The 47,620-nt window shown below is 72.4% G+C and carries 43 protein-coding genes and 1 pseudogene; 29 read left to right on the top strand and 15 right to left on the bottom strand.

The features are described 5' to 3' along the window. Window positions 1-206: 206 nt before the first annotated feature. Window positions 207-416, top strand: a complete 210-nt coding sequence (locus ABZ923_RS26775; protein WP_361476241.1) for a hypothetical protein — start codon at window positions 207-209, stop codon at window positions 414-416. 40 nt (window positions 417-456) lie between these two features. Here ABZ923_RS26775 and ABZ923_RS26770 read toward each other — a convergent pair whose 3' ends face one another. After that, complete coding sequence (locus ABZ923_RS26770; protein WP_361476239.1) at window positions 457-1,689, bottom strand: aminotransferase class I/II-fold pyridoxal phosphate-dependent enzyme; 1,233 nt, start codon at window positions 1,687-1,689, stop codon at window positions 457-459. 183 nt (window positions 1,690-1,872) lie between these two features. On the opposite strand from ABZ923_RS26770, the gene ABZ923_RS26765 reads away from it, so the two are divergent. From ABZ923_RS26765 to ABZ923_RS26720, 10 genes are all read left to right on the top strand, one after another. Beyond that, on the top strand, window positions 1,873-2,883 hold the full coding sequence (locus ABZ923_RS26765; protein WP_361476237.1) for a DUF2520 domain-containing protein: 1,011 nt from the start codon (window positions 1,873-1,875) through the stop codon (window positions 2,881-2,883). Beyond that, window positions 2,880-3,872 (top strand): pantoate--beta-alanine ligase, encoded by a 993-nt coding sequence (gene panC / locus ABZ923_RS26760; RefSeq protein WP_361476235.1) that lies wholly within the window; start codon window positions 2,880-2,882, stop codon window positions 3,870-3,872. The genes ABZ923_RS26765 and panC overlap by 4 nt, the downstream gene beginning before the upstream one ends. Next, window positions 3,869-5,566, top strand: a complete 1,698-nt coding sequence (locus tag ABZ923_RS26755; RefSeq protein ID WP_361476233.1) for an L-aspartate oxidase — start codon at window positions 3,869-3,871, stop codon at window positions 5,564-5,566. The genes panC and ABZ923_RS26755 overlap by 4 nt, the downstream gene beginning before the upstream one ends. Before the next feature lie 25 nt (window positions 5,567-5,591). Then, complete coding sequence (gene nadC / locus ABZ923_RS26750; protein WP_361476231.1) at window positions 5,592-6,569, top strand: carboxylating nicotinate-nucleotide diphosphorylase; 978 nt, start codon at window positions 5,592-5,594, stop codon at window positions 6,567-6,569. A gap of 5 nt (window positions 6,570-6,574) precedes the next feature. Next, window positions 6,575-7,372 (top strand): type III pantothenate kinase, encoded by a 798-nt coding sequence (locus tag ABZ923_RS26745; protein WP_361476229.1) that lies wholly within the window; start codon window positions 6,575-6,577, stop codon window positions 7,370-7,372. Window positions 7,373-7,531: 159 nt separating this feature from the next. Beyond that, window positions 7,532-8,188, top strand: a complete 657-nt coding sequence (locus ABZ923_RS26740; RefSeq protein WP_361476245.1) for a hypothetical protein — start codon at window positions 7,532-7,534, stop codon at window positions 8,186-8,188. 535 nt (window positions 8,189-8,723) lie between these two features. After that, the gene (locus ABZ923_RS26735; protein ID WP_361476227.1) at window positions 8,724-8,903 is read left to right on the top strand and encodes a hypothetical protein; all 180 of its coding nucleotides are present in this window, start codon (window positions 8,724-8,726) and stop codon (window positions 8,901-8,903) included. Between the two features lie 167 nt (window positions 8,904-9,070). Further along, on the top strand, window positions 9,071-9,529 hold the full coding sequence (locus tag ABZ923_RS26730) for a BlaI/MecI/CopY family transcriptional regulator (RefSeq protein ID WP_361476225.1): 459 nt from the start codon (window positions 9,071-9,073) through the stop codon (window positions 9,527-9,529). Window positions 9,530-9,538: 9 nt separating this feature from the next. Continuing rightward, the gene (locus tag ABZ923_RS26725) at window positions 9,539-10,072 is read left to right on the top strand and encodes an amino-acid N-acetyltransferase (RefSeq protein ID WP_030651520.1); all 534 of its coding nucleotides are present in this window, start codon (window positions 9,539-9,541) and stop codon (window positions 10,070-10,072) included. 203 nt (window positions 10,073-10,275) lie between these two features. Beyond that, window positions 10,276-10,614 carry an Lsr2 family protein gene (locus tag ABZ923_RS26720; protein ID WP_361476223.1) on the top strand — a complete coding sequence of 113 codons (339 nt, stop codon included), beginning with the start codon at window positions 10,276-10,278 and terminating at the stop codon, window positions 10,612-10,614. Here the strand turns inward: ABZ923_RS26720 and ABZ923_RS26715 are convergent. Further along, the gene (locus tag ABZ923_RS26715; protein ID WP_361476221.1) at window positions 10,593-11,282 is read right to left on the bottom strand and encodes an SCO3374 family protein; all 690 of its coding nucleotides are present in this window, start codon (window positions 11,280-11,282) and stop codon (window positions 10,593-10,595) included. The two genes, ABZ923_RS26720 and ABZ923_RS26715, sit on opposite strands and share 22 nt — an antisense overlap. Before the next feature lie 465 nt (window positions 11,283-11,747). Between ABZ923_RS26715 and ABZ923_RS26710 the strand changes: the two genes are divergently transcribed. Beyond that, on the top strand, window positions 11,748-14,273 hold the full coding sequence (locus ABZ923_RS26710; RefSeq protein WP_361476219.1) for an ATP-dependent Clp protease ATP-binding subunit: 2,526 nt from the start codon (window positions 11,748-11,750) through the stop codon (window positions 14,271-14,273). A gap of 73 nt (window positions 14,274-14,346) precedes the next feature. On the opposite strand, the gene ABZ923_RS26705 is transcribed toward ABZ923_RS26710, so the two are convergent. Beyond that, window positions 14,347-17,388: an NACHT domain-containing protein gene (locus ABZ923_RS26705; protein ID WP_361476217.1), complete on the bottom strand. Its 3,042-nt coding sequence runs from the start codon at window positions 17,386-17,388 to the stop codon at window positions 14,347-14,349. Window positions 17,389-17,448: 60 nt separating this feature from the next. Then, window positions 17,449-18,054: an HAD family acid phosphatase gene (locus ABZ923_RS26700; protein WP_361476215.1), complete on the bottom strand. Its 606-nt coding sequence runs from the start codon at window positions 18,052-18,054 to the stop codon at window positions 17,449-17,451. Window positions 18,055-18,510: 456 nt separating this feature from the next. Here ABZ923_RS26700 and ABZ923_RS26695 point away from each other — a divergent pair, with 456 nt between their 5' ends. Further along, on the top strand, window positions 18,511-19,062 hold the full coding sequence (locus ABZ923_RS26695; RefSeq protein WP_361476213.1) for a M23 family metallopeptidase: 552 nt from the start codon (window positions 18,511-18,513) through the stop codon (window positions 19,060-19,062). Between the two features lie 48 nt (window positions 19,063-19,110). On the opposite strand, the gene ABZ923_RS26690 is transcribed toward ABZ923_RS26695, so the two are convergent. After that, complete coding sequence (locus ABZ923_RS26690; protein WP_361476211.1) at window positions 19,111-19,707, bottom strand: TetR/AcrR family transcriptional regulator; 597 nt, start codon at window positions 19,705-19,707, stop codon at window positions 19,111-19,113. A 126-nt stretch (window positions 19,708-19,833) separates the two neighbouring features. Here ABZ923_RS26690 and ABZ923_RS26685 point away from each other — a divergent pair, with 126 nt between their 5' ends. From ABZ923_RS26685 to ABZ923_RS26670, 4 genes and pseudogenes are all read left to right on the top strand, one after another. Continuing rightward, on the top strand, window positions 19,834-21,405 hold the full coding sequence (locus tag ABZ923_RS26685) for an MDR family MFS transporter (RefSeq protein ID WP_361476209.1): 1,572 nt from the start codon (window positions 19,834-19,836) through the stop codon (window positions 21,403-21,405). A gap of 139 nt (window positions 21,406-21,544) precedes the next feature. After that, window positions 21,545-22,021: a helix-turn-helix transcriptional regulator gene (locus ABZ923_RS26680; RefSeq protein ID WP_361476207.1), complete on the top strand. Its 477-nt coding sequence runs from the start codon at window positions 21,545-21,547 to the stop codon at window positions 22,019-22,021. Then, window positions 22,018-22,452 (top strand): VOC family protein, encoded by a 435-nt coding sequence (locus tag ABZ923_RS26675; protein ID WP_361476205.1) that lies wholly within the window; start codon window positions 22,018-22,020, stop codon window positions 22,450-22,452. Before ABZ923_RS26680 ends, ABZ923_RS26675 begins: the two co-directional genes overlap by 4 nt. Then, window positions 22,449-23,298 (top strand): annotated as a pseudogene (locus ABZ923_RS26670) (class I SAM-dependent methyltransferase). The gene ABZ923_RS26675 and the pseudogene ABZ923_RS26670 overlap by 4 nt, the downstream one beginning before the upstream one ends. 54 nt (window positions 23,299-23,352) lie before the next feature. Here the strand turns inward: ABZ923_RS26670 and cseC are convergent. The 5 genes from cseC to ABZ923_RS26645 all read right to left on the bottom strand — a co-directional run bounded on the left by cseC (window position 23,353) and on the right by ABZ923_RS26645 (window position 27,806). Beyond that, window positions 23,353-24,705 carry a two-component system sensor histidine kinase CseC gene (gene cseC, locus ABZ923_RS26665; RefSeq protein WP_361476203.1) on the bottom strand — a complete coding sequence of 451 codons (1,353 nt, stop codon included), beginning with the start codon at window positions 24,703-24,705 and terminating at the stop codon, window positions 23,353-23,355. A 13-nt stretch (window positions 24,706-24,718) separates the two neighbouring features. After that, window positions 24,719-25,420, bottom strand: a complete 702-nt coding sequence (cseB, locus tag ABZ923_RS26660) for a two-component system response regulator CseB (RefSeq protein WP_361476201.1) — start codon at window positions 25,418-25,420, stop codon at window positions 24,719-24,721. A gap of 56 nt (window positions 25,421-25,476) precedes the next feature. After that, complete coding sequence (locus ABZ923_RS26655) at window positions 25,477-26,076, bottom strand: hypothetical protein (RefSeq protein WP_361476243.1); 600 nt, start codon at window positions 26,074-26,076, stop codon at window positions 25,477-25,479. Window positions 26,077-26,117: 41 nt separating this feature from the next. After that, window positions 26,118-26,657 carry a SigE family RNA polymerase sigma factor gene (locus tag ABZ923_RS26650; protein ID WP_361476199.1) on the bottom strand — a complete coding sequence of 180 codons (540 nt, stop codon included), beginning with the start codon at window positions 26,655-26,657 and terminating at the stop codon, window positions 26,118-26,120. A 273-nt stretch (window positions 26,658-26,930) separates the two neighbouring features. Then, window positions 26,931-27,806, bottom strand: coding sequence for an A/G-specific adenine glycosylase (locus tag ABZ923_RS26645; protein WP_361476197.1), 876 nt, complete (start codon window positions 27,804-27,806; stop codon window positions 26,931-26,933). Between the two features lie 181 nt (window positions 27,807-27,987). Between ABZ923_RS26645 and ABZ923_RS26640 the strand changes: the two genes are divergently transcribed. Further along, the gene (locus ABZ923_RS26640; RefSeq protein WP_361476195.1) at window positions 27,988-28,800 is read left to right on the top strand and encodes a hypothetical protein; all 813 of its coding nucleotides are present in this window, start codon (window positions 27,988-27,990) and stop codon (window positions 28,798-28,800) included. A 94-nt stretch (window positions 28,801-28,894) separates the two neighbouring features. On the opposite strand, the gene disA is transcribed toward ABZ923_RS26640, so the two are convergent. Together disA and radA are read right to left on the bottom strand one after the other, a co-directional pair. Continuing rightward, on the bottom strand, window positions 28,895-30,019 hold the full coding sequence (gene disA / locus ABZ923_RS26635) for a DNA integrity scanning diadenylate cyclase DisA (protein WP_059251644.1): 1,125 nt from the start codon (window positions 30,017-30,019) through the stop codon (window positions 28,895-28,897). Window positions 30,020-30,099: 80 nt separating this feature from the next. Further along, complete coding sequence (gene radA / locus ABZ923_RS26630; RefSeq protein ID WP_361476193.1) at window positions 30,100-31,509, bottom strand: DNA repair protein RadA; 1,410 nt, start codon at window positions 31,507-31,509, stop codon at window positions 30,100-30,102. Window positions 31,510-31,730: 221 nt separating this feature from the next. Between radA and ABZ923_RS26625 the strand changes: the two genes are divergently transcribed. Next, window positions 31,731-33,449: a hypothetical protein gene (locus ABZ923_RS26625; protein WP_361476191.1), complete on the top strand. Its 1,719-nt coding sequence runs from the start codon at window positions 31,731-31,733 to the stop codon at window positions 33,447-33,449. Window positions 33,450-33,488: 39 nt separating this feature from the next. Here the strand turns inward: ABZ923_RS26625 and ABZ923_RS26620 are convergent, their stop codons facing one another. Then, window positions 33,489-34,328: a hypothetical protein gene (locus ABZ923_RS26620; protein ID WP_361476189.1), complete on the bottom strand. Its 840-nt coding sequence runs from the start codon at window positions 34,326-34,328 to the stop codon at window positions 33,489-33,491. Between the two features lie 71 nt (window positions 34,329-34,399). Here ABZ923_RS26620 and ABZ923_RS26615 point away from each other — a divergent pair, with 71 nt between their 5' ends. The 4 genes from ABZ923_RS26615 to ilvD all read left to right on the top strand — a co-directional run bounded on the left by ABZ923_RS26615 (window position 34,400) and on the right by ilvD (window position 38,857). Next, window positions 34,400-35,332 (top strand): Ppx/GppA phosphatase family protein, encoded by a 933-nt coding sequence (locus ABZ923_RS26615; RefSeq protein ID WP_361476187.1) that lies wholly within the window; start codon window positions 34,400-34,402, stop codon window positions 35,330-35,332. A 116-nt stretch (window positions 35,333-35,448) separates the two neighbouring features. Beyond that, complete coding sequence (locus ABZ923_RS26610) at window positions 35,449-36,276, top strand: sugar phosphate isomerase/epimerase (RefSeq protein WP_361476185.1); 828 nt, start codon at window positions 35,449-35,451, stop codon at window positions 36,274-36,276. Then, entirely contained in the window at window positions 36,273-36,908 is a 636-nt protein-coding gene (locus ABZ923_RS26605) for a TetR family transcriptional regulator (protein WP_361476183.1), read from the top strand. Before ABZ923_RS26610 ends, ABZ923_RS26605 begins: the two co-directional genes overlap by 4 nt. A gap of 95 nt (window positions 36,909-37,003) precedes the next feature. Further along, complete coding sequence (gene ilvD / locus ABZ923_RS26600) at window positions 37,004-38,857, top strand: dihydroxy-acid dehydratase (RefSeq protein WP_361476181.1); 1,854 nt, start codon at window positions 37,004-37,006, stop codon at window positions 38,855-38,857. Window positions 38,858-38,906: 49 nt separating this feature from the next. On the opposite strand, the gene ABZ923_RS26595 is transcribed toward ilvD, so the two are convergent. After that, a complete protein-coding gene (locus ABZ923_RS26595) occupies window positions 38,907-41,063 on the bottom strand; it encodes a serine/threonine-protein kinase (protein ID WP_361476179.1) in 2,157 nt (718 codons plus the stop codon). A 151-nt stretch (window positions 41,064-41,214) separates the two neighbouring features. Between ABZ923_RS26595 and ABZ923_RS26590 the strand changes: the two genes are divergently transcribed. The 6 genes from ABZ923_RS26590 to proC all read left to right on the top strand — a co-directional run bounded on the left by ABZ923_RS26590 (window position 41,215) and on the right by proC (window position 45,903). Next, window positions 41,215-41,532, top strand: coding sequence for an SH3 domain-containing protein (locus ABZ923_RS26590; RefSeq protein ID WP_361476177.1), 318 nt, complete (start codon window positions 41,215-41,217; stop codon window positions 41,530-41,532). 437 nt (window positions 41,533-41,969) lie between these two features. Continuing rightward, the gene (locus tag ABZ923_RS26585) at window positions 41,970-42,512 is read left to right on the top strand and encodes an EamA/RhaT family transporter (protein WP_361476175.1); all 543 of its coding nucleotides are present in this window, start codon (window positions 41,970-41,972) and stop codon (window positions 42,510-42,512) included. A 52-nt stretch (window positions 42,513-42,564) separates the two neighbouring features. Then, complete coding sequence (locus tag ABZ923_RS26580) at window positions 42,565-43,362, top strand: class I SAM-dependent methyltransferase (RefSeq protein ID WP_361476173.1); 798 nt, start codon at window positions 42,565-42,567, stop codon at window positions 43,360-43,362. 62 nt (window positions 43,363-43,424) lie between these two features. After that, window positions 43,425-44,222 carry an ABC transporter ATP-binding protein gene (locus ABZ923_RS26575; RefSeq protein ID WP_361476171.1) on the top strand — a complete coding sequence of 266 codons (798 nt, stop codon included), beginning with the start codon at window positions 43,425-43,427 and terminating at the stop codon, window positions 44,220-44,222. Then, window positions 44,219-45,001, top strand: a complete 783-nt coding sequence (locus ABZ923_RS26570; RefSeq protein WP_361476169.1) for an ABC transporter permease — start codon at window positions 44,219-44,221, stop codon at window positions 44,999-45,001. Before ABZ923_RS26575 ends, ABZ923_RS26570 begins: the two co-directional genes overlap by 4 nt. Window positions 45,002-45,090: 89 nt before the next feature. Next, the gene (gene proC / locus ABZ923_RS26565) at window positions 45,091-45,903 is read left to right on the top strand and encodes a pyrroline-5-carboxylate reductase (RefSeq protein WP_361476167.1); all 813 of its coding nucleotides are present in this window, start codon (window positions 45,091-45,093) and stop codon (window positions 45,901-45,903) included. Between the two features lie 30 nt (window positions 45,904-45,933). On the opposite strand, the gene trpS is transcribed toward proC, so the two are convergent. Continuing rightward, window positions 45,934-46,959 (bottom strand): tryptophan--tRNA ligase, encoded by a 1,026-nt coding sequence (gene trpS, locus ABZ923_RS26560; RefSeq protein WP_361476165.1) that lies wholly within the window; start codon window positions 46,957-46,959, stop codon window positions 45,934-45,936. Between the last annotated feature and the right edge of the window lie 661 nt (window positions 46,960-47,620).

Raw genomic sequence — 47,620 nt, 5'->3', positions numbered from 1 at the left:
TTTTGTGGTGGGCCCGTCTCTTCCCCCCCTGCGTCCCCCACCCCCCCACTGCGCCCGCGTCGTTTGCGGCCCGCCGTCAATCGACGGGACATCGGCGCGGGCCGGCGGGCAGGCTGAAGGCACCGGGGCAGCCGCGGAGCCCGATCGGTCACCGAGCGGTCGGTGACACCAACTGATCAGTCAGCGTCCCGAGAAGGCGATCCGCCATGAGCATCACCCAGCAGTACCTCCTCGACAGCTACCGGGCCCGTCTGCACGACGAGCCCGAACCGCCCGCGCCGGGCCGCCACGACCTCGGCCTCGCCCGCGAACTGCGCGACTACCGGCGCTTCCGCGCGGTCGTCGCCGGGCGCCCGGCGCGCGGGCGGCTCCGGCGCGCGCTGGCCCGCCGGCTGCGCCCCCACGCACTCAGTTAGCCCCGGGGCCGCGCGCGGTCAGCAGCGGGCCCTCGCGCGGTCACGCCGGGCCCGGCAGGCGGTCCACGAAGTCCCGTACGGCCGCGCGGACGTCGTCGGCCGTCCACTCCAGGCCGGTGGAACGCACGACGACCTCCGTGAACGCGAGGCCGGGACCGCCCTCGTCCCAGGCGTTCGCGAAGAGCAGCACCGACGTCTCCTCGGCCTGCCGCACGGCCGCCTCGGCCGCCACCCCGGGCCCGTACGGCAGCCAGACCTGGAACTCGTGGGTGTGCGGCACCTCCGGGTGGACGCGGGCCCAGGGCACCCCGGCCGCCGCGAACCCCTCGCGCAGCGCGGCGGCCACCACGCGCGCGTGCCGGACGTACTCCGGCAGCCGGGGCAGCTCGCGCTCCAGGCCGATCAGCGCGGACAGGGCGGTCGGGAACTGCTGGAAGACCATGCCGCCGTACCGGTGCCGCCAGGTCTTCGCCTCCTCCACCAGCGTCCTGGGGCCGGCGAGCGCGGCGCCGCCGAAACCGCCGACGGACTTGTAGAGCGACACGTAGACGCTGTCGGCGAGGCCCGCGATGTCCTGGAGGGAGCGCCCGAAGTGCTCGGTGCACTCCCACAGGCGCGCGCCGTCGAAGTGCACCACCGCGTCGCGTTCCCGGGCCGCCTCGACGACCTCGGTCAGCTCCTCCCACGTGGGGAGCACGAAACCGGCGTCCCTGAGCGGCAGTTCCAGCATGAGCGCCCCGAAGGGCTCCTCGACGTCGCGTATCTCGGCCGCCGTGGGCAGCCGGTGCCCGTCGCCGACCCTGATCGGGCGCAGGCCGCTGACCTGGCTGAAGGCGTGCCGCTCGTGCACCTCGGGGTGGGAGATGGGGTGCAGGGCCACCGCGGTGTCGCCGGTGCGGGCCGCCCAGCAGCGCAGGGCCACCTGCTGGGCCATCGTGCCCGTCGGGAAGAACGCGGCGGCCTCCGTGCCGAGCAGCGCGGCGATCCGCTCCTCCAGGGCCGCCACGATCCGGTTGCCGTAGACGTCGGCCGGCTCGTCCAGGTCGTAGACCTCCTCCGCCGCGTCCATCAGGTGCGTGAGCCGGTCGCGGATCGAGCCTCCCCAGTCCGCGCGGGACAGCACGCGCCGTGCCTGGCGCTGGGCCGCCGAGCGCCGCTCCCGCAGCCGTTCCCGCGTCCGCTGTTCCGTGTCCTGCCCGGCGTCCTGCCCCGCGCCCTCCCCGGTGTCCCGCCCCGCGCCCTGTCCCGTGCCCTGCTCAGCCGTGTCGGTCATGCCGTGGATCATGTCGCGCCGCGGCCGGGAGGACACCGGAATTTCCCCGCGCGCGGGCGCCGTCGGGTGCGTGGCGAAACCCACAGCCTGTGGACAGCCGGCCGCCGCCGCACCCGATAGCGTTAACATGACGAGAAATCGTCCGGTACCCAGAGCGGACTGGAACGGGAAGGCCTCCGTCGCGTGAGTACAGTCCACCAGCCAGACCTCAAGGACCGCCCCGCGCGGCTCACCGTCGGCGTCGTCGGCGCCGGCCGCGTGGGCCCCGCACTGGCCGCGTCCCTCCAGCTCGCCGGGCACCGCCCGGTGGCCGTCTCCGGAGTCTCCGACGCCTCCCGCAGGCGCGCCGAGACGATGCTCCCGGACGTCCCGCTGGTGCCGCCCGCCGAGGTCCTCCAGCGCGCCGACCTGGTGCTGCTCACGGTTCCCGACGACGCCCTGCCCGGCCTGGTCGCCGGACTCGCCGAGACCGGCGCGGTACGGCCCGGACAGCTGCTGGTGCACACCTCCGGCCGGTACGGCACCAAGGTCCTCGACCCCGCCCTGCGCGCGGGCGCGCTGCCGCTGGCGCTGCACCCGGCGATGACCTTCACCGGCACGCCGGTGGACGTCCAGCGCCTCGCGGGCTGCTCCTTCGGCGTCACCGCGCCCGAGGAGCTGCGGCTGGCCGCCGAGGCCCTGGTCATCGAGATGGGCGGCGAGCCGGAGTGGATCAGCGAGCAGAACCGCCCGCTCTACCACGCGGCCCTCGCGCTCGGCGCCAACCACCTGGTCACCCTGGTCGCCCAGTCCATGGAGCTGCTGCGCACGGCCGGCGTGACGGCCCCCGACCGGATGCTCGGCCCGCTGCTCGGCGCCGCCCTCGACAACGCCCTGCGCTCCGGTGACGCCGCCCTGACGGGGCCGGTCGCGCGCGGGGACGCCGGTACGGTCGCCGCGCACGTCACCGAGCTGCGCAGGCACGCCCCGCAGACCGTGGCCGGCTACCTGGCGATGGCCCGCGCGACCGCGGACCGCGCGCTCGCGCACGGCCTGCTGAAGCCGGAGCTGGCCGAGGACCTTCTCGGGGTACTCGCCGACGCGGGCCACGCGGGCCCCGGCAGCCGGGGAGGCGACGGCACCGGCGGCCCGCACGGCACCGACGGGACGAACGGCACCGACGGGACGACCGGCACCGAGGGGAACGACCGATGACCACCGCCCTGCTGAGCACCGCCGGAGAGCTGCACGCGCGCGTGCGGCACGGCCGCCGCGCCGTCGTGATGACCATGGGCGCCCTGCACGAGGGCCACGCGACCCTGATCCGCACCGCGCGGGAGATCGCCGGCCCGGACGGCGAGGTCGTCGTCACCGTCTTCGTGAACCCGCTGCAGTTCGGCGCGGGGGAGGACCTCGACCGCTACCCGCGCACCCTGGACGCCGACCTGAAGCTGGCCGAGCAGTCCGGCGCCGACGCCGTGTTCGCGCCCTCCGCGGACGAGGTCTACCCGGGCGGCGAACCCCAGGTGCGCATCACCGCGGGCCCCATGGGCGAGCGCCTGGAGGGTGCCTCGCGGCCCGGGCACTTCGACGGCATGCTCACCGTCGTCGCCAAGCTGCTGCACCTCACCCGCCCCGACGTCGCTCTGTTCGGGCAGAAGGACGCCCAGCAGCTGGCCCTGATCCGGCGCATGGTGCGGGACCTGAACTTCGGCGTCGAGATCGTCGCCGTACCGACCGTGCGCGAGGAGGACGGGCTCGCCCTGTCCAGCCGCAACCGCTACCTCGCGCCGGACGAGCGGCGTACCGCGCTCGCGCTGTCCCGCGCGCTGTTCGCCGGCCGGGACCGGCACGCGGCGCAGGAGGCGCTGCGCGCGCGGGCCCGGGAAGTGCCCTCCACGCACGCGCGTGCCGAGGCGCTGAGCGCCATAGGCGAGTCCCGCGCGGCGGCCGACGCGCACGCGGTGGCCACCGCCGCGCCCGGTGGTCCGGCGGCCGTCCGCGCCGCCGCCCGCCAGGTGCTGGACGAGGCCGCCCGCCTCGACCCGCCGCTGAAGCTGGACTACCTCGCGCTGGTCGACCCCGCCGACTTCACCGAGATCGGCGACGACTTCACCGGCGAGGCCGTCCTCGCCGTCGCCGCCCGGGTCGGTTCGACCCGGCTGATCGACAACCTCCCCCTCACCTTCGGAGCCGCCTCGTGACCAGCACAGGCATACGACTGCACGCGCCCGCACCCGGCTGGGCCATCTCCGCGGACGTGGTCGTCGTCGGCTCCGGGGTGGCGGGTCTGACCGCGGCCCTGCGCTGCGAGGCCGCCGGGCTGACCACGGTCGTCGTCACCAAGGCCCGCCTGGACGACGGCTCGACGCGCTGGGCGCAGGGCGGTATCGCCGCCGCCCTCGGCGAGGGCGACACCCCCGAGCAGCACCTGGCCGACACCCTGGTCGCGGGCGCGGGCCTGTGCGACGAGGAGGCCGTACGGATCCTCGTCACCGAGGGACCCGACGCGGTGCGGCGGCTCATCGACACCGGTGCGCACTTCGACGAGTCCTCCGAGGGAGAACTGGAACTCACCCGCGAGGGCGGCCACCACCGCCGCCGGATCGCGCACGCCGGCGGCGACGCCACCGGCGCGGAGATCTCCCGGGCCCTCGTCGAGGCCGTCCGCGCGCGCGGGCTGCGCACCATCGAGAACGCGCTGGTGCTGGACCTGCTGACGGACGCCGAGGGCCGTACGGCCGGCGTCACCCTGCACGTGATGGGCGAGGGCCAGCACGACGGCGTGGGCGCCGTGCACGCGCCCGCCGTGGTCCTCGCGACCGGCGGCATGGGCCAGGTGTTCTCCGCGACCACCAACCCCTCCGTGTCGACCGGCGACGGCGTGGCGCTGGCGCTGCGCGCGGGCGCGGAGATCAGCGACCTGGAGTTCGTGCAGTTCCACCCGACCGTGCTGTTCCTCGGCGCGGACGCGGAGGGGCAGCAGCCGCTGGTCTCGGAGGCGGTCCGCGGCGAGGGCGCCCACCTGGTCGACGCGGACGGCGTGCGCTTCATGGTGGGGCAGCACGAGCTGGCCGAGCTGGCGCCGCGGGACATCGTCGCCAAGGGCATCACGCGGCGGATGCAGGAGCAGGACGCCGAGCACATGTTCCTGGATGCCCGGCACTTCGGCGCCGCCATGTGGGAGCACCGTTTCCCGACCATCCTGGCCGCCTGCCGGGCCAACGGCATCGACCCGGTCACCGAGCCCGTCCCGATCGCCCCGGCCGCCCACTACGCCTCCGGAGGCGTCCGCACCGACGCCCGCGGCCGGACCACCGTGCCCGGCCTGTACGCGTGCGGCGAGGTCGCGTGCACCGGTGTGCACGGCGCCAACCGGCTCGCCTCGAACTCCCTCCTGGAGGGGCTCGTCTACGCCGAGCGGATCGCCGCCGACATCGCCGCGGCCCACGCCGACAGCGGCCTCCACGCGCGCGTGCCCGCACCGGTTCCGGACCCCGGCGAGCCGGCGCACCCGCTGCTCGCCCCCGAGGCCCGGTTCGCCATCCAGCGGATCATGACCGAGGGCGCCGGCGTGCTGCGCTCCGAACAGTCCCTCGCCAAGGCCGCGGACCAGCTGCAGAAGCTGCACGCCGAGGCCCGGGACGCGCTCCAGGAGAACGGCAAGACCGCCGAGCCCGGCGTGGACACCTGGGAGGCGACGAACCTCCTGTGCGTGGCCCGGGTCCTGGTCACCGCCGCCCGGCTGCGCGAGGAGACCCGCGGCTGCCACTGGCGCGAGGACCGTGCCGAGCGCGACGACACCGACTGGCGGCGCCACATCGTCGTACGGCTCAATCCCGACCGGTCGCTGGCCGTACGCACCACCGACACCGCAGACTTCCCCCCTATCCGGTAACAGCGCCCCAGGAGCAGTGACAGACGTGAGCACCGACGACCTTCCCCTCGCCTCGACCGGCGGCTGCGGCGACGGCTGCGCCTGCGGCGCCGAGGGTGACGAGGAGTACCTGGAGTGCGGGCTCGACCCCGCGCTCGCCGAGCTGCTGGCCGCTGCCGGACTCGACCCGGTCGAGGTCGAGGACGTCGCCAACGTCGCCATCCAGGAGGACCTGGACGGCGGTGTCGACGTGACGACCGTGTCGACCATCCCCGAGGACGCGGTGGCCACCGCCGACTTCACCGCGCGCGAGGCGGGCGTCGTGGCCGGCCTCCGGGTCGCCGAGGCCGTGCTCTCCGTGGTCTGCACGGACGAGTTCGAGGTCGAGCGGCACGTGGAGGACGGCGACCGGATCGAGGCCGGGCAGAAGCTGCTGTCGGTCACCACGCGCACACGTGACCTGCTCACCGCCGAGCGCAGCGCCCTGAACATCCTGTGCCGGCTGTCCGGCATCGCGACCGCCACGCGCGCGTGGGCGGACGCCCTGGAGGGCACCAAGGCGCGCGTGCGAGACACCCGCAAGACCACGCCGGGCCTGCGGTCGCTGGAGAAGTTCGCCGTCCGCTGCGGCGGGGGCGTCAACCACCGCATGTCGCTCTCGGACGCGGCCCTGGTGAAGGACAACCACGTGGTCGCCGCCGGCGGCGTCGCGCAGGCCTTCAAGGCCGTGCGGGAGGCCTTCCCCGACGTGCCGATCGAGGTCGAGGTCGACACCCTGCACCAGCTGCGCGAGGTCGTGGACGCGGGCGCCGACCTGATCCTGCTGGACAACTTCACGCCCGGCGAGTGCGAGGAGGCCGTCGGCATCGTCGGCGGCCGGGCGCTGCTGGAGGCCTCAGGGCGGCTGACGCTCGCCAACGCGCGCGCGTACGCCGAGACCGGCGTGGACTTCCTGGCCGTGGGCGCGCTCACGCACTCCTCGCCGATCCTGGACATCGGCCTGGACCTGCGCGAGGCGGAGTAACGGCCATGCTGCTCACGATCGACGTCGGCAACACGCACACCGTCCTCGGCCTGTTCGACGGCGAGGACATCGTCGAGCACTGGCGCATCTCCACGGACGCGCGCCGCACGGCGGACGAGCTGGCGGTGCTGCTCCAGGGCCTGATGGGCATGCACCCGCTGCTCGGCGAGGAACTGGGCGACGGCATCGACGGCATCGCGATCTGCGCGACCGTGCCGTCGGTGCTGCACGAGCTGCGCGAGGTCACCCGGCGGTACTACGGCGACGTGCCCTCGGTGCTGGTCGAGCCGGGGGTGAAGACCGGCGTGCCGATCCAGTTCGACAACCCCAAGGAGGTCGGCGCCGACCGCATCATCAACGCGGTCGCGGCGAACGAGCTGTACGGCGGCCCGGCGATCGTCGTCGACTTCGGTACGGCGACCACGTTCGACGCGGTCTCCGCGCGCGGGGAGTACGTCGGCGGGGTCATCGCCCCCGGCATCGAGATCTCGGTGGAGGCGCTGGGGGTCAAGGCCGCCCAGCTGCGGAAGATCGAGGTGGCCAGACCCAGGAACGTGATCGGCAAGAACACCGTCGAGGCCATGCAGTCGGGCATCGTGTACGGCTTCGCCGGACAGGTCGACGGCGTGGTCGGCCGGATGGCCCGGGAGCTGGCCGACGACCCGGACGACGTCACGGTGATCGCCACGGGCGGGCTCGCGCCGATGGTGCTGGGGGAGTCCTCGGTGATCGACGAGCACCAGCCCTGGCTCACGCTGATCGGACTGCGCCTGGTGTACGAGCGGAACGTCTCGCGGCTGTGAGGGGCGGCCGGCGCCCCGCGCGCGTGCCGGCCCCGCCCGTGACACCGGACGAGGGAAACCGGGAACGACACGCAGCGAATCGACATCCGGATTCCTCACTTTTGTCCGATTAGTCGGTAGCGTCGCCGCATGCCCACGCCATACGGATCCCGCGGCGGCATGGCGTTCGGCGTGGAGGAGCTGCGAGTGCTCCGCCGCGCCCTCGCCCTCGCCCTCCACCCCGGCCACGCCTCCGCCGAGGACGTGCAGGACTGCTTCCGGCTCGCCGAGTCGCTCGACGAGGCGATGTGCGAGGGGGCCAGGCTGCGCGCCTTCCTGGTGGCCGACCTGGACCGCTACCGGGCCGCCCTGCCGGGCACCGTCTCCGGTTATCTGAGCCTCCTGGAGGAGGCGCTCGGGGCCGGGCACCGGCCGACGCCGGACGACCTCGCCGCGCTCCGGGCGCTGCGGGGGAACGCCGGGGCGGCGGCGCTGCTGGACCGCTGCCAGGGGCTGGCCGAGCAGGACGTACGGGCGCGGTTCGCGCAGGGCGCGAGGAAGGTGCCGGCGCCCGCCGTGCCGCTTGCGCGGACGCGCCTGACGGCCCTTGCGGGCGGCGCGGGAGAGGCCGGGGTGCGCCAGGGCGACGGGGAGGCCGAGGAGCCGTCGGAGACCCCGCAGGAGCCCGCGGAGCCCGGACCGAAGCCGGCGCCCCGCCCCGCGGAGCGGCCCGCGTCGGAGCCGGGGGCGCCGAAGCGGCCCATTCCGACGCCGGGCGAGGTCTTCCCCCGCCGCAAGCCGACCCCTCCGGAGTCCCGCCAACTGGCCGCGGGCTAGCCCTCCACCACCGCCGGGGGCCTCCGGCCCGCGGGCAATTGGTTTCCCACCCGCACCGCCCGTGCGGTTTTCGTGGTCGGGTGCGGGTGGCCCTCGTGGGGCGGCTTCGCCGTCGGCGGCCTCGGGGCCGGGGGGCATTGGTTTCCCACCCGTACCGCCCGTGCGGCTTTCGTGGTCGGGTGCGGGTGGCCCTCGTGGGGCGGCTTCGCCGTCGGCGGCCTCGGGTCCGGGGAGCGTGTGTTTCCCGCCGGTACCGACCGTGCGGCTTCGTGGTCGGGTGCGGGCGGGCCTTGTGGGGCGGCTTCGCCGTCGGCGGCCTCGGGTCCGTGGGGCGATGGGTTTCCCACCGCACCGCCCGTGCGGTGACCCCTGCGGCGCGGATCCGCCGCCGACGGCATCCGGTCCGTGGGATCGTCTGCCCCGGCCCGAACCGCCCGCGCGGCGTCCCGGTAAAGCGGGCTCTCGGTGGTGGGCTTCGCGGCGGTTCGTGTGCCCCCGGGCCGTTCGCCCGGGTCCCCGTGGCTACTCTGGGGGCATGGACTACGTCTCCGCGCTCGTGCCTCCGGTCGTCATGGCCGTGTTCTTCATCGGTGTGGTCAGGGTGATCGTGAAGACCCAGGGCGGGGCCGCCAAGGCCAAGGAGGACGCCGCCGTCGACGCCGCGCTCGCGCGCGTGGAGGGTGCGCGCAAGGCCTCCGCCGGCAGCGACGCCTGAGCGGCCCGCAGGCCTTCGGTGCGCCCGGCCGACCCCCGGGCCGCCCCCCGCGTACGACTCCGCGCGCCCGCGTGCTTTGCGCGTCGTACGCCCTTTTTGTTCGCGTTTGTAGCCCTAGCGCACGTCCGGCACGCCATTGCCGGGATCTCCCACTATTGTTCTGAGGTGTGCCTCGCCCATTGGGAGAACTCGAAGACGCGGTCATGACGCGGGTGTGGAAGTGGAACCGCCCGGTGACCGTTCGGGAAGTCCTGGAAGACCTGCAGCAGGAACGCTCCATCGCGTACACCACCGTGATGACGGTTTTGGACAATCTCCATCAGAAGGGCTGGGTCCGTCGTGAGGCGGAAGGCCGGGCCTATCGATATGAGGCCGTGTCGACACGCGCCGCGTACGCCGCCGCCCTGATGAACGACGCCTGGTCGCAGAGCGACAACCCCGCCGCCGCTCTCGTCGCCTTCTTCGGCATGATGAGCGAGGAACAGCGCCAGGCCCTCAGGGACGCCGTGCGCATCGTCCAGGGCCCGGAAGAAACCCGGGAAGCCCCCGAAGCCCGCCGACGGGAAGCGCCCGAAGCCCGCCAAGAGGAGAACCCCGGCTCGGCGGAGGACACGGCCGGGCGATAGCGTCCGCTCATGTCAGCAGAGCGTCCCGAAGTCTCCGCAAAAGCCATCACCGTCCGGCGGGCCCGGACCAGCGATGTCCCGGCCGTGCGCCGCCTCCTCGACGCCTACGTCCGCGACCGCATCCTGCTCGACAAAGCCACGGTCACCCTTTACGAGGACATCCAGGAGTTCTGGGTCGCGGAACGCGACGACAACGCCGAGGTGGTCGGCTGCGGTGCGCTGCACGTCATGTGGGAGGACCTCGCGGAAGTCCGCACTCTGGCGGTGAAGCCCGGCCTCAAGGGCGCCGGCGTCGGCCACCAGTTGCTGGAGAAGTTGCTCCAGACCGCGCGCTGGCTCGGCGTTCGCCGGGTTTTCTGCCTGACCTTCGAAGTGGACTTCTTCGGGAAGCACGGCTTCGTGGAGATCGGCGAGACACCGGTCGACACCGATGTGTACGCGGAGCTCTTGCGTTCCTATGACGAGGGCGTCGCGGAGTTCCTGGGTCTCGAACGAGTGAAGCCGAACACCTTGGGCAACAGTCGGATGCTTCTGCATCTGTGATCGTCATTGCCCCGGTGCCCTATGTCCGAAACGCGTATGTTTCCGGGCGCGGGCGGTCCGCTCGGTCACTCCCGAGGGTTTGTGTTTTTCCGGCAAAAGCGGTTTGCTTTCCGACGTACTGCAGTACTGCATATAACAGGGGCGGCGAAACGGCGGACGCCGCACACCCCCGACCCTCAACGTTATCGATGAAAGGAAATGCGGTGGCACAGAAGGTTCAGGTCCTTCTTGTCGACGACCTCGACGGCGGCGAGGCGGACGAGACCGTGACGTTCGCACTGGACGGCAAGACGTACGAGATCGATCTCACGACTGCCAATGCGGACAAGCTGCGCAGCCTTCTTGATCCCTATGTGAAGGGTGGGCGCCGTACCGGTGGCCGCTCCTCCGGTGGGCGTGGAAAGGCGCGTGCCGCTTCCGGCGGCGGCAACCAGGACACCGCGGCGATCCGCGCGTGGGCCAAGGAGAACGGTTACGAGGTCAACGACCGCGGCCGGGTTCCCGCGTCCATCCGTGAGGCCTACGAGAAGGCCAACGGCTGATCCCGCCGGTCGGCGAGGTGTCCGGCGCACGCGCGCCGCAGCCGGACCCGGTGACAGTGCGCTGCCACCGTGTCCACCAGTCGTACGAGATCGGGGGCGCTCCCCTCGCGCTCCACGGGGGATACGGCCGGCACGGCCGGCATGGCCGGCAGCGAGGCCTCGACCTCGCGTCCGGGCTCAGGGGGCCGCAGCCACACGGCGGCCCCCTGCACGGAGTCACGCGGTACGGAGCCGGACCGTACGGATGCCGGCCCGCCAGGGCGTGAAGCAGCGGACCCGATGGGCGGACGCGGTGCTTCCAGGGTGTCGCCCGCCCCGCGGACCCGCAGGTCCAGACGTACGGCGCCCCACTCCAGCCAGTCCAGCAGCCCGGGCAGCTCCTCCGCGCCGCCCGCGGCCACCAGCAGTTCCATCCGCTCGCCCCGCAGGGCCACCGGGGAACCCGGCGCGAGATGCCGGAGCGCCTGCGCGCCCGCCTCGGCCGGCACGTCCAGCACGTCGAACCGCACCCCCGTGAGCAGCCGCAACGGCCGTCCGGGCACGGTCGGCCACCCCAGAACGTTCTCGTACCAGTGCCGGGCCCGGGCGTCCGGACCGGCGCAGCGACCACCGGCGAGGGGTGCGTTCGAGTCGAAGGGCCGGCGAGGAAGGGGGACCGTGGAAGTCATGGGGACCGTGGAGGTCGTGGAGACCGAGCCAACCATGCCAAGTGAAACGCCGAACCCCCCTTCGGGTTACGCTGGGTGCCCTGTCGGCTGCGCAGAGTGCGGGAAAACGAGGCGCGTGGGGGCCCGGGGAGGCGCAAGGTTGTTCGCCCATAGCGGAGGGAACCGGGGCGCGCCGCATGGAGTGTCAGTCCCTGCGGGTAAGACATGCCTAGTGGGAGGGGGCGACACGCAGGACAGGCCGTCTCACGTTCGCCATCGGCGTACTGGCGACTGGGGTAACTGCCTGGCCTGCGGGAACATCGTCTCGCACCATCGGGTTGGGACAGATGTCGGCGCACACGGTCAGGAGGCCATCGACGGTGTCGGCAGTTGGAATGAGCGGTCCCCGCTTGCGGGACTAAGCTGCGGAAGGACAGGGAGGGGAAGTTCCCCCCACTGCCTGACCGCTCTGAGGAGCGATTAACGATGTTCGAGAGGTTCACCGACCGCGCGCGGCGGGTTGTCGTCCTGGCTCAGGAAGAAGCCCGGATGCTCAACCACAACTACATCGGCACCGAGCACATCCTCCTGGGTCTCATCCACGAGGGCGAAGGTGTCGCCGCTAAGGCCCTGGAGAGCCTCGGCATTTCGCTTGAGGCGGTCCGTCAGCAGGTGGAGGAGATCATCGGTCAGGGCCAGCAGGCCCCGTCCGGGCACATCCCCTTCACCCCCCGTGCCAAGAAGGTCCTGGAGCTGTCGCTCCGCGAGGCCCTTCAGCTGGGCCACAACTACATCGGCACGGAGCACATCCTGCTCGGCCTGATCCGTGAGGGCGAGGGCGTCGCCGCCCAGGTCCTGGTCAAGCTGGGTGCAGACCTCAACCGGGTGCGGCAGCAGGTCATCCAGCTGCTCTCCGGTTACCAGGGCAAGGAGACCGCCACCGCGGGCGGCCCGGCCGAGGGCACGCCTTCGACCTCCCTCGTCCTGGACCAGTTCGGCCGGAACCTCACCCAGGCCGCTCGTGAGTCCAAGCTCGACCCGGTGATCGGGCGCGAGAAGGAGATCGAGCGGGTCATGCAGGTGCTGTCCCGCCGTACGAAGAACAACCCGGTCCTGATCGGTGAGCCCGGCGTCGGCAAGACCGCCGTCGTCGAGGGCCTGGCCCAGGCCATCGTCAAGGGCGAGGTGCCCGAGACCCTCAAGGACAAGCACCTCTACACGCTGGACCTCGGCGCCCTGGTCGCCGGCTCCCGCTACCGCGGTGACTTCGAGGAGCGCCTGAAGAAGGTCCTCAAGGAGATCCGCACCCGCGGCGACATCATCCTGTTCATCGACGAGCTGCACACGCTGGTCGGTGCGGGTGCCGCCGAGGGCGCCATCGACGCGGCCTCCATCCTGAAGCCGATGCTGGCCCGCGGTGAGCTCCAGACCATCGGTGCGACCACGCTGGACGAGTACCGCAAGCACCTGGAGAAGGACGCGGCCCTGGAGCGCCGCTTCCAGCCCATCCAGGTCGCCGAGCCGTCCCTGCCGCACACGATCGAGATCCTCAAGGGTCTGCGTGACCGGTACGAGGCCCACCACCGCGTCTCCATCACGGACGAGGCCCTGGTCCAGGCGGCCACCCTGGCCGACCGCTACATCTCGGACCGTTTCCTGCCGGACAAGGCGATCGACCTGATCGACGAGGCCGGTTCCCGGATGCGCATCCGCCGGATGACCGCTCCGCCGGACCTGCGCGAGTTCGACGAGAAGATCGCCGCCGTCCGCCGGGACAAGGAGTCCGCGATCGACTCGCAGGACTTCGAGAAGGCCGCCTCCCTCCGCGACAAGGAGAAGCAGCTCCTGGCCGCCAAGGCCAAGCGGGAGAAGGAGTGGAAGGCCGGCGACATGGACGTCGTCGCCGAGGTCGACGGCGAGCTGATCGCCGAGGTCCTCGCCACGGCGACGGGTATCCCGGTCTTCAAGCTGACCGAGGAGGAGTCCAGCCGCCTGCTCCGCATGGAGGACGAGCTCCACAAGCGGGTCATCGGCCAGAACGACGCCGTCAAGGCGCTGTCGAAGGCGATCCGCCGCACGCGCGCCGGTCTGAAGGACCCCAAGCGTCCGGGTGGTTCGTTCATCTTCGCCGGCCCGTCCGGTGTCGGTAAGACCGAGCTGTCCAAGGCGCTCGCCGAGTTCCTCTTCGGTGACGAGGACGCGCTGATCTCCCTCGACATGTCGGAGTTCAGCGAGAAGCACACGGTGTCGCGTCTCTTCGGTTCGCCCCCCGGATACGTGGGCTACGAGGAGGGCGGCCAGCTGACCGAGAAGGTGCGCCGCAAGCCGTTCTCCGTCGTCCTCTTCGACGAGGTCGAGAAGGCCCACCCGGACATCTTCAACTCGCTGCTGCAGATCCTGGAGGACGGTCGCCTGACCGACTCCCAGGGCCGGGTCGTGGACTTCAAGAACACGGTCATCATCATGACGACCAACCTCGGCACCCGGGACATCTCCAAGGGCTTCAACCTGGGCTTCGCGGCCTCGGGTGACACGAAGACCAACTACGAGCGCATGAAGAACAAGGTGTCGGACGAGCTCAAGCAGCACTTCCGTCCCGAGTTCCTGAACCGCGTCGACGACGTGGTCGTCTTCCCGCAGCTGACACAGGCGGACATCCTGCGGATCGTCGACCTGATGATCGGCAAGGTGGACGAGCGCCTGAAGGACCGGGACATGGGCATCGAGCTCTCCCAGTCCGCCAAGGAGCTGCTGTCCAAGAAGGGTTACGACCCGGTGCTGGGCGCGCGTCCGCTGCGTCGCACGATCCAGCGCGAGATCGAGGACTCGCTGTCGGAGAAGATCCTCTTCGGCGAGCTGCGCCCCGGTCACATCGTGGTCGTGGACACCGAGGGCGAGGGCGACGCCCAGACCTTCACCTTCCGGGGCGAGGAGAAGTCGGCCCTCCCGGACGTCCCGCCGATCGAGCAGGCGGCCGGCGGTGCCGGACCGAACCTGAGCAAGGACGCGTAAGCGTCCTGCCGAACGGCCGAGCATGAGGGGCCGGTGCCTTCGGGCACCGGCCCCTTTCGGCGTTCGCGGGGGGCTACAGCAGGGCGACCTCCGCCTGGGGGAAGAAATGGGCATAGCGCGAGACGGGGAACTGCCGCCCGGACAGGGCGTGCAGGAAAACCCGCTCCAGACCCGGCAGCCGGGCCGCCAGGGCGGAGAGGTACTCGTCACCGTGCATGCCGGTGACCCGCAGCACCTTGACACCGGGCATCTCCCGCATGCGCTCGAAACAGCGGGGGAACGCGCGGGCGATGTGCGCGTTCACGTTCAGCTCGGTCAGCCGGGGCAGTTCGGCGAGCGCCGCCCAGCTGCCGGCTGTCACCTCACTGGTCAGGTGCCCGAGGGTCAGGCTGCGCAGGCCGGTCCAGTGCTGGAGCCCGCGCAGCCCCGTGGTGTTCGTACTGCCCTGTCCGAGGCTCAGTCCTTCGAGGGGGGCGCCGACCGGCAGGGCGTGCCTGAGGTCGGTGTTCGGCAGTTCCTGTCCCACCGAGAGGTGCTTCAGCGACTCCAGGGACCGCAGCCCCGCCAGGGACCCGACACGGCTGAGCTGGAGATCGTCGAGCGGGAGCGCGGACAGGCCGTCGAGGCTCTGCACCGCCGGGCAGTCCACCAGGGTCAGCGCACGCAGGGAGCGGAAGGGCGCCAGCGAGCCGAGGTCGGCCAGCTGGGGGTTGTCCCGCAGGTCCAGCCACCGCACCGTCTCGGGGTCGGGTATGGCGGCGAGGATGTCCTCGATCCGCTGGGGGCCGTGGAAGGACAGGTGGCTCCAGGGGCGCATCCCGGCCACGGACGCGCGGTGCTCGACCGACTCGCAGGTCAGGACGAGGTCCGTGCGGTCCAGGTGGTCCAGGACCTCGGCCGCGTAGACATCGGCGTCGAACCGCGACCAGGTCCCCACCAGCTGCCGCCGTACATCCAGGTCCGGATGCTCCCGGAACCGTCGCAGGACCGCCAGCGCGCCCTCCGGGGCCTCCTCGCCGAGCAGTGACGCGGCGACCGTCACACCCCGCGCCTCCTCGTCCGTCAGCCCTTCCGGCCCCGGCAGCAGCTCCAGTACCAGTGGGCCCGCCTCCGCCAGGGCCCTGGCGTCCTCCGCGGTACGCGGCGGGATCAGGGATGCGGCCCGTGCTTCCACCTCGGCCCGTACACCCGGTTCCACCGCCGTCGCGTGCTCCAGGCAGGCCAGTGCCAGCAGGGTCAGGCGGGGCGACTGCCCGGCCAGCAACCGCCGTAGGACAGAAGCCCGCTCCCGGGGCCGGGCGTGCGCCACCGCCATGCGGATGACGTCCTCCCACTGGGTGTCGTCGGCGTGGCTGACCAGGACATCCAGGTGGCCCTCCGCCACCGCGTACCGCGCGCCCAGGTAGTCCTGGAAGGTGCGGTGCACGAAGTCCACCGCGCCCTCGGCCGGCTGCCGCAGCAAACCGCTCCGCAGCAGCAGTGTCCGCAGCACGGTCGCCGCGTCCCCCTGCGCCGAGGCGACCGTCGGCAGACACCGCTCCACGATGCCCTCGGCCGTGTCGGCGTCCATCTCCGTACGACCACTCAGCACCAGCGCGTACGCCAACCGTTGGAGCAGCTCCAGCTGCGCCTCCTCGCCCAGCTCGGCGCCCATGCCCCGCTCCCGGTCCCGGCGGGCGAGGAGCATCGTGAGGGCGGCGTCGTACAGCTCCTTGCGGCCGGTGGGGAGATAGCCCCGGCGTTCCCGGTGCAGGGCGCAGATCAGGCCGCACATCAGGGGGTTGGTGGCCAGCCGGGCCAGGTCGCGCTTGGTATGCAGGGAGTCCAGGAGCGGCTGCTCGTACTCCGGTGCCCGTGCCGCCTCGTGCCAGCGGTGGACGAACGTCGCCACCTCGGTGCGGCGCATCGGGGCCAGGGTCAGTTCCCGGAAGCCCTCCTCGGCCAGCCAGTCGGGGCGTACGGCGGTCGGTCGGGAGGTCAGGAGGACGTCGTTGCCGGGGTAGGCCGCGAGGAGCGAGCGCAGCCAGTCGCGCGTGCGGTGGCGCTCAGCGGCCGGGATCTCGTCCAGGCCGTCGACCAGGACCAGGCCCCGGCCCGCGGCCAGCACGCGCTCGGCCCAGCCCTCCGGCGGGGTCAGCGGGCAGCTCACCGCCGTCAGGAAGGCGGCCGGCGCGGGCAGTGGGCTGGTGCGGATCAGGGTGCGCAGCGGGAGGACGTACGGGATCCGGTCGGCGGTGCGGGCCGCGGTGACCGCGAGCCACTGCACCAGCGTCGTCTTGCCGGAGCCGGCGTCCCCGCGCAGCAGCACCCGGGAGCCGCCGGCCAGGGCCTCCTCGGCGGGCAGCCGGCCGGCCGTGGCGGGCGGGCGCTCATGGGGATCGAGGCCGGACGGCCGCTCGTCCTCGGCGGTCGCCTCCAGGCTCAGGTAGGCGACTTCCAGCGGCCACCGGTCGGGGGAGTCGCGCAGGTCGATGCCGTAGATGGTGATGTGGTTGTGGCGGTCGGCGATGTACGGGAGGTAGCGGCGTTCGAAGGCCGTGTCGCGAGCGTCGGGGCGTGGTGTGCGGGCGATCAGCTCGTCCACCTTCGCGATGAGTTCCGCCTGGGCACGGCTCTGCTCGACCAGGGTGCGGGCTACGAAGGACGACCGCCTGGTGAAGAACTCCAGGATCTGCAGGCAGGCCCACTCGGTCGCGGAGTCGAGGAAGTGGCGGGCGTCCGCCGAGAGGGGCTGCGGGTTCAGGAAACCGGACCGGTGGCGGAGCTGCCTGGCGAGTTCGGCTGCGCCCAGCCGCACGGCCTGCACGTCGTCCATGTCCAGGTCGCCGAGGGCGAGCAGGCGGCGAGCGAGCGCGTCGGCAACGGCTGCCTGTTCGTCGGCGGGGAACGGGGGCTCGCCCGGCGACTCCACCGCCTGAGCCACGATCCGTTCGGCCAGCCGCTGCACCTCCCGCTCGCCCAGGGTGCGCTTCTCGCCCCGGAACGACACCAGCGCCGACAGCCGGACCGGCCGGTCCACCAGGCCCGCGCCCGGGCCGTCCTGCACGAACAGCTTCCTCACCAGCGGGCCGAGCAGGCCGGAGGCCAGCTTGCTCCCCAGTACGGCCGGCTCCATCCGCCACCCCCGTGTGCGTACGACGTACGGATGGAGCCTAGCCAGCGTGTGCTCCGCGCGTTACGACAACTGTCCGTCGTAGTCGGGCAGTTTGAAGGTCTTCTCGGCGTGCCCGCCGGACAGGTCGGTGGCGCTGTTGCCGATGTTGGCGATGATCGTGTAGCCGTCGTTCTCGATGCCGACGCGCTGGGCGGTCTTGTAGGCGGCGACGTCCTTGAAGAGGTCGAACAGGCCGCGGACGTGGAGGCCGGAGACGTCGTAGCCGTCGTGTTCGAGGTTGTACTCGGTGGGCCAGTACAGGACGCCGGGCCGGGCGGTGACGAAGAAGAGGGAGACGCCGTGCTCCTGGGCGTACCGGGCGACGTCCAGGACCGGCTTGTTGGCCGGCTGGGGGTAGCTGAAGCCGAAGTCGGTCTCCAGCGTGGTGTTGTCGATGTCGAGGACGATCGCCTGCTTCTCGCCGGGCCGGGCGGCGGCGATGCGGTCCTTCAGGTACGGCAGGGCCTGGTCCATGACGGTCCGGCAGTCCTGCTGCCAGGTCGCGTAGTCGACCTTCGCGGAGGAGGTGCTCGTGGTCGCCGCCTCGGCCGGGGCGGCCGTCGCGGCCAGGGCGGCCACGGAGACGGCGGTCACGGAAATGCGGCGCGCCCAGGGGCGTCTGGTCATCGGTGGGGGTCCTCTCGCGTCTCTGAATGTCAGGGGCATGATCTGAGGCGAGGGTGGCGCGAGGGGAACCGTAGGGTTACCGGGGGGTAGGCGCCTAGAGGCCTGCGTCACATTTCCGCGGTCGCCGGTTTGCGTCCCCGGTGATAAGGCGCACAGGCGAAATGTCCGGTACTAGCCGGGATAGTGGGATGTGCCGGGTGGGCAAAACGGGACAAAAAGAGAACTTTGCCTTGCAATGCCGCACGTAAGAACCCCGTCGTCAGGGGCCGGTTGGCCGGAGGGCGGGGCTGTCAAGAAAGCGGTTCGTTTCGCGGGCATCTACGACCCACTGCCGTAGATGGGCCGTTTTGGGATGACTGGGCTGCTCGGTTACCAAGGTATGGCCGCTCGGCCGGATGTCTCCCCGGACGTCCGTGCGCCGGGTGGCCGACCTGCTCCCGAATCCACGAGGTCCAGATGATCAAGCGCTTCACGTCCCGCTCCGCCCGCTCGTCCTCGCTCCGCGCCCGTGTGACCGTCCTGGCTGCCGGAATCGGCGCCACGGCCGTGCTGGGTGGCGGGGTCGCGAGCGCCGCCACCGCGTCCGCCGGCTCCTGGGTCGACCCGGTGAAGAGCTACACGCTCTCCGCGAGCTTCGCGCAGGCCGGCGGCCACTGGGTCGCCAAGCACAGCGGCCAGGACTTCGCCGTGCCGACCGGCACCGACGTCGTCGCCGCGCACGGCGGCACCGTCGTCAAGGCCGGCCCCAACGGCGCCGGTGACGGCCCGGCGTACGGCAACGCCGTCGTCATCCAGCACGGCAACGGCACCTACTCGCAGTACGCGCACCTGTCCCGGGTCGACGTCCAGCCCGGCCAGATCGTGAAGACCGGCCAGCACATCGCCCTGTCCGGCTCCACCGGCAACTCCACCGGCCCGCACCTGCACTTCGAGATCCGTACGACCCCGAACTACGGCTCCGCCGTCGACCCGGTCGCCTTCCTGCGCGCCCACGGCGTGAAGGTCTGACCCAGGTCTGTCGTTTGGATCAGCCCGGCGTGATCCGAACGACAGACCCTAGTTCCCGCGGGCGTGCTCGTGCGCCTGTGCGATCAGGTCCAGGGCGACCTCGAGAACGGCTTCGCGCTTCTTCTCGGGGTCGCCTTCGATGTCCTGCATCACGAACATCCCGGCGTGCAGCGTGAACATCGCGCTGACCGAGCGGACCTGGTCGACCAGCTGGGCCTCGGGGTTGATGAGGATGTCCCGCAGGTCGCGCATCCGGTCCCTGAAGGTGTCGCCGATGCGCAGTTCCCGTACCGTCGCCTGGTTCTCCTGCATGAAGCGGAACAGCGGCTCCGCGCCCTGGAGCGCCTCGCTGTAGCGGCGGATGATCTCCTGCTTGGTCTCCAGCGTGTGCGGCTGCCCCCGGCCCCACTCGATCAGTTCGAGGATCGGCTTCGTCAGGTCCTCGAAGAGGCTGACGATGATCTCTTCCTTCGTCTTGAAGTGGTAGTACAGGGCCGCCTTCGTGACGTCGAGACGCTCGGCGATCTCGCGCAGGGAGGTCTTCTCGTAGCCCTGCTCCGCGAAGAGTGCGAGCGCCACGTCCTGGATGCGCTGGCGGGTGTTGCCGCGGCGCTGCTGTTTGGTGCCGTCCATGGTGAGGCCCATCCTCGTACTCCTCGCGCCCCGGCGGAAACTTACTTGACGCCCGGCTAGTAGCGCGTCTACCTTCCCAGTGTAGTGATAACTAGCCGGGCGGCAAGTAAGTACGCCGCAGGGGGAAACGGGAAGACGATGGCGGACGCAGTCGAAACCACCGCAGAGGGCAAACAGCCCAGGAGTGTGCGAGTAGTGCTGCTCGCACTCATGATCGCGATGATGCTCGCGATGCTCGACAACATGATCGTGGGTACGGCGATGCCCACGATCGTGGGCGAACTGGGCGGCCTGGAGCACCTCTCCTGGGTTGTCACCGGTTACACCCTGGCCACCGCGGCCTCCACCCCGATCTGGGGCAAGCTCGGTGACATGTACGGCCGCAAGGGCGCCTTCCTCAGCTCGATCGTGATCTTCCTCATCGGCTCGGCGCTGAGCGGCATGGCCCAGGACATGGGTCAGCTGATCGGGTTCCGGGCCGTGCAGGGCCTGGGCGCCGGCGGTCTGATGGTCGGCGTCATGGCGATCATCGGCGACCTCATCCCCCCGCGGGAGCGCGGCAAGTACCAGGGCATGATGGCCGGCGTCATGGCGCTGGCGATGATCGGCGGCCCGCTGGTCGGCGGCACCATCACCGACAACTGGGGCTGGCGCTGGGCCTTCTACATCAACCTGCCGCTGGGCGCGGTCGCCCTCGCCCTGGTCACCGCCGTGCTGCACCTGCCGAGGAAGCGCTCCAAGGCCGGCATCGACTACCTGGGCGTCGTCCTGCTGACCGTCGGCATCACCTCCATTGTGCTGGTCACCACCTGGGGCGGCACCGAGTACGCCTGGACCTCCGCGCGGATCATGGAGCTGATCGGCATCGGCGTGGCCGCGCTGGTCGGGTTCGTGTTCTGGCAGACCCGGGCCGCCGAGCCCGTCCTGCCGCTGCACATCTTCAGGAGCCGCAACTTCACCCTGATGTCGGTCATCGGCTTCATCACCGGCTTCGTGATGTTCGGCGCCACCCTGTTCCTGCCGCTGTACCAGCAGGCTGTGCAGGGCGCCTCCGCGACCAACTCCGGTCTGCTGCTCCTGCCGATGCTCGGCGCGATGCTCGTGACCTCGATGGTCGCCGGACGGGTCACCACCAACAGCGGCCGATACAAGATCTTCCCGATCGCCGGCGGTGTCCTGATGATCGTCGGCATGTACCTGCTGTCCCTGATGGACACCGGTACGACCCGGCTGACCTCCGGCATCTACATGGCCGTCGTCGGCGCGGGCATGGGCTGCCTGATGCAGATCACCATGCTGGTCGCGCAGAACAGCGTGGAGATGAAGGACATGGGCGTGGCGTCCTCCTCGACCACCCTGTTCCGTACCCTCGGCTCCTCCTTCGGCGTGGCCATCATGGGTGCCCTGTTCAACCACCGGGTGCAGGACGTCATGGCCGAGCGGGCCGGCGCGCTGGGCAAGAACATCACCGAGAAGTCGGCGCAGCTGGACGCCAAGAGCCTGCAGAAGCTGCCTGCCGTGGCACGTGAGGCCTACCAGCACGCGGTGTCCTCGGGCACCCACTCGGCGTTCCTGCTCGGTGCCGGGATCGCGCTGGTGGTGCTGATCGCGGCGCTGTTCGTCAAGGAGGTGCCGCTCAAGGGCAGCGGCCCGAAGGCTCCCGCGGAGGGCGCCGACCCGGCGCCGCAGGCCGTGATCGAGGCCGTCTGAGCAACCCGAGTCCGAAGGCCCCGGCGCGTGTCCGCCGCCGGGGCCTTCGGCCGTTCCCGCCCGCTCCCGAGACCGCGGTGTTCGCGCTGGTCGACGCGGGTGCACAGGCGATGTCAGACCCCCGTGTCACCATCGGCGCATGGACAGGATCCGCCGCCTGCGTCTGGCCAAGGACGCCATGGACCGGGACTGGGCCGACCCGGACCTGGACCTGGACGCGGTGGCGGCCCACGCCGGGTACTCGCGGTACCACTTCCTGCGCGCCTTCAAGGAGGCGTACGGCGAGACGCCCGGCCAGTACCTGACCCACCGGCGGATCGAGCGCGCCGAGGAGCTGCTGCGCAGCGCCGACCTCACGGTGACCGAGATCTGCACCCTGGTCGGCTTCAGCAGCCTCGGCACGTTCTCCGCCCGCTTCAAGGCCCGTACCGGCCTCACCCCCAGTGAGTACCGGACCGAGCACGTCGGCCGCGGCGCCGCCCTCATACCCGGCTGCTACGCCATGCTCTGGGCCGGCGGTTTCAACACCGCAACATCGAAGAAGCGTGCCGCGCCCGGCGCTGCCTACGGTGACGAGCAGGAACAGCAGCCCCGCGACAGGAGAGCGCAGCCATGATCAAAGGCCTGGCCATCAGCACCGTGTGGACCACCGACCAGCAGCGGACGAAGGCCTTCTTCACCGAGAAGCTGGGCTTCGAGGTGCGCACCGACCTCGCCCTGGGCGACATGCGCTGGATCACCGTCGGCGCCGTGGACCAGCCCAGTCTGGAGCTGGCCCTGATGAGCCTGGACGGCCCGGGTCTGGACCCCGAGTCCGCCGAGGCGCTGAAGAAGCTGGTCGCCAAGGGGGTGCTGGGTGCCGGGGCGTTCCACACGGACGACTGCCGGGGGGACTACGAGACCTTCAGGGCCCGCGGGGTGGAGTTCGTGCAGGAGCCGAAGGAGCGGCCGTACGGCATCGAGGCGATCTTCCGCGACGACAGCGGCAACTGGTACTCGCTGACCCAGCGCAGCAAGGAGCTGGACTTCTCCAAGGACTTCGGGTGACCGCGCGGCCGGCCGTGCTGCCGGACCACACGGCGGTGAGGACCGCGCTGTGGCGGGCGCTGCACCTGCGGGCCGATCCGCCGCCGCACGTCATCGCGGACGAGATCGGGCTGCGGCTGGCGGATCCCGGCGACGACTGGCGCTCCCGGCCGGACATGGACGAGCGGGAGACCCGGCCGGTGCGGGCGTCCATCGCGGCCCGGGCCCGGTTCGTCGAGGACCTCGTGGTGGAGCAGGCCGCGCGGGGTGTGGACCAGTACGTCCTGCTCGGCGCCGGCCTGGACATCTTCGCCCAGCGCCGGCCGGAGATCGCCGAGGGCCTGCGGGTGTTCGAGGCGGACCGGCCCGGGCCGCAGGAGTGGAAGCGAAGGCGGCTCGCCGACCTCGGGTACGGCGTACCCGACTGGCTGCGGCTGGTCCCGGTCGACTTCGAGGGCGACTGGTGGGGGCGGCTGCTCGCGGCCGGTCTCGACCCGGGCCGCCCGGCGGTCGTGGCCTGCACCGGCGTCACCATGTACCTCACCCGGGAGGCCGTCGAGGCGAGCTTCCGGCAGGTGGCGACGCTCGCTCCGGGCTCGGTGCTCGCCACGACGTTCCTGCGGCCGGCCGAGGACGTCGAGCCCGGGCTGCGGCCCTTCCACCAGGCGGCGGAGCGGGGCGCGCGCCGCCGACACACCGTTCCTCAGCTACTTCACGCCCCCGCAGATACTGGCCCTGGTCCGCGGCGCCGGCTTCCGCGACGCCCGCCACGTACCGGCCGAGGAACTCACCCGCCGCTACTTCACCGCCCGCCCGGACGGCCTGCGCCCCTCCAGAGCGGAGGAACTGGTGCTGGCCGTCACATGAGCCGCCGGGGCGGTGTGCGGGCCGGTTGCCGCAGCACCCTCGGCCGGACACGGCCTAGCTCCCGCCCGACGTCGGCAGCATCGGGTAGCTGCCCGTGTTGGTCGGGGCGTGTTCCGGTAGCCACAGGACGGCCACCGCGCCCTCCGCGGTGACGCCGGGGGGCGCGCCCGCGGGGCGTATGTTGCGGAACGTCAGGCGGGCGCCCAGCACCCGGGCCTGGCCGGCCGCGATGGTCAGCCCGAGCCCGTGGCCCTGCCCGGCGCGGTCCTTGCTGCCGGTGCGGAACCGGCTCGGCCCCTCGGCGAGCAGTTCCTCCGGGAAGCCGGGGCCGTGGTCGCGGACCCGGATGACCCGGCCCTCCACGGTCACCTCCACGGGCGGCCGGCCGTGCCGGGCGGCGTTGGCGAGCAGGTTGAACAGCACCCGCTCCAGCCGCCGCGGGTCGGTGGTGACCTCCGATTCGTGCACCACCCGTACGGCGACGTCCGGGTCCTTGGCCGCGACCCGGCGCGCCACGAACTCGCCGAGCATGATGTCCTGCAGCTCGGCCCGCTCCGAGGCGCCGTCCAGGCGGGCCACCTCCAGGACGTCCTCGACCAGGGTGCGCATGGCCTTGGCCCGGTCCAGGACCAGTTCCGTGGGCCGGCCCGGCGGCAGCAGTTCGGCGGCCGTCAGCAGGCCCGTCACCGGGGTGCGCAGCTCGTGCGCGATGTCCGCGGTGACCCGCCGCTCCGCCTCCAGGCGCTGGCGCAGCGCGTCCGCCATGGCGTCCACCGCGCGCGCGAGTTCGTCGGTCTCGTCCCGTACGACCCCGCCGATGGCCTCCTGCACCCGGATGTCGGTCTCGCCGTTGGCGGCCTGGGTCGCCGCGTCCGCCGCCTTGCGCAGCCGGCGGGACAGCTGCCCGCCGATCAGCACGCCCAGCGCGCTGCCGCCGAGCACCACCGCGACCGAGCCGATGACCAGGGCCTGGTCCAGGTCCTGGAGCATGCCGGAGCTGCGGTCCGGCAGATGGCTGTGCAGGGACAGCACATGGCCGTCCTTCACCGGGACGGCCGCCCAGATGTCCGCCGCCCCGCCGTGCTCGGAGACATCGCTGGCCCGGCGGCCCCGCTCGACCTTCTCGCGCAGCGCGGCCGGCAGCTCCGGGTCGTCGACCTTGATGTAGGGGAAGACCCGCCCCCGGTTCAGCTCGTAGTTGCGCTGGGCCATCAGGACCCGGTCGTTGGCCAGCTCGCGCGCGTTGTCCAGCATCGAGACGCGGGCCGCGTTGTGCACGACCAGGCTCAGCACGATCGCCACCAGACCGGCCACCAGCGCGATCGCCGCGCTGACCTTCCATCTCAGTCCGGTGCGCAGGCCGACGCGCTCCATGCGCCGGACCGGGTGCCGCAGAATCCCCCGCATGCCGCCGCTCCGCTCAGGCCTTCAGCTTGTAGCCGAAGCCGCGGACCGTCTCGATCCGGTCCTGCCCGATCTTCTGCCGCAGCCGCTGCACATGCACGTCGACGACCCGGGTGTCCCCGCCCCAGCCGTAGTCCCAGACACGTTCCAGCAGCTTGTCGCGGGAGAGCACGGTCCCCGGCGCGGAGGAGAACTCCAGCAGCAGCCGCATCTCGGTCGGCGTCAGCGCCACCGGCCGCCCGGCCCGGCGCACCTCCATGCCGTCGGTGTCGATCTCCAGGTCGCCGAAGGACAGCGTGCCGCCGCCGACCTCGGCGGCGGACCCGTCCTGCGCGGACCCGCCGGCGTGCCCGAAGCGGCGCAGCACCGCGCGGATCCGGGCGACGAGCACGGCGCCGTCGAAGGGCTTGGTCACATAGTCGTCGGCGCCCGCCTCCAGGCCCAGCACGACGTCGATGGAGTCGGCGCGCGCCGACAGCATGATCACCGGCACGGTCGACTCGTCCCGGATCCGGCGGCACAGGCTGACGCCGTCCAGGCCCGGCACCATGACGTCCAGCAGCGCGATGTCGGGGCGGTTCGCCCGGAACGCCTCCAGGCCCGACAGGCCGTCGGGCATGGCGGTGACCGCGAAGCCGTCCCGCTCCAGTGCGAGCTGGGTGGCCTCGCGGATGACGTCGTCGTCCTCGACGAACAGGACGTGGGTCTGGTCTGCCATCCCGGTGCTCTCAGTCCTCGTGGTCTCGTGGGGTCGGAATGTGTCCTACGGCGGTGTCAGCTGTCGGGCGCGGGCGTCGGGCCCCCGCCGGCCGACTTGCTGTACTCGTTGCGGGTGGACTTCCCCGGGGCGAACCGCCCCTCCGTCCACCTGTAGGGGGTCACGATCTCACCCGACGGGCTGGAGATCGGGTCGCCCCTCTCGTAGTACTGCCGGGTCACCGACAGGACACCCTGGTCGATCTCGGCGTAGACCGGGGACTCCTCGCTCTTGAAGACGTTCCGGAACGAGCCGTCGTCGTCGCGGTACACGTACGAGCCGATGCCGACCGCGTCGGCGCAGGTCAGCACGTTGACGACGACGTCGTCCACCGGTCCGTCGGTCAGATTGCCGTAGGAGACGTCGACCGGGTACTCGTCGCCGTTGCACGGCTTCAGCTCCCGTTTGACCGCGCCCGACACCTCCGGGTCGCCCTTGACCAGCGCCACGGGGTCCACCCGCCGGTAGGTCTCCGCCGGACTGGGGGAGGGGGAGGCGGCGGCGCCGGCCACCGCCGAGGCGTGTGCCGGGCCCTCGTCCCGGGCTCCTGTGCCCCCGCTGCCGCACGCGGCGACGAAAAGGGCGAGGGCGGCGAGCGCGGCCCCCACCGCGATCACCGCCTGTGTACTGCCTAGGGCCCGGTCGGGCCCGGCCCCGGTCAGGCCGCGCAACGCTCCCGCTCCTCACGCTCCAGCGCGCGTGCGTCCAGATCGCGGGCCTCCAGCTCCTCACGGAGCCGGGCGAGCGCCCGGTGCAGCGTGCTCTTGACCGTACCGGCCGACATGCCGAGGGCAGCGGCCGTCTCCTCTGTGGACATCTGCTCCCAGTGTCGCAGCACCACGACACTGCGCTGCTTCGGTGCGAGCACCTTCATGACATCCATCAGCAGGGCCCGGTCGGCGTGCTGCTCGGTCGAGTCCTCCACACAGGCGTCCGGCAGCTGCTCGGTGGGCACTTCCTCCAGCTTGCGCGCCCGCCACCACTCGGTCCGGGTGTTGATCATGACCCGGCGCAGATAGGCGTCGGCGAGCCGCTTGTCGGCGATGCCCTCCCAGCGGCCGTACGTCCGTACCAGCGCGGTCTGCAGCAGGTCCTGGGCGTCGACCGGGTCCGGGACAAGCCGGCGTGCGCTGCGCAGCAGCGCGTCCTGCCGGGTGCGGACGTACTCCTCGAATTCGAGCACCTCGCCCTGGGCCATGTTCAACCGCCTCCGTTCCCCGTTGTCTTCCGGCTCGCGCCTGAAGTCCTGCTGTTCCCGCGCCCGGTGGTCCGCCGGGCACGGAGAAGAAGCTACGGAGTGGTTGTCACGGGGCTGTGCGGACCAGCCTGCGGCTGGCAATCGGCTATCCGTCGGTTGTGTAACGGAAGTACGAACGGGGTAAAGCGAGCAGCCTGGATGTCCCTTTATGGGGAGCTTTGTCGGCCTGAAGGTTCGGTAACGGAGGTCCCTGCGCTGTGACCTGTCTGTGCGTCAGCCCAGCGGCAGCCGGTACAGACCGCCCGGCAGCGGCTCCACCAGACCGTCCGAGACCAGCCCGTCGAGCGCCCGGGCCCGCTGCACCGGCTCGTGCCACACCCGGTCCAGCACCGCCTGCGGCACCGGCGCGTGCGCCTCCCGCAGCACGGCCAGCAGCTTGCCGCGCACCTGCCGGTCCGTACCGGCGTACGTCTGCCCGCGGCGCGGCGGACCGGTGTGCTCCGGCTTGCCCGCGAGCCGCCAGGCGCACTGCGCGGCGATCGGGCACCGACCGCACCCCTCGTTCTTCGCCGTGCACACCAGCGCGCCCAGCTCCATGGAGGCGGCGGCCCACCGCGCGGCGGTCCGCTCGTCCTCGGGCAGCAGCTCCCGCGCCAGGCGCCGCTCGGCCGCCGTGGTCGCGTTCGGCGGGTACTGCACCCCCGTCACCGCCCGCGCCAGGACCCGGCGGACGTTGGTGTCCAGCACCGCGTGCCGCTGCCCGTACGCGAACGAGGCCACCGCGGCGGCCGTGTACTCACCGATGCCGGGCAGTGCCAGCAGCTGCGCGTGATCCGTCGGCACGTCCCCGCCGTGCCGCTCCGCTATGGCGACCGCGGCACCGTGCAGGCGCAGTGCGCGGCGCGGATAGCCGAGCCGGCCCCAGGCGCGCACCGCCTCGCCCGGCGCCTCCTTCGCGAGGTCGGCGGGGCGCGGCCAGCGGGCCAGCCACTCCTCGTAGACGGGCAGCACCCGGTTCACCGGGGTCTGCTGGAGCATGAACTCGCTGACCATCACGCCCCAGGGGCCCGCCTCCGGGCGGCGCCAGGGGAGGTCGCGGGCGTGGGCGTCGAACCAGGCGATCACAGGGGCGTGCAGCTTCTCAGTCATGGCCTTTCCGATCCTGCCACGGGTTGGCGGGCGGAATGGGTGACCGTACGGTCACCGAGCGTGGCGGAATGTGAAGAACCGTGTCACCTGCGGCAGTTACCGGGATGATGATCCGGAAAAGTTGGTGCCGGCGCGGCGGGTGACGCAAGCCAGCGCGACGATCTCTCGTACAGTTTGCGCCGTGGGATCTCTGCGCAATCCGGTCGGGCCGCTTCCCTCCTCCATCTACTGGCGTCGGAGGGTCGTACTGCTGTCCGTGGTCGCCCTGTTGGCGCTGGTGGTCACGTGGATCCTCCTCGCCGGCGGCGGGGGCGGCAAGAAGAGCTCCGACGGGGCCGACGGCAAGAATCCCACCCACACCATCACGCCCGGTCCGACCCCGTCCGGTTCCGCGATCAGCCAACACCCCGGCGGCCGCGAGGAGTCGAGCGGCGGCGACTCCAGCGGCGGCGGCTCCGGTTCCGCCTCCGGCGGCGCGGACGGCTCGGACGGCTCGACCGACGGGTCCTCCGGTTCCGGCGGCGGCTCGGGTACGGCTGCCGTGGGCGGCGACGTCAGTGCGGGCGACGCGCTCCCGGCGTCCTCCTCGCTGCCCGACTGCACCTCCGGCGCGGTCGCGTTGGACCTGCGCAGCGTGCACAACTCCTACTCGCCGGACCAGACGCCGACCTTCGAACTCACCGCGAAGAACGCCTCGTCGGCCGACTGCAAGGTCGATCTCGGCCCGAAGAACGCGGTGTTGACCATCACGCCGGCGGACGGCGACGACACGTTCTGGTCCTCGGCCGACTGCCCCCGGGGTGCGGGGAGCCTGGTGTTCCGGGTCCCGGCCGGCCAGAGCATCGCGTACACCGTGAAGTGGGACCGCAAGCCGAGCGCGGCCCACTGCGCGACGCCCTCCGGGGGTTCGGCGAAGCCGGGCACGTACCTGCTGGAGGCCAAGACCCCGGGATTCAGCAAGGCGCAGGCCTCGTTCGTGCTGTCGGCCGACTGAGGCCGGGGCGGCGCGGGGAACTGCGCGAGAAACCACGACGCACCCGCGGCCGCCCTACCGCATCGGGACCGAGCGCCAAGGCGCCCGGCGAACCTCAGACGTAGCGCTCGAGGATCGAGGACTCGGCCAGCCGGGACAGTCCCTCCCGCACGCTCCGCGCCCGGGCCTCGCCGACCCCGTCCACGGTCTGCAGGTCGTCGACGCTCGCGGCGAGCAGCTTCTGCAGGCCCCCGAAGTGCTCCACCAGCCGGTCGATGATGGCACCCGGCAGGCGCGGCACCTTGGCCAGCAGCCGGAAGCCCCGCGGGGACACGGCCGAGTCGAGGGTCTCGGGGGACCCGGTGTAGCCCAGCGCCCGCGCCACCGTGCCGAGTTCGAGGAGCTCCGCGTGGGTCAGCGCGTCCAGCTCGGCCAGCGCCTCGTCGACCGTGCGGGACCGCTTGGCCGTCGGCTCCGGAACGTAGTCCCGGACGACCAGCTCGCGGTCGGGCTCGACGCCGGCGATCAACTCCTCCAGCTGGAGGGCGAGAAGCCGGCCGTCCGTGCCCAGTTCGACCACGTACTCGGCGATTTCGGTGGCGATGCGGCGGACCATCTCCAGCCGCTGGGCGACCGCCGACACGTCCCGGACCGTCACCAGGTCCTCGATCTCCAGTGCCGACAGCGTGCCCGCGACCTCGTCCAGCCGGAGCTTGTACCGCTCCAGGGTGGCCAGCGCCTGGTTCGCGCGGGAGAGGATCGCCGCCGAGTCCTCCAGGACGCGGCGCTGACCGTCGACGTACAGGGCGATCAGCCGCATCGACTGGGAGACCGAGACGACCGGGAAGCCGACCTGCTTCGAGACCCGGTCCGCCGTGCGGTGCCGCGTGCCCGTCTCCTCCGTGGGGATCGTCGGGTCCGGCACCAGCTGCACACCCGCGCGCAGGATCTTCGACAGGTCCGACGACAGCACGATGCCGCCGTCCAGCTTGCACAGCTCCCGCAGCCGGGTGGCGGTGAACTCCACGTCCAGCACGAAACCGCCCGTGCACATCGCCTCGACCGTCTTGTCGGAGCCGAGCACGATGAGCCCGCCGGTGTTGCCGCGCAGGACCCGCTCCAGGCCGTCGCGCAGGGCCGTACCAGGTGCCACGGCGCTCAGCGAGGCGCGCATCAGGCCATCGGAACCGGCACTCCCTCCGGACTTTCCGGGAGCTGCTGCCCGGTCGTTGGCTGCCACTGCACTCCTCCGGTCGCAGGTTCTGACGCGCCCCCGTCCCCGCACTCGGTTCGTACGGACGGGCGAGACCAGGGCAAAGTCTACCGGCGCTCCTCCGCCTCCCGTGGGGCCTCTCGGCGACGGGCGCGCGGCAGGACCCGGAGCGCGTCCCCCATGTCGGCGACTTCCAGGACCTTCATGCCGGCCGGCACCTTCCCCGGATCGGTCGGCACGAGCGCGTGTGTGAAGCCCAGCCGGTGCGCCTCGGCCAGCCTGCGCTGCACGCCCGTGACCCGTCTGACCTCGCCCGCGAGCCCCACCTCGCCGATCGCCACCAGGTTCTTCGGCAGCGGGGTGTCGCTGGCGGCGGAGGCGAGCGCGAGCGCGATGGCGAGGTCGGCGGCCGGCTCCGACAGCTTCACGCCGCCGACCGTCGCCGAGTAGATGTCCCGTTTGCCGAGCGCGCTGATCCTGCCGCGCTGCTCCAGGACGGCCAGCATCATCGAGACGCGGGAGGTCTCCAGACCGGACGTGGTCCGGCGCGGGGAGGGGATCTGGGAGTCGACGGTCAGCGCCTGCACCTCGGCCACCAGCGGACGGCGGCCCTCCAGGGTGACGGTCAGGCACGTGCCCGGGACCGGCTCGGCGCGCCGGGTCAGGAACAGGCCGCTGGGGTCGGCGAGGCCCGTGATGCCCTCGTCGTGCAGCTCGAAGCAGCCGACCTCGTCCGTCGCCCCGTAGCGGTTCTTCACGCCGCGCACCAGGCGCAGGCGCGCGTGCCGGTCGCCCTCGAAGTGCAGGACGACGTCGACCAGGTGCTCCAGGAGGCGGGGACCGGCGATCGCGCCGTCCTTGGTGACGTGGCCCACCAGGAGGGTGGACATGCCGCGCTCCTTCGAGGCCCGGATCAAAGCGCCCGCCACCTCCCGCACCTGGGCCATGCCGCCGGGCGCGCCCTCGATCTCCGGGGAGGCGACCGTCTGCACCGAGTCCAGGATCAGCAGGGACGGCTTCACCTCGTCCAGGTGGCCCAGGACCGCGGACAGGTCGGTCTCGGCGGCCAGGTACAGGTGGTCGTCGAGGGCGCCGATGCGGTCGGCGCGCAGCCGCACCTGGCTCGCCGACTCCTCACCGGTCACATAGAGGGTGCGGTGTTCGGCACTGGCCGACTTGGCCGCCACGTCCAGCAGCAGGGTGGACTTGCCGACGCCCGGCTCGCCCGCGAGCAGGACGACCGCGCCCGGTACGAGGCCGCCGCCGAGCACCCGGTCCAGCTCGGGCACGCCGGTCGTGCGGGCGGTGGCCTGCCGGCCGTCGACCTGCCCGATGGGCAGCGCGGAGGCGGAGACGCGGCCCGGAGCCGTCGTACGGACCGCGGGCGCGCCGTACTCCTCGATCGTGCCCCAGGCCTGGCACTCCGGGCAGCGGCCGAGCCACTTGGCCGTCTGCCAGCCGCACTCGGTGCAGCGGTAGGACGGGCGGTCCTTGGTGGTCTTCGTACGGGCAGCCATGCGGAAACCGTAGCCCGCGGCACCGACAACGCGGCCGGGAGCCGGGTGCGCGGGGCCGGGGAGCACGGACGAGTGATCCGTAATCGGCCGGCGCGCACCGGCATCCAGCCGCGGAATAAAGGGTTCCTGTCCCCTTATGAGGGATCGTTTCACCCGTATGGATTAAAAGTGCTCAAGGTTCCAGAACGGGCACTCCGCAGCCGCCTACGGTCGCACGGGTGATGAGCAGCAGTCCGGAGACCACGACCCGCACGGCCGGCGCGCACCGGGCGCACCGCGAGGCCCGTGAGACACGTGAAGCGCGGGAAGCGCGGCGCGCGGAGCGGGAGGCACGCGACCGTGCCGCCGCGCGCACCGTCGCCCAGCGCACGCCGGCGCGCTACGAGGCGTACCTGGACGGCCTGTTCACCTACTGCCTGTCGGTCCTGTGCGACCACGACACGGCCACCGCCGCGCTCGGTGACGTCCTCGCCCTGGCCGAGCGGCGTGCCCACCGGGTCCCGGTGGCCGCCGCGGACCGCAGGGCCTGGCTGTACGCGCTGGCCCGCTGGGCCTGTCTGCGGAAACTGGCCGAGGCCAAGCAGAAACGTCAGGCCACGCACGCGGCGGGCCGCGGCGCGGCCGGGAAGGCGGTCCCGGACCCGCCCGTCGCGCCGGACGTCCAGGAGGAGCGGCGCCGCGAACTCGCCCTGCTGGCCTGGCCGGAGGCCGCCGGTACGACGCCCGAGCAGCGCGAGGCGCTGGAGCTCGCCGTACGGCACCACCTCGCCGCCCACGAGGTCGCCGCCGTCCTCGGTATGGAACCCGCCGCCGCGCGCGAGCTGCTCGCCTCCGCCGCCTGCGAGGTGGAACGCACCCGCGCGGCCCTCGCCGTGGTCCACACCGGCGGCTGTCCGAGCGTGGCCCACCTCACCGGCGACAGCCGGCTGGTCCTCAGCACGGCCCTGCGCCGCGAGCTGGTCCGGCACGTCGACGACTGCCCGCGCTGCCGGCGCACCGCCGAGCGCGCCGTCTCCGGGCACTGGCCCGGCGCCACGGTCACCCCCGCCGAGCTGCCCGTCCTGGAGGCCCCGCGCGCGGAGCTGCACATGGCCCTGGCCCACCACCCGCGCGCGCGGGGCGTGGCCGTGCCCCGCTTCGACCGGCGCGGCTTCCCGATGGACCCTAAGGACCGCGCGGCCCGCCGCGACCGGATCCGCGCGCGGGCCGTCACGACCACGGTGGTCGCCACGGTGGTCGCCGCGCCGGTGCTCGCGCTGTGGGCCGCCTACCGGGGCGGGCCGGCCGGGGACGACGGCCACGCCGCGACCGCGCGCGAGGCGCAGGGACCCGACGCGCTGGGCGGCGATACGGCCGGGGGCTACGAGAACGCGGGGAACGCCAGCGTGAAGCCGGGCGCCCGGATCGGCAAGGACGGCAAGGCGGACGTCTCGGTGGAGGTCGTCAGCGTCGGCGGGAGGGGCGGGCAGGGGGCCGGGCAGCTGGCCGTCGGCGCCGGCAGCGACGGCGACACCACGCTGATCACCCTCACGGCGTCCGGGGCGGCCGAGGTCCGCTGGTCGGCGTCCACACCGGCCGCCTGGCTGTACTTCAGCCAGTCCTCGGGAACCCTCCAGCCCGGGCAGACGTTGACGGTCAAGGTGTACGTCGACCATCTGCGCGAGCCGTCCGGCCACTGGCACGCACGGGTGGCGGTGGCCCCGGCGGGCGCGGTGGTCAGCATCGACGGCTACGGCACGGCCCCCGCCCGCCCCACCTCCCGACCGACCTCCCCACCCCCGTCGGCCCCGCCGAGCACACCCCCCACGGACCCCCCGACGACCCAGTCCCCGCCGCCCACGGAGCCCACTGCGCTCCCGAGCACCCCGTCCCCCACGGACTCCGAGTCCCCCACCCCGACCCCGACCGCCACCGACACCCCGAGCCCGTCGGACACGTAGGCCCTGCTCACCAGGGAGCGCGGGGCGGCCGGGGGCTGGTCAGGGTGCGGGGTCGGCCGGGTGCGGGGCGACGAGGGGGAGCTGGGACGCCAGGCGCTGTTCGCAGAGCTCGACCAGGCGGTCGTAGCCGGCCTTGCCCATCAGTTCCGTCAGCTCGGCCCGGTAGGAGACGTACACCGGCTCACCCGCGCCGTGTGCCGACGTCGCCGACGTGCACCACCAGTGCAGGTCGTGGCCGCCCGGTCCCCAGCCCCGGCGGTCGTACTCCCCGATGGACACCTGCAGTACGCGGGTGTCGTCGGGCCGGTCGATCCAGTCGTACGTCCGCCGGATCGGCAGTTGCCAGCACACGTCCGGCTTGGTCTCCAGCGGCTCCCGCCCCTCCTTCAGCGCCAGGATGTGCAGCGAGCAGCCCGCCCCGCCGGCGAACCCCGGCCGGTTCTGGAAGATGCAGGACCCCTGGAAGGGCCGCGTCTGCCGGGAGCCGTCCCCGTCCTCGGAGACCCACCCGTTGCGCGTGCCCTCGCCGTGGTGCTGCCAGATCTCCGGCGTGAGCCGGGCCACGTGCTCGGCGACCCGCTTCTCGTCGTCCTCGTCGGAGAAGTGCGCCCCCAGCGTGCAGCACCCGTCGTCCGCGCGCCCCGCCTGAATGCCCTGGCAGCCACTGCCGAAGATGCAGTTCCAGCGAGAGGTCAGCCATGTCAGATCGCAGCGGAACACCTGCTCGTCGTCCGCCGGATCGGGAAACTCCACCCAGGCGCGGGCGAAGTCGAGCCCCTTCTCGTCGCTCATCTTCGCCTCCTTGGGGGCTTTGGCGGCCTTATGAGCTTTGCCCGCCTTGTCGGACTTGCCGTCCTTCGCCTTTTTCGTCTTTGGCACCTGTCCAGGGTAAGTGGCCCGGCGCCGCTCCGGGGACCGAGCACGGACGTTCTGGCAGTAGCGTTCCGTACATGAGACTCGGTGTCCTGGACGTGGGTTCGAACACGGTGCATCTGCTGGTGGTGGACGCCCACCCCGGCGCGCGCCCGCTGCCCGCGCATTCGCACAAGGTCGAACTTCGGCTCGCCCAGCTGCTCGACGACAGCGGTGCCATCGGCGACGAAGGCATCGACAAGCTGATCGCCGTCGTACAGGACGCCCTCCAGGCCGCCGAGGACAAGGGCGTCGAGGACCTGCTGCCGTTCGCGACCTCCGCCGTCCGCGAGGCCACCAACGCCGACGACGTCCTCGCGCGCGTGGCCGAGGAGACCGGCGTACGGCTCCAGGTGCTCGCCGGCGAGGAGGAGGCCCGGCTCACCTTCCTCGCCGTCCGCCGCTGGTTCGGCTGGTCCGCCGGAAAGCTGCTGGTCCTGGACATCGGCGGCGGCTCCCTGGAGATCGCCTACGGCATGGACGAGGAACCGGACGCGGCGGTCTCCCTGCCGCTCGGCGCCGGCCGCCTCACCGCCGGCTGGCTGCCCGGCGACCCGCCTGCCCCGGAGGACGTCCGCGCCCTGCGCCGGCACGTCCGCACGGAGATCGCCCGCACGGTCGGCGAGTTCAGCCGCATCGGCGCCCCCGACCACGTGGTCGCCACCTCCAAGACCTTCAAGCAGCTCGCCCGCATCGCCGGCGCCGCCCGCAGCGCCGAGGGCCTCTACGTCCAGCGCGAACTCAAGCGCGAGTCCCTGGAGGCCTGGGTCCCGCGCCTGGCCGGCATGACGACCGACCAGCGTGCCGAACTCCCCGGCGTCTCGGACGGCAGGGCCGCCCAGCTCCTCGCCGGCGCCCTGGTGGCCGAGGGCGCGATGGACCTGTTCGGTGTGGAAAGCCTGGAGATATGCCCCTGGGCCCTGAGGGAGGGCGTGATCCTGCGGCGGCTGGATCACATGGGAAGCGATTAGCGCCCCGAAAGGGGCGCGGGGAACGGCGCGATCGACCACCACGCACCCGCGCCCGCCCGCATGGCAAACCTCACAACGGCGAATAGGCACCCAACACCCTCACCGCTCAACGCCGTATGGTGACGGACGTGGCTGAACCAACGGACGTGCGTATCGCGCTGTCGACCGCCTCCGTCTACCCGGAGTCGACGGCGACGGCCTTCGAGATCGCCGCGCGCCTCGGTTACGACGGCGTCGAGGTCATGGTCTGGACCGACCCGGTCAGCCAGGACATCGAGGCGCTGCGCCGCCTGTCGGACTACCACGGCGTCCCGATCCTGGCCGTCCACGCCCCCTGCCTGCTGATCACCCAGCGCGTCTGGTCCACCGACCCCTGGGTGAAGCTCCAGCGCGCCCGGGCGGCGGCCGAGAAGCTGGGCGCCTCCACCGTCGTCGTCCACCCGCCGTTCCGCTGGCAGCGGCAGTACGCCCGGGACTTCGTCGACGGGATCTGGCGGATGGCGAACGAGACGGACGTCCGGTTCGCCGTCGAGAACATGTACCCCTGGCGCTACCGCGACCGCGAGATGCTCGCCTACGCCCCCGACTGGGACGTCACCCGCGACGACTACCGGCACTTCACGATCGACCTCAGCCACACGGCGACGGCCCGCAGCGACGCCCTGGACATGGTCGACCGCATGGGGGACCGGCTCGGGCACGTCCACCTCGCCGACGGCCGGGGCTCGGCCAAGGACGAGCACCTGGTCCCCGGCCGCGGCACCCAGCCCTGCGCCGAGCTGCTGGAGCGCCTGGTGCACACCGGCTTCGACGGCCATGTCGTGATCGAGGTCAACACCCGGCGGGCGATGTCCGGCGCCGAGCGCGAGGCCGACCTCGCCGAGGCCCTGGAGTTCACGCGCAAGCACCTGACCGCGGCGGCCGTGCGGGTGTCCCGCCGGTGACCGGCACCCCGCCGGCGAACGACCCCTCGCCCGAGCCCCCCGCCCGCCGCCGCGGCCGCCCCCCGCGCACCGAGTCCGCCGGCACCCGGGACCGCATCCTCACCGCCGCCCGCGAGGAGTTCTCCGCACGCGGGTACGAGAAGACGTCCGTACGCGGCATCGCCAAGGCGGCCGGTGTGGACTCCGCGCTCGTCCACCACTACTTCGGCACCAAGGAACAGGTCTTCGAGGCGGCCATCGAGGTCGCCTTCGCGCCCGCGCTGAACGCGCCGGACGCGGCCGCCGAGGGCCCCCTGGACGGCGTCGGCGAGCGGCTGACCCGGTTCATCTTCGGCATCTGGGAGAACCCCACGACCCGTACCCCGCTGCTGGCGATCGTGCGCTCGGCCGTCAACAACGACACGGCCGCCGCCGTCTTCCGCCGCCTGGTCGCCGCCCAGCTGCTGCGCCGCATCGCCGCCCAGCTGGACCTGCCGGACGCCGAGCTGCGGGCCGAGCTGGCGGCCGCCCAGCTCGTGGGGTGCGCCATGCTGCGGTACGTGATCAAGGTGGAGCCGCTGGCGTCGGCGGACCTGGAGCAGATCATCGCCCGGGTGGCCCCCGTCGTACAGGGGCACCTGACGGCTCCGTGAAACGGGCGTCCCGCAATTCGGACACCTTGTCCCGCCCACTGGATGACCGGCGTACGCTCGATAGCAGCCACATCCGTCTGAAGGAGCGAGCGACGATGCCCGAGCTGAGGTCCCGCACAGTCACCCACGGCCGCAACATGGCGGGCGCCCGCGCCCTTATGCGCGCCTCCGGTGTACCCGGTGCGGACATCGGCCGGAAGCCGATCATCGCGGTCGCGAACTCCTTCACCGAGTTCGTGCCGGGCCACACCCACCTCCAGCCGGTCGGCCGGATCGTCAGCGAGGCGATCAGGGAGGCGGGCGGCATCCCGCGCGAGTTCAACACGATCGCCGTCGACGACGGCATCGCCATGGGACACGGCGGCATGCTGTACTCCCTGCCCTCCCGCGACCTGATCGCGGACTCGGTCGAGTACATGGTCGAGGCGCACTGCGCCGACGCCCTGGTCTGCATCTCCAACTGCGACAAGATCACCCCGGGCATGCTCATGGCGGCCCTGCGCCTGAACATCCCGACGGTGTTCGTCTCCGGCGGCCCCATGGAGTCCGGCCGCGCCACCCTCGTGGACGGCACGGTCCGCACCCTCGACCTGGTCGACGCGATCTCCGACGCCGTCAACGACAAGATCTCCGACGAGGACATCCTCCGGATCGAGGAGAACGCCTGCCCGACCTGCGGCAGCTGTTCCGGCATGTTCACCGCCAACTCGATGAACTGCCTGACCGAGGCCATCGGCCTGTCCCTGCCCGGCAACGGCTCGGTCCTCGCCACCCACACCGCCCGCCGCGCCCTGTACGAGAACGCGGCGCGCACGGTCATGGACCTCACCCGCCGCTACTACGAGCAGGACGACGACACCGTCCTGCCCCGCAACATCGCCACCTTCCAGGCCTTCGAGAACGCCATGGCCCTGGACATCGCGATGGGCGGCTCCACCAACACGATCCTGCACCTGCTGGCCGCCGCCCAGGAGGCCGGCGTCCCGTTCGGCCTGGACGAGATCGACGCCGTCTCCCGCCGCGTGCCCTGCCTGGCGAAGGTGGCGCCCAACGTCGCCAAGAACCGCACGTACTACATGGAGGACGTGCACCGCGCCGGCGGCATCCCCGCCCTCCTCGGCGAACTGCACCGCGCCGGCCTGCTCAACGAGGACGTGCACGCCGTGCACAGCCCCTCCCTCTCCGACTGGCTGAAGACCTGGGACGTGCGCGGCGGCTCCCCGTCCCCGGAGGCGGTCGAGCTGTGGCACGCGGCCCCCGGCTGCGTCCGCTCCGCCGAGGCCTTCTCCCAGTCCGAGCGCTGGGAGTCCCTGGACGACGACGCCGAGAACGGCTGCATCCGCTCCGCCGAGCACGCGTACTCCAAGGACGGCGGCCTGGCGGTCCTGCGCGGCAACCTCGCCGTCGACGGCTGCGTGGTCAAGACGGCCGGCGTCGACGAGTCGATCTGGACCTTCGAGGGTCCGGCGGTCGTCTGCGAGTCCCAGGAGGAGGCCGTCCAGCGGATCCTCACCCAGGAGGTCAAGGACGGCGACGTCGTCGTCATCCGCTACGAGGGCCCCAAGGGCGGCCCCGGCATGCAGGAGATGCTGTACCCGACCTCGTACCTGAAGGGCCGCGGCCTCGGCAAGTCCTGCGCCCTGATCACCGACGGCCGCTTCTCCGGCGGCACCTCGGGCCTGTCCATCGGCCACGCCTCCCCCGAGGCGGCCTCCGGCGGCACCATCGCCCTGGTCCAGGACGGCGACCGCATCCGCATCGACATCCCGGGCCGCACCATCGAGCTGCTGGTCGACGAGGCCGAACTGGCCCGCCGCGCCCAGGCCCTGAACGGCGTGTACGCCCCGAAGAACCGCGACCGCAAGGTCTCCGCCGCCCTGCGCGCCTACGCGGCGATGGCGACGAGCGCCGACAGGGGCGCGGTGCGCGACGTGTCCCGGCTGGGCTGACCGGTCGCAGCAGGGGTCGCCTTGTGACGGGGGCGGCCCCTGCGTCCTGTCACCGGGAAGCGCCCCAGCCCGACGGCTTCAGGCCGTCCACGGCGAAGACCGTGCCGTCGGGCGCGGCGGCCAGGACGCGGTCGCCGACCGGCACCGGGGCGGGCGGGGTGCTCATGACCCGGGCGGAGTTCGCGCCCAGCCGCGCCGGTGTCTGCCCGACGAGCCGGCCCCTCCGGGCGTCCACAGCGAGCAGCCGGCCGTCGCTCGCGGTGACGTACACCCGGCCGCCCCGCACGACGGGCGCCGAACCGCGGCTCACCGACGTCTCCAGGCGCCACAGGTGCCTGCCCGACGCCACGTCCACGGCGTCCAGGGAGCCGCCGGTGGCCAGCACGTAGACGACGTCCCCGTGCACGGTGGCGTGCGCGCCGTCGAGCACGGCGGGCAGCGCGACGCGCCGGGTCGCGCCCGTCGCGGGGGTGTAGCGGACGATCTCCTTGGCGCCGTACGCGCTGTCCACCGCCAGGAAGAACACCGAACCGTCCCGTGCGGCGAACGGCTTGAGCCAGCCCCGCAGCCGTACGTCCCCCCGCACCCGGCCGGTTTGCGGGTCCACGGAGGTCACCTGGGTGCTGGTCCCGTCGGCGGACGTGCGCGTCGCCCAGGCCGCCGACTCGCCGGGGAACGCCACGAAGGCGGGCACGCCCCGCCCGGGCACGGCACTGCGCCAGCGCGTGGCGCCGGTCGCGCCGTCCACCCCGGTGAGCGTGCCGTCGGCACCCGCGAGCAGGGCCGTACCGCCGGCGTACCGCACCGTCGTCCCCGTGGGCAGCCGGCGCTGCCACACCTGCCTGCCGGTCGCCGGGTCGAGCCCCGCGAGCCGTGAACCGCCGTCCGTGTACGGCTGCACCAGCCCGCCGGAGACCGCCGGCGGCCCGCTCGTGGACGGGGTGGCGACCGAGCGCCGCCACAGCAGCCCGCCGTCGTCCGGCGAGAGCGCGAAGACGACACCGGGGCGCGCGCAGAGCACCTTTCCCGCCCCGTACGCGCAGTGCGCCATGCCCGCGCCGCCGACCGCCGGCCGGGCCGTCCACGTGCTGCCGGAAGCCGCCGTCAGGGTCGGCGCGCCCCCGCCCTCGGGTGCCTGATCGTTTCCGCTCGGCCCCCACACCGCGGTGAGCGCGCCGGCCAGCGCGAGCCCGAGGCCTCCGGCCGCCAGCGCCGCCACCCGTCCGCGGCCGAGGCGCCGCCCGGCGGGCCGGGGGCGCGAGGTGCCCGCGGACCGGGACTCCGGCGCGGCTTCCGGTGCGGGTCCGGGCGCGGACTCCGGTGCGGACCCGTCCTCACCCGTCCGCTGCGCCGGTATGAACGCCTGGGTGTCGTACGAGGCCGCCACCGAGCGCAGTTCCCGCATCAGCTCGTCCGGTGTGGGCCGGTCCGCCGGCTCCTTGGCCAGGCACCGCAGCACCAGCGGCGCGAGACCCTCCGGTACGCCCGTCAGATCGGGCTCGTCATGGACCACCTGGTAGGCGACGACGTACGGGCTGTCGGAGTCGAACGGCCCGCGCCCGGTGGAGGCGTGCACCATGACCGAGCCGAGCGCGAAGATGTCGGCGGCCGGACCCACCTCACGGGGGCGCCGGAACTGCTCGGGCGCCATGAACGGCGGTGTGCCGATCAACTTCCCCGTCTCTGTGCGCAGTTCGCTGTCCTTCGGCCGGGAGATGCCGAAGTCGATGACCTTCGGACCGTCCTCGGCGAGCAGCACGTTGCTGGGCTTCAGATCCCGGTGCACGACCCCGACGCGGTGGATGTCCCGCAGCGCCTCGGCGAGCCCCGCCATCAGCCGGCGCAGCTGCTCGGGCGCCATGGGGCCCTTCCGCTTCACCTGGTCGGAGAGGGTCGGACCGGGAATGAACAAGGTGGCCATCCAGGGCCGTTCGGCCTCCGGGTCGGCATCCACGACGGGCGCCGTGAAGGCACCGCTGACCCTGCGCGCGGCGGCCACCTCCTGCCGGAAGCGGCCCCTGAACTCGGGATCCCGGGCGAATTCGGCGTGTACGACCTTCACCGCGAGGCGCATCCCCGAGGTGCTCCGGGCGAGGTGGACGACCCCCATGCCACCGGACCCCAGACAGGACTCCAGCCGGTAGTGACCGGCGTATTCGGGAAGTTCCGCTTCCGCGCCCGCTCCACCGTTGCGCTGTGGCGACATGGACCACCCCCGTGCTCTTCGTCCGCGCGCGCGACGCACGGAGCCTAGTCGATGACTCGTACGGGACAGAGGCGGCTTGCTAGCGTCTGCGTGCGCGTCGCGCACACGCGTCGCGCGCTGAATGTCAGTGACACACGGGGGAGGACCACTCATGTCAGTCGACCGCGTACAGGAGACCGAGGGCATCGGCGAGGGCACGGCGGTACAGGCGGCGGCAGCCGTCCGCACCTACGCCGTCGCCCCCGGCGTCCGGCTGAACGTCCGCAGCGGCCCGGGCACCCAGTACAACCTGGTCCGCGTCCTGCCGGAGGGCGTCCGGGTGCCGATCTACTGCCAGACGCCCGGTACGACCGTGTCGGGCACCTACGGCACGACCAACATCTGGGACCTCATCGACAGCGGCGAGTACGTCTCCGACGCCTACATCAACACGGGCAGCGACGGCTACGTCGCCTCCCGCTGCGGCTGAACCCGACCTGACGGCCCGCCCCGCCGGGGAGTCACCCCGCCGGGACGGGCCGTTTCGGCTGCGTGGGGGTCCGTCCCGAGGGCGAGCAGGGCGGCCGGGGCTTGTGCCGGACGGGGCTCGTGCAGTCCGGGGCTCGTGCAGTCCGGGGCTCGTGCCGGCCGGTGAGCGCGCAGTCCGGGGCTCGTGTCGGCCGGTGAGCGCGCCGGTCGGTGAGCGTGCCGGTCGGGGTCCGGCCCGGTCGGGACCCGCTCCGGTCGGGACTCGTTCCGGTCGGGACTCGTTCCGGTCGGGGTCCGGCCTGATGTGTGGCCCGCTCCGGTCGGGACTCGTTCCGGTCGGGGTCCGGCCTGATGTGTGGCCCGCTCCGGCCGGGACCCGCCTCGGCCGGGGCCCGCCCCGCCCGGGGGCCCACCGACCGCCGGAGCCATAATCGTCCCGTGAGCGACGAAACCGGCACCCCGGACACCACGGCGGACTCCGCCGGCCGCGCGGGCCAGGGCGACGGCGTGGCCCAGGGCGGCGGCCCCCGCCCCGAACCCCTGCGCTTCTTCGGCACGTCCTGGGTGCACCACGACAACGGCTACGCGGCCCGCCGCGCCGGCGTCGCCGTCGGCTCCCTCGCCGCTGCCGCCGTCTCCTGCCTGGTGCTGCGCTTCGCCTACCAGGGCATCCGGATCGCCGAGACCGGCTCCTTCGTGACCGTGCTGGTCGTCGCCATGTTCGCGATCTGCAGCGCGCTCGCCTTCCGCAACACCTGGGAGGGCTTCGGCAAGCGCCACGACCCGCAGCGCCAGGCCAGCCTGCGCGGTCTGCTCGCCATCGGCTTCGTCGGCTCCCTCCTCGCCTACTTCTTCCGCTCCCTCACCGAGGCGCCCGGCGAGAAGCTGCACCGCGAGGAGTACGAGAAGGCCCGCGAGGCCCACGAACGCCGCACCACCCGCCGCACCGGCAACCCGTCCCGGAAGAAGCGCCGCCGGTAGCAGGCCGGAAACGGGTACGACAGGCGGGTGGCGGTGCCGTAGACAGGACCCCATGACCGCCAGCCAGCCGTCACCCGCCGACCCGCGCGCCCTCCACGCCGCCCGAGCCGGGTCGTTCGACTCCGCCGCCGCCCAGTACGCCGCGAACCGCCCCTCCTATCCACCCGCCCTCTTCGACGCCGTCGAGGAACTGACGGGCCGCCCCCTGTCCGGCGCCCGGACCGTGGACGTCGGCGCCGGTACCGGTATCGCCACCGCCCTCCTGCACGCCCGCAGCGCCGACGTCCTCGCCGTGGAACCCGGCGCGGGCATGGCCGCCGAGTTCCGCCGCGCGCTGCCCCGCGTCCCCCTCGTCCGCGGCGACGGCAACGCCCTGCCCGTCGCCGACGCCCACGCCGACCTCGTCACCTGCGCCCAGGCCTGGCACTGGACCGACCCGGCCCGCTCGGTGCCGGAGGCGCTGCGCGTGCTGCGCCCGGGCGGTGCGCTGGCCCTGTGGTGGAACACCACCCCCAGGGACGTCCGGTGGATCGCCGAGGCAGGCCGGCGCGTCGCCCGTTTCCTCGGCGCGGACGCCGCCGCCGAGGCGAGCAGGCCCGGCCGGCCCGACCAGCAGGCCGACCCCAGCGGGCGCCTGGACTTCGCCCGCCGCACGGTCCGCTGGAGCCGCCGCGTCCCGATCGACACCCACCTCGCCAACATCGGCAGCCACTCGGCGTTCCTCGTCACCCCCGCGGAACGCACGGCCGCCTTCCTGGAGGAGGAGCGCGCCCACCTCCTGGAGGTCTTCCCGGACGGCACGGTCGAGGAGACGTACGACGTCCTGCTCCTGGTCGCGCGCACCCCCTGAGACGACTCCTCACCCGCCCACCCCCTTGACGCCGTGACCTTTCCAACCCAATTATTCATCGCATGATGAATTATGCGACGGACCCACCACCCCAGTCACCGACCCCCGCCGTCCACGCCGACGACGTCACCGTCGTCCGCGGCCCCCGCACGGTCCTGCACCACCTCCGCTTCACCGTCCCCCGCGGCCAGATCACCGGCCTGCTCGGCCCCTCCGGCTGCGGCAAATCCACCCTCATGCGCTCGATCGTCGGCACCCAGGCCAAGGTCACCGGCACCCTGAACGTCCTCGGCCACCCGGCCGGCCACCCCACCCTGCGCAGCCGCGTCGGCTACGTCACCCAGGCCCCCTCCGTCTACGACGACCTCACCGTCCGGCAGAACCTCGACTACTTCGCCGCGATCCTCGACCCCGGCCGAGCCGCCGCCGAACGCCGCCACCAGCACGTCACCCGGGCCATCGCCGACGTCGACCTCACCCGCCACGCCGACGCCCTGGCCGGCAACCTCTCCGGCGGCCAGCGCGGCCGCGTCTCCCTGGCCGTCGCCCTCCTCGGCACCCCCGAACTCCTCGTCCTCGACGAGCCGACCGTCGGCCTCGACCCCGTCCTGCGCCGAGACCTGTGGAACCTCTTCCACGACCTCGCCACCACCCGAGGCACCACCCTCCTCGTCTCCTCCCACGTCATGGACGAGGCCGAGCGCTGCCACCGCCTCCTCCTCATGCGCGAGGGCGAGGTCCTCGCCGACGACACCCCGGACGCCCTGCGCACCCGCACCGGCACCGACACCATCGAGGCCGCCTTCCTCCACCTGGTCGACGAGGCCGCCGCGGGCCGCACGAAGGAGAGCACCCGATGAGTACGACGACCCCGGCGGCCCCCGCCACCGCCCCCGGCGCGCTCAACGCCTCCCGCACCACCGCCACCGCGGCCCGGGTGCTGCGCCAGCTCCGCCACGACCCGCGCACCATCGCGCTGATGATCCTCATCCCGTGCCTGATGCTGATCCTGCTGCGCTACGTCTTCGACGCGAGCCCCCGCACCTTCGACACCATCGGCGCCTCGCTGCTCGGCGTCTTCCCGCTGATCACGATGTTCCTGGTCACCTCCATCGCCACCCTGCGCGAACGCACCTCCGGCACCCTCGAACGCCTCCTCGCCATGCCTCTCGGCAAGGCCGACCTCATCGCCGGCTACGCCCTGGCCTTCGGCGCCCTCGCCATCGTCCAGTCCGCCCTCGCCACCGGACTCGCGGTCTGGCTCCTCGGCCTCGACGTCACCGGCTCCCCCTGGCTGCTCCTCCTCGTCGCCCTCCTCGACGCCCTGCTCGGCACGGCCCTCGGCCTCTTCGTCTCGGCCTTCGCGGCCTCCGAATTCCAGGCGGTCCAGTTCATGCCCGCGGTGATCTTTCCCCAGCTCCTCCTCTGCGGCCTGTTCACCCCCCGCTCCGACATGCACCCCGTGCTGGAGGCCCTCTCCGACGTCCTGCCGATGTCGTACGCCGTCGACGGCATGAACGAGGTCCTGCACCACGGCGACATCACCGCGACCTTCGTCAGGGACGTCCTGATCGTGGCCGGCTGCGCGGTCCTCGTCCTGGGCCTGGGAGCGGCGACGCTCCGACGGCGCACGGCCTAGCCACAACCCCGCCCCGGCCGCCCCCGGCCCCGTTCCGCCCACCGGACAGCGGACCCGCGCCACCCCACCCCGGTGCCAGACTGAACCGCATGAGCCAGAAAGTCGCAGTCCTCGGCACCGGCAAGATCGGCGAAGCCCTGCTCAGCGGAATGATCCGGGCCGGCTGGTCCCCCGCCGACCTCCTGGTCACCGCCCGCCGCCCCGAACGCGCCGAGGAACTCCGCACCCGCTACGGAGTCACCCCGGTCGGCAACACCGAGGCCGCCAAGACCGCCGACACCCTGATCCTCACGGTCAAGCCGCAGGACATGGGCACCCTCCTGGACGAACTCGCCCCGCACGTCCCCGCCGACCGGCTGATCATCAGCGGCGCCGCCGGTATCCCCACCTCCTTCTTCGAGGAGCGCCTGGCAGCGGGCACCCCCGTCGTCCGTGTCATGACCAACACGCCCGCCCTCGTCGACGAGGCCATGTCGGTCATCTCCGCCGGCAGCCACGCCACCGAGGAACACCTCGCCCACGCCGAGGAGATCTTCGGCGGCGTCGGCAAGACCCTCCGCGTCCCCGAGAGCCAGCAGGACGCCTGCACCGCACTGTCCGGCTCCGGCCCGGCGTACTTCTTCTACCTGGTCGAAGCCATGACCGACGCGGGCATCCTGCTCGGCCTGCCCCGCGACAAGGCCCACGACCTCATCGTCCAGTCCGCGATCGGCGCCGCCGTGATGCTCCGTGACAGCGGCGAACACCCGGTCAAGCTCCGGGAGAACGTCACCTCCCCGGCCGGCACCACGATCAACGCCATCCGCGAACTGGAGAACCACGGCGTGCGAGCCGCCCTGATCGCCGCCCTCGAAGCCGCCCGCGACCGCAGCCGCGAACTCGCCTCCGGCAAGAAGGACTGACCCGGCCGGCCCCGCCCGAGCGCCGCCCGGCTAACGCGCGGCGCTCAGCGAAGGCTCCGCCACGGGCGGCAGCAGCCCGATCGCCCGGTAAGCCGTATCGACCGTCGGCCTGGCCAACGCCCGAGCCTTCTCCGCACCATCCCGCAGCACCCCCTCCACGTACACCGGATCGGCGCACAGCTCCCGGTGCCTGGCCTGCACCGGCCGCAGCACCTCCACCACCGCCTCCGCGGTGTCCTTCTTCAAAGAGCCGTACGAGTCGTAAACGTCCGCCAGTGACTCAGGGTTCCCGCCCGTGCACGCAGCGAGAATGTCGAGCAGATTCGCGACCCCCGGCCGCTCCGCCCGGTCGTAGACGACCTCCCGCCCGCTGTCGGTCACCGCCCGCAGCACCTTCTTGCGCACCACGTCCGGCTCGTCCAGCAGATAGACGACCCCCGCCCCCGAGTCGTCCGACTTCCCCATCTTCCGCGTCGGGTCCTGCAGGTTCATCACCCGCGCCGCCACCTGCGGCAGCGTCGTCCTCGGCACCACGAACGTGTGCCCGTACCGCTGGTTGAACCGCGCCGCGACATCCCGGGCCAGCTCCACGTGCTGCAACTGGTCCTCACCCACCGGCACCTCGTCCGTGCCGTACGCCAGGATGTCCGCCGCCATCAGGACCGGATACGTCAGCAGCGACAGCCGCACGCTCCCGCCGCGGTCCCGTTCCTTCGCGGCCTTCTCCTTGTACTGGATCATCCGCCGCATCTCCCCGTCGGTCGCCACGCACTCCAGCAGGTACGACAGCCGCGTGTGCTCGTCGACGTGGCTCTGCAGGAACACGGTGCACACCTCGGGGTCGAGCCCCGCCGCCAGCAGCAGCGTGGTCGTCTGCCGGCTGAGCCTGCGCACCCGCGCGGGATCGTGGTCCATGGTCAGCGCGTGCAGGTCCACCACGCAGAACAGCGAGTCGGCCCGGTGCTGGTCCACCTCTGCCCAGCGCCGCATGGCTCCCAGGTAGTTGCCCAGGGTCAGGTGCCCGGTCGGCTGAATCCCGCTGAAGACCCGAGTCATCTCCACTCCACCTTCTGGTCGGGACCGCCGCCCCTGCGGCCGGCCCCCGAGACCCGGAGGGAGATACGAGAACGGCCGCCGAAGCGGCGGCCGTTGAGTGCATACGTGCGTACGGCCGCCGTCAGGCGGCCCACCAGAGCTGGCTACACGTACGCGTCATCATGGCCTCCACAGTACGCCTCCGGGGTGCTCCTGGGGAGCGAGTTGACACACCCCGCGCCGCTCCGTAGTGTTCTCCGAGTTGTCCGACGTGAGCGCCGACTCCGGTCGGTCCCCGGACAGCCATTCCGCAAGCACCACCCACTCATTCGACGCTCCGGCGCCGACTGCTTTGGCGTGCGTATTTGCGAAATGAGGAATCCACGTTCGAAAGGACGCCGGCCCCCGATTAGCTCGGGAGCCAGGAATCCGCTAAAGTCTCACTCGTCGGAACGGCCCAACAGCCGGGAAGACAAACCCCGCTGACCGGGGATCAGACGCCGAAAGGATCTGATAGAGTCGGAACCGCCGGAAAGGGAAACGCGAGAGCGGGAACCTGGAAAGCACCGAGGAAATCGGATCGAGTGAAGATCTGATAGAGTCGGAAACGCAAGACCGAAGGGAAGCGCCCGGAGGAAAGCCCGAGAGGGTGAGTACAAAGGAAGCGACCGTTCCTTGAGAA

The organism is Streptomyces sp. NPDC046881 (genome assembly GCF_040645015.1).
Lineage (GTDB): Bacteria > Actinomycetota > Actinomycetes > Streptomycetales > Streptomycetaceae > Streptomyces.
The sequence above is the reverse complement of the archived record's forward strand: the minus strand, read 5'-3'. Positions and strand labels throughout refer to the sequence as shown.

Bases quoted from the DNA above. Each gene is read 5' to 3' on its own strand.
- ABZ923_RS26570 (WP_361476169.1), top strand. From the start codon at position 44,219: ATGAGTACGACGACCCCGGCGGCCCCCGCCACCGCCCCCGGCGCGCTC.
- ilvD (WP_361476181.1), top strand. From the start codon at position 37,004: ATGCCCGAGCTGAGGTCCCGCACAGTCACCCACGGCCGCAACATGGCG.
- ABZ923_RS26590 (WP_361476177.1), top strand. From the start codon at position 41,215: ATGTCAGTCGACCGCGTACAGGAGACCGAGGGCATCGGCGAGGGCACG.
- ABZ923_RS26715 (WP_361476221.1), bottom strand. From the start codon at position 11,282: ATGACTTCCACGGTCCCCCTTCCTCGCCGGCCCTTCGACTCGAACGCA.
- proC (WP_361476167.1), top strand. From the start codon at position 45,091: ATGAGCCAGAAAGTCGCAGTCCTCGGCACCGGCAAGATCGGCGAAGCC.
- ABZ923_RS26725 (WP_030651520.1), top strand. From the start codon at position 9,539: ATGTCAGCAGAGCGTCCCGAAGTCTCCGCAAAAGCCATCACCGTCCGG.
- ABZ923_RS26745 (WP_361476229.1), top strand. From the start codon at position 6,575: ATGCTGCTCACGATCGACGTCGGCAACACGCACACCGTCCTCGGCCTG.
- cseB (WP_361476201.1), bottom strand. From the start codon at position 25,420: ATGGCAGACCAGACCCACGTCCTGTTCGTCGAGGACGACGACGTCATC.
- ABZ923_RS26595 (WP_361476179.1), bottom strand. From the start codon at position 41,063: ATGTCGCCACAGCGCAACGGTGGAGCGGGCGCGGAAGCGGAACTTCCC.
- ABZ923_RS26580 (WP_361476173.1), top strand. From the start codon at position 42,565: ATGACCGCCAGCCAGCCGTCACCCGCCGACCCGCGCGCCCTCCACGCC.
- radA (WP_361476193.1), bottom strand. From the start codon at position 31,509: ATGGCTGCCCGTACGAAGACCACCAAGGACCGCCCGTCCTACCGCTGC.
- ABZ923_RS26735 (WP_361476227.1), top strand. From the start codon at position 8,724: ATGGACTACGTCTCCGCGCTCGTGCCTCCGGTCGTCATGGCCGTGTTC.
- ABZ923_RS26610 (WP_361476185.1), top strand. From the start codon at position 35,449: ATGGTGACGGACGTGGCTGAACCAACGGACGTGCGTATCGCGCTGTCG.
- ABZ923_RS26650 (WP_361476199.1), bottom strand. From the start codon at position 26,657: ATGGCCCAGGGCGAGGTGCTCGAATTCGAGGAGTACGTCCGCACCCGG.
- ABZ923_RS26690 (WP_361476211.1), bottom strand. From the start codon at position 19,707: ATGGGCCTCACCATGGACGGCACCAAACAGCAGCGCCGCGGCAACACC.
- ABZ923_RS26680 (WP_361476207.1), top strand. From the start codon at position 21,545: ATGGACAGGATCCGCCGCCTGCGTCTGGCCAAGGACGCCATGGACCGG.
- ABZ923_RS26645 (WP_361476197.1), bottom strand. From the start codon at position 27,806: ATGACTGAGAAGCTGCACGCCCCTGTGATCGCCTGGTTCGACGCCCAC.
- ABZ923_RS26575 (WP_361476171.1), top strand. From the start codon at position 43,425: ATGATGAATTATGCGACGGACCCACCACCCCAGTCACCGACCCCCGCC.
- ABZ923_RS26685 (WP_361476209.1), top strand. From the start codon at position 19,834: ATGGCGGACGCAGTCGAAACCACCGCAGAGGGCAAACAGCCCAGGAGT.
- ABZ923_RS26740 (WP_361476245.1), top strand. From the start codon at position 7,532: ATGGCGTTCGGCGTGGAGGAGCTGCGAGTGCTCCGCCGCGCCCTCGCC.
- ABZ923_RS26705 (WP_361476217.1), bottom strand. From the start codon at position 17,388: ATGGAGCCGGCCGTACTGGGGAGCAAGCTGGCCTCCGGCCTGCTCGGC.
- ABZ923_RS26710 (WP_361476219.1), top strand. From the start codon at position 11,748: ATGTTCGAGAGGTTCACCGACCGCGCGCGGCGGGTTGTCGTCCTGGCT.
- ABZ923_RS26625 (WP_361476191.1), top strand. From the start codon at position 31,731: ATGAGCAGCAGTCCGGAGACCACGACCCGCACGGCCGGCGCGCACCGG.
- ABZ923_RS26615 (WP_361476187.1), top strand. From the start codon at position 34,400: ATGAGACTCGGTGTCCTGGACGTGGGTTCGAACACGGTGCATCTGCTG.
- ABZ923_RS26775 (WP_361476241.1), top strand. From the start codon at position 207: ATGAGCATCACCCAGCAGTACCTCCTCGACAGCTACCGGGCCCGTCTG.
- cseC (WP_361476203.1), bottom strand. From the start codon at position 24,705: ATGCGGGGGATTCTGCGGCACCCGGTCCGGCGCATGGAGCGCGTCGGC.
- panC (WP_361476235.1), top strand. From the start codon at position 2,880: ATGACCACCGCCCTGCTGAGCACCGCCGGAGAGCTGCACGCGCGCGTG.
- ABZ923_RS26675 (WP_361476205.1), top strand. From the start codon at position 22,018: ATGATCAAAGGCCTGGCCATCAGCACCGTGTGGACCACCGACCAGCAG.
- ABZ923_RS26695 (WP_361476213.1), top strand. From the start codon at position 18,511: ATGATCAAGCGCTTCACGTCCCGCTCCGCCCGCTCGTCCTCGCTCCGC.
- ABZ923_RS26770 (WP_361476239.1), bottom strand. From the start codon at position 1,689: ATGACCGACACGGCTGAGCAGGGCACGGGACAGGGCGCGGGGCGGGAC.
- ABZ923_RS26700 (WP_361476215.1), bottom strand. From the start codon at position 18,054: ATGACCAGACGCCCCTGGGCGCGCCGCATTTCCGTGACCGCCGTCTCC.
- trpS (WP_361476165.1), bottom strand. From the start codon at position 46,959: ATGACTCGGGTCTTCAGCGGGATTCAGCCGACCGGGCACCTGACCCTG.